The sequence below is a fragment of the Micromonospora sp. NPDC051925 genome (genome assembly GCF_044548625.1).
In the GTDB taxonomy this organism is placed as follows: Bacteria; Actinomycetota; Actinomycetes; order Mycobacteriales; family Micromonosporaceae; genus Micromonospora.
On the sequence record NZ_JBIUCH010000006.1, the window covers coordinates 55,267 to 112,937 of the forward strand.

The window sequence follows — 57,671 nt, forward strand, 5'->3', positions numbered from 1 at the left end:
TCGCGTCGCTCCGGGCGGGTACGCCTGGCTGCCGCTGGGCAAGCTGGTGCTGGACCGGGTCACCGAGATCGTCCGGTCGGAGCTGGCCGCGATCGGCGACCAGGAGGTGCACTTCCCGGCGCTGCTGCCGGCGGAACCGTACCGGACCAGCGGGCGGTGGACGGAGTACGGCGACGACATCTTCACCCTCGCCGACCGTCGGGGCGCCGAGCACCTGCTCGCCCCCACCCACGAGGAGATGGCGACGCTGCTGGTCAAGGACATGGTCTCGTCGTACCGGGACTTCCCGTTGACGCTGTTCCAGATCCAGACGAAGTTCCGCGACGAGGCCCGGCCCCGCGCCGGGCTGCTGCGCGGGCGGGAGTTCCTGATGAAGGACGCCTACTCGTTCGACCTGGACGACGACGGCCTACGCGAGTCGTACGCCCGGCACCGGGCCGCGTACCGGCGGGTCTTCGACCGGTTGGGCCTGGACTACACGGTGGTGCACGCGGTCTCCGGGGCGATGGGCGGGTCGGCGTCGGAGGAGTTCCTGGCCACCACGCCGGTCGGTGAGGACACCTACGTCGGCTGTACGACCTGCGACTACGCGGCGAACACCGAGGCGGTGACGACACCCGCCCCGGCCGTCGGTGACCCTGATTCACACCGGCCCGCCGAGGTGCACGACACCCCGGAGACGCCCACCATCGCCGCCCTGGTGGCGCTGGCCAACGCCCGACGCCTCGCCGGACGGGACGACTGGACCGCCGCCGACACCCTGAAGAACGTGGTGCTGACCGTACGGCGGCCCGGTGCGGAGACGACCGAGGTGCTGGTGATCGGGCTGCCCGGTGACCGGGAGGTGGACCTCAAGCGGGTGGCGGCGACCCTGCACCCGGCCGCCGTGGCGGTCTTCGACGACTGGGCCGCCCATCCCGAACTGGTCCGTGGCTACCTGGGGCCGCAGGTGCTGGGCAAGCTCGGCCTCCGCTACCTGGTCGACCCCCGGGTGGTTACCGGCACCGCCTGGCTGACCGGTGCGAACGAGCCGGGGCGACACGCCACCGACGTGGTGTGCGGGCGGGACTTCGTCCCCGACGGCACCATCGAGGCGGCCGAGGTACGCCCGGGTGACCCCTGCCCGGCCTGCACCCCCAGCACCGCCGCCGCCACCAGCACCGCCGCCGGCACCGGCAACACCGGCAGCAGCAACAACGACACCGGTGGCGGTGAGCTGATCATGCGGCGGGGTATCGAGATCGGGCACATCTTCCAGCTCGGCCGCCGGTTCACCGACGCCTTCTCGCTCGACGTGCTCGGCGCGGCGGGCAAGCCGGTCCGGCCCACCATGGGCTGCTACGGCATCGGGGTGTCCCGGGCGGTCGCGGCGATCGCCGAACAGCACCACGACGAGCGGGGGCTGGTCTGGCCGGCGGTGGTCGCGCCGTGCGACGTACACGTGGTGGCGGCCGGGAAGGGGCCGCAGCTCGACGCGGCGCTCGACCTCGGCGGCCGGCTGTCGGCCGCCGGCCTGCGGGTGCTCGTCGACGACCGGACCAACGTCTCCGCCGGGGTGAAGTTCACCGACGCCGAGCTGATCGGCATCCCGCGCGCCGTCGTGGTCGGCCGCCGCCTCACCGACGGGTACGTCGAGCTGCGCGACCGGGCCACCGGCGAGCGCGACGAGGTGCCGTGGGACGGCCTGGTCGAGCACCTGGTGCGTCGGGTTCGCGGCGACGGGGTGTAGCGAACGCGCCACGGGGTACCGAAGTGGGATCGACCAAGGGTGTTGTGCGGAGGCTCTCATGTACCGGGTCAGTGACGTGATGACGAAGCAGGTGGTCTACCTGCCGGCAGAGACCACCCTGGACGAAGCAGCCAGGGTGATGAAGGAGGCCGACATCGGGGACGTGGTGGTCACCGACGGCTCCACGCTGGCGGGCCTGCTCACCGACCGGGACATCGTGGTCCGGGCGGTCGCCGAGTGCAGTGACCCGACCAGCACCACGATCGGATCGATCATCACCCGTGAGGTGGTCATGATCGAGCAGCACTCCACGGCCGGCGAGGCGGTGGCGTTGATGCGCGAGCGCAACATCCGGCGCATCCTGGTCTGCGACAACGAACGCAAGCTCGTCGGCATCGTCTCCTTGGGCGACCTGGCGATGCAGCTCGACCCCAGCTCGGCGCTGGCCGACATCAGCGAGGCCGCCCCCAACGGCTGACGACGAAGGGTAGGGCCCAGACGGCGGTAGCCTGGCGGGATGCCCGAGATGCCGACGAAGCTGGCCGAGATCGTCGAGGAGTTCGCCGACGCCCCGCGCGACGTGGTGCTGGAGATGCTGCTGGAGTACGCCGACGTGATCCCGCCGCTGCCGGCCGGGGTGGACCGCGACGACCTGGAGCAGGTTCCGGAGTGTCAGACGTCGTTCTTCCTGCGCGCCCGGGTCAACCCGGACCGGACGGTGACCACCGTCTTCGACTGCCCGCCGGAAGCGCCCACCACCCGCGCCTTCGCCGGCATCCTCGCCGAGGGGCTGGCCGGGGCGAGCGCCGAGCAGGTGCTTGACGTGCCGGACGATCTCTACCAGCGGATGGGGCTGGCCCAGGCGATCAGCCCGCTGCGGATCCGCGGCGGCACGGCGATCCTGGCCCGGCTCAAGCGGCAGGTCCGGGAACAAGCCGGCTGAGCGGCGGGTTGTCCCCGTTCATGGAGATCGAGATCTACGCCGACGTGGTCTGCCCCTGGTGCTACATCGGCAAGCGCCGCCTGGAACAGGCCCTGGCGTCGTACGACGGTGAGGTGACCGTCCGGTACCGGCCCTTCCAGCTCGACCCGACGCCGGTGACCACGCCGCAGCCGCTGCTCGACGCGTTGGCCGCGAAGTTCGGCGGCCGGCAGCGGGCCGAGTCGATGGCCGGCCAGGTGACCGGGGTGGCCGCCGAGGTGGGTCTGACGCTGAACTTCGACCGGGCGGTGAGCGCCAACACCTTCGACGCGCACCGGCTGGTCCGCTTCGCCGACGCGCACGGGCGGGCGGGTGAGCTGGTCGAGGCGCTCTACCGGGCGCACTTCACCGACGGGGTCGACGTCGGCTCACCGGAAGAGCTGGTCAAACTGGCCACCTCGGTCGGGCTGGACGAGACCGAGGCGCGCGACCACCTGGCCTCGAACGCGGGCCGTCGCGAGGTTGCCGCCGACCTGGCCGCCGCCCACCAGCTCGGGGTGACCAGCGTGCCGACCTTCGTGCTCGCCGGAAAGTACGGCGTCACCGGGGCACAGGAGCCGGAGACCCTGCTCGCCGCCCTGACCGAGGTCGCCCAGCGCGAGTCGACCAACTGAGCCGGGCAGGCATCGACCGGCGCGATGTTTCACGTGCAACAACATCGATGCACTTCACCGCCTAGGCGGGTCGGGCCAGGCCCTCCACGACCCGCGCGCCCGGCAGCGCGCCGAGCGCCGGCCCCGGAAGGGCGATCTTGCTGTGCCGCACGCCGGATCCGATGATCACGTGCGGGGTGGCGATCACCCGGGCGTCGACCAGGATCGGCCAGGACTCCGGCAGCCCGATCGGGGTGATCCCGCCGTACTCCATCCCGGTCGACTCCACCGCGTCAGTCATCGGGGCGAAGCTCGCCTTGCGGACATCCAGCGCCCGGCGGACCACCCCGTTGACGTCGGCCCGGGTGGTGGCGAGCACCACGCAGGCCGCGTACCGGATCCTGCCCTCCCGCTTGCCGGCCACCACCACGCAGTTCGCCGACACGTCCAGCCCCACCTCGTACGCCGCGCAGAAGGCTGCGGTGTCGGCCAGCGTGGCGTCGATCGGCGCGACCAGGACGTCGTCGACGTCGACCGGCGCCTCCGCCGGCCACTGCGCGAGCGCGGCGGCCACCGGCGGGGCCAGCAGGTCGAGTCGGGTCCGGGCGGGCTCGGTCTTCAACGTTCCCATCACGGCAGCGATCCTCGCACCCCACACCGCGCCCCGCCCACCGGCCCGCCCACGGACTCGGCGGTCAGTTGCCGCCGAGGAAGGAGTTCTCCCGCAGGAATGCCCGGTCGTCGGCCGACGCAGACTGTGCAGCCCGCAGCACCTGCGGCCGGCGGGCCTCCAGATCCTCCATGCCGTGCCGCACCGCGAGGCGGATCACCCCGTAGAGGAAGACCAGGCCGAAGACGTAGAGCAGCACCGTGACGACGAAGAGCAGCATGGCGTCACGGTAGGCAGGACGTGAATCCGCATCCGGCTCATCTTCGGTCGGTTCCCCCGTACGTGTCGGCCAGGTGATCGGCCCAGGTCCGCCGCCCGGTCGGTACGGCGTTCGTGGTCAGCCCACCCGCCCGCAGTTCCCGGCCCAGCCGCCCCGGCAGGCGCACCGGCAGCAGGGGGCGGCGGGAACGCCGGGCCGCCCGCCATTCCCGTACCGCCTCGTCGAAGCGGAGCACCTGCGGGCCGCCGTACTCCTCGACCCCGGTCAGTGGGCCGGTGGTGAGGCGTTCGGCGAGCCGGGCGGCCACCTCGTGCTGGTCGACCGGCTGGGCCAGCACCGCCGGGTCACCCAGCACCGGGCCGAGCCGACCCACCGTCCGCAACAGTCCGTCCAGGAACACCGGGAACTGGGTGGCCCGCAACACCGTCCACGGCACCGGCCCGGCGGCCACCACCTGCTCCGCCGCCAGTTTGTGCCGGTAGTACGGGATCGGCACCCGGTCCACGCCGACGATCGAGACGTACAGCAGGTGGCCCACCCCGGCCCGACCGGCGGCCAGCGCCAACCGGCGGGTGCCCAGCACGTCCACCCGGTGGGTCCGGGCACCGCCGCCGGGCAGGGACGCCAGGTGCAGCACCGCGTCCACCCCGGCGACCGCCTCGGCCAACCCGACGCCGGTGCCGAGGTCGGCGACCACCCAGTCCGCCGCCGGATCGTGCCGGGGCCGTCGGCTCATCGCCCGCACCGTGAAACCGTCGGTACGCAACCGGGGCAGCACCGCCCGGCCCAACGTCCCGCCCGCACCCGTCACCAGCACCCGCATCTCGTCTCCCCCCTGCCGACCGTCCGACGGGACAGTGCCCCGGAACGTGACAGCGACCCGGGACGGGACGACCACACCCCAACAGGTCGACCACGGCCGACGCGACGAAGTGGACCGGGCGGCGGTCACCGGCGGTGCGGGACGCCCACCCATCCTCACCGTCGCACCGGTCGACCGGGCGGGATTCGGTGGATCAGGCGGTTCGCCCCCCGACCGGCGTCACCCGGCCGGCGAGCAGCGCGCCGAGCAGGGCACAGCCCACCGCCACGGCGAGCATCCCCGCGTACCCGGCCGGGCCGGGTGCCGTCCCGGCGGCGAGCACCGCGCCGGTCAACGCCAGCACGGTGGCGGTGAAGAGCGAGTCGGCCAGTTGCAGCGACGAGCTGTTGCGACCCTGCTCGTCGGGGGCCGACAGGGCCAGGGTCAACACCGACAGCGACGGGTACGCCAGGCCCATCCCCAGCCCGGCCACCGCCCAACCGACCACCCCGACCGCCACCGGCACCGCCGGCCAGACGGCGAGGGTGACCGTGGCCGTACCCGCCGCCACGCAGGCCAGCCCCAGCCGGGGCAGGGTCGCCGAGGAACGCGGCGGCGGCAGCCGACCCTGCGACCAGGAAGCTGCCGCCCAGGAGAGCGCCCCGACGGTGAGCACCAGACCGGCGGCGGTCGGCGAGAAACCCCGCTCCCGGGACAGCATCAGCGGGATCACCACCTCCGCGCCCGCGAACGCCGCCGCCGCCAGCCCACGCAGGCCCACCACCGTGGGCAGGCCCCGGGCCGCCCGCAGGAACCCCGCCGGCAGCAGCCGGGGCGCGCACACCCCCAGCCCGGCCAGGGCCACCACCACCAGGGTCACGGCCAACGCGCCGCGCTGCTGCCCCCCGTGGTGCAGCAGTGCGGCGCTCACCCCCGCCCCGGCCGCCCAGCCGATCCGGGCCGCCGCCCCGGCCGGGGGCCCGACCGGCACCGGTCGGTCGAGTGTGCGCAGGCCCGACTCGACCAGCAGCACCGCCGGCAACGCCACCAACGGCACGGCGAGGAAGACCCAGCGCCAGCCGAGGTACTCGACGATCAGCCCGGCCACCGCCGGACCGACCAGCGCCGGAATGACCCACGCCGCCGCGAACGCGGCGAAGACCCGACGCCGCAACTCCTCCGGGTACGCCTGTCCGACCACCACGTACAGCGCGACGGAGAGCAGCCCGGACCCGAAGCCCTGCACCGCCCGACCGACCACCAGGGTGCCCATCGCGGTGGCGCTCCCGGCGACGAGCAACCCGACGACGAACAACCCCACCCCGCCCCACATCGGGGCACGTGGCCCCCGGGCGTCGCACCAGATGCCGGAGAGCACCATGGCCAGCACACCGGCGGCGAACGGGCCGCCGAAGGCGAGCGCGTACAGCCCCAGCCCGTCCAGCGCACGGGCCACCGTGGGCATGGCGGTGCCCACCGCCAGCGCCTCGAAGGCGAGCAGCGACACCAGGGCGACGATGCCCACCGTCATCGCCCGCAGCCGCGGATCGTAGAGGCGTGCCGCCGGGTTCAGGGTGGCGGTCACCGGATGGTCCCGGCCCGGGACGGTACGTGTGGCATGGGCACAGCCTGCGACCTGCACCCCGGTTCAGGTCAAGGGTGAGCCCGGTCTCGTCACGCCGACTCCAGCGCCTCCCCGAGCCCCTTGGCCAGCCCCGACAGGTGCTGGTCGGCGAGCAGGTGACCGGCGGTGATCACCAGGGCCAGCGGCCACTCGATGACCTGGAGGGCGGCGAGCACCCCCAACCCGGCGTAGTAGGCGATCTTGTCCGGTGGTGGCACCGCCACCTCGCCGAGCATCGGCACCTCCACCCGGTGGGTGTACGCGCGGACCGTCTCCCGGCCGCCGCTCAGATGTCGCGTGATCGTGCTCATTCCGGCCTCCCTGCCGACTCGTCGGGTCGCCAGCCGAGTTCCACCGCCACCGCCGTCCATGCCCTGCCACCGGCGGAAACTTCCCCCGCCCCGGGGGCATAACGGACGCCCCGCCGGGAAGTCGGGCCGCCTGACGAAAGCGGGAGGCGAGATGGCGTACGGCGACAGCCGCGGGGGGCGGGGCCCACGAGCCGGCCGTACCGCTCGATGACCACGCTGGGCCGGGTCGCCGGCCGGATCCTCCCGTCGGTGCCGGTGCCGCCGTTGGTCGGCGGGGCGTCCCGTACCGTCGGTTCGGCTGCCGAGCGGCTGGCCCGGGTGGCCGGGCTCACCCGCCGCCGGGTCTGGTCCCGCGACGGCCGGCACCACATCGAGGTGCACGGCGTCTGCCAGGACGGCGGTGACCGGCTGGCCCACCAGGTCGAGGCGGCGTTGGAACGGATGCCCGGGGTGGCCTGGGCCCGGGTGAACGCCCCCTCCGGCCGGGTGGTGGTGGCCGTCGAGGAACCGAAGCCGAAGCTGCGGGACCTGATCGACACGGTGGCCCGGGTCGAACGGGTCTGCCCGCACGAACCGGACCCGGAGATCCCGCCCCCGCATCCGCCGGAGGACGGGCCGCGTACCCCCCGGACCCTCGGCGCGCTCGCCTCCGACGCGCTCGGCCTGACCATCTCCGCCGCCACCCGGATACTGCCGTTCACCCCGATACCGGGTGAGGTGGCCGGCCTGCTCACCGCCGTCGACCTGCACCCCAAGCTGCACGACCTCGCCGGCCGGGGGTTGCGCGCCGACCCCCGCGCCGAGGTGCTGTTCCCGCTCGCCGAAGCGGTCGTGCAGGGCCTGACCGGCGGCTGGGCCGGCATCGTCCTCGACGGCGCGCAGCGGATCGTGCAGTGGGGTGAGGCCCGCGCCCAGCTCGCCACCTGGACCCGGGCCGAACCGAGGCTGACCGGCGATCCGGAGCATGCCGTCGCCCGCTCACCCGGGCCCGGGCGACCCTGCCCCCGGCCGGACGGCCCCGTCGAGCGGTACATCTCGACGATGCTCGCCGCCGGGGCCACCGCCGGGGCCGCCGCGCTGCCCGTCGCCGGCCGGAAGCGGGCCGCCGCGCTCGGGCTCGCCGCGCTGCCCAAGGCCCCCGGCAGTGGCCGCGAGGGGTACGCCGCCCAGCTCGGCCGGATACTCGCCCGGCGCGGCGTGATCGCGATGGACCGTAGTGTGCTGCGGGAACTCGACCGGATCGACACGGTGGTGCTGGACGCCGCCGTGCTCGGCTCGCAGCGTGGCGTCCTCGCCGACCTGGCACCGCTGTCCGACACGGACACCGGGGAGGTGGCCGGCCGGGCGTTCGCCCTCTTCGACCCCGACCACCCGGACGACGTCCACGAGGCGGACGGTTGGCGGCTCGGTCCGCTGGCCGACCTCGACGCCGACGACCCGGGTGACACCCCGGACAGCCGACGGCTGCGCGCGGGCGGCGGACCGCTGCTCGGTCTCGTCCACGGCGACGCCCTCACCGCCGTCGTCCGGGTCGCACCGGAACCGGCTCCTGGCGTGGACGCGCTGCCCGCCGCCGCCCGGCACGCCGGCCTGCGCCTGGTGGTGGCCGGTGCCGAACCGCAGCGGTACGGTTTCGCCGACGCGGTGCTGCCCGGCGGGGACCGGCTCGCCGAGTCCGTCCGCGCCCTGCAACACGACGGCGCGGTGGTGATGCTGGTCTCCGGCGACCGGGCGGCGCTGGCCGGGTCCGACTGCGGGCTCGGCGTGGCCGCCCCCGAGGATCTGCCCCCGTGGGGAGCCCACCTGCTCGTCGGCACCGACCTGCGGATTCCCGCGCTACTGATCGAGGCGGCCGGGGTGGCCCGGCGGATGACCGGGCAGAACATCCGCCTCGCCATGGCCGGCACCGGGCTCGGCGCGTTGGGCGCGTTCACCGCCGCAGCCCCGCAGCTGCCCGGTCGTACCCTCGCCGCCGTCAACGGCGCGGCGGCGTTGGCCTTCGCCCACGGAGTGTGGCGGGCCCGCCGGCTGCCCGACCCGGCCGAGGGCCCGGTGCCGGCCACCACCGCCTGGCACCTGATGCCGGTGTCGACCGTGCTGCGCCAGCTCGACACCACCCCGGACGGGTTGACCGACGCCGAGGCGCAGCGCCGGCACTGCGCCGGCCCTGACGCCTCGACCGGCCCCGTCGGCCTGTTCCGGGCCTTCGTCGACGAGCTGGCCAACCCGCTCACGCCGGTGCTGGCCGCCGGCGCGGTCCTCTCCGCGGCGTTCGGCTCGCTTGTCGACGCGGCCCTGGTCGGTGGTGTGGTCGGCGGATCGGCGCTGGTCGGGGCGGTACACCAACGCAACACCGACCGGGCGCTGGCCGAACTGCTGTCCCGGTCGGCGGTCACCGCCCGGGTGCTGCGGGACGGGGCCGAAAAGGTGGCCGCCGCCGAGGACCTGGTCCCCGGCGACGTGGTGACCCTCGGGCCGGGGGACGCGGTGCCGGCCGACTGCCGGGTGCTCACCGCCGACGGGCTGGAGGCCGACGAGTCGTCGCTGACCGGTGAGTCGTTGCCGGTGACCAAGAGGGTCGACCCGGTGGTCGCCGCCGCCCTGGCCGACCGCACCTCGATGCTGTACGAGGGCACCACCGTCGCCACCGGACACGGCACCGCCGTGGTGGTGGCGACCGGCACCGGGACCGAGTCCGGCCGGAGCCTCGCGCTGGCCCGTCAGGCCCCGCCGGAGAGCGGTGTGGAGGCCCGGCTCGGCCGGCTCACCCGCTCGGCGATCCCGCTGGCCGCCGGGTCGGCGATCGCGGTGGCCGGGGCGGGGCTGCTGCGGGGCGTACCGCTGGGGCAGACGGCGGCGACCGCCGCGAACCTGGCCGTGGCGTCGGTGCCGGAGGGGCTGCCGTTCCTGGTCAGTGCGGCCCAGTTGGCCGCCGCGCGGCGGCTGGCCGAGCACGGCGCGCTGGTCCGCAATCCGCGCACCATCGAGGCGCTGGGCCGGGTGGACGTGCTCTGCTTCGACAAGACCGGCACCCTCACCGAAGGAAAGCTGCTGCTCGCCGGGGTCGGCGACGACGGCCGGTTCGCTCCCGTCGACCGGCTCGACGACGGGTTGCGCCGGATTCTCGCCGCCGGGCTGCGCGCCACCCCGGACGCGGTCGATCCGGAGGAGTTGCCGCAGCACACCGACCGGGCGGTCCGGTACGGCGCGCGGAAGGCGGAGGTGACCGAGCAGACCGGCGCGGACGGTTGGGCGGCGGTGGGGGTGCTGCCGTTCGAGCCGTCCCGGGGCTACCACGCGACCGTCGGCCGGACCGCCGACGGAATGCTGCTCAGCGTGAAGGGTGCCCCGGAGACGGTGCTGCCCCGGTGCGGGTCCTGGCGTACCCCGGGTGGCCGGGACGAGCCGCTGGACGACGGATGCCGGGACCGGCTGGACACCGTGCTCGCCGACCGGGCCGGGGCGGGGCACCGGATTCTCGCCGTGGCGGAGTGCCGGGCCGGCGCCGAGGCGGTCACCGACGACGAGGTGCGGGGGCTGGTCTTCGTCGGCTTCCTCGCCCTCGCCGACGGGGTACGGGACAGCGCCGCCCCGGCCGTCCGCCGGATCCGACAGGCCGGCGTGCACACCATCATGATCACCGGGGACCATCCGGCCACCGCCGAGGCGATCGCGTCGGCGATCAGTCCGGAGACCGACGGCCAGCGGGTGGTCACCGCCACCGAGCTGGACCAGTTGGACGACGCGGCCCTGGGTGAGCGGCTGGGCCGTACCGACGTGGTGGCCCGGTGCACTCCGGCGCACAAGGTACGGATCATCCAGGCGTTGCAGAGGTGCGGGCGTACCGTGGCGATGACCGGCGACGGCGCCAACGACGCCCCGGCGATCCGGCTGGCCGACGTGGGCATCGCCCTCGGCCAACGGGGCACCCCGGCCGCCCGTGCCGCCGCCGACCTGGTGGTCACCGACGACCGGTTGGAGACCATCATCGCCACCCTGGTGGAGGGGCGGGCGATGTGGTCGTCGGTACGCCACGCGCTGAGCATCCTGGTCGGCGGCAACCTCGGCGAGATCGCGTTCAGCGTGCTCAGCGCCGCCGTCACCGGCCGGTCCGCGCTCAACGGTCGGCAACTGCTCCTGGTCAACCTGCTCACCGACCTGGCCCCGGCGCTGGCCATCGCGGTCCGCCCGCCCGACTCCGACCACGCCGACGGACTGCTCCGCGAGGGGCCCGACGCCTCGCTCGGCGGCACCATGACCCGGGAGATCGGGCTACGCGCCGCCGCCACCACCCTCGGCGCGACCACCGGTTGGACGTTGGCCCGCTGGACCGGCCGCCGCCGACGGGCCGGCACGGTGGCGCTGGTCTCGCTGGTCGGCACCCAGCTGGGGCAGACCGTACTGGCCGGCGGCACCAGCCCCACGGTGCTCGCCTCGACCGCGGCGTCGGTCGGTGTGCTCGCCGTGGTGGTGCAGACGCCCGGGGTGAGCCAGTTCTTCGGTTGCACCCCGCTCGGCCCGGTGGGCTGGGGCATCGCCGCCGGTTCGGCGCTCGGTGCCACCCTCGCCAACGGCGCGCTGACCCGACTGGTGGAACACCTACCGGCCCCGCCCACCCGCTGACCGCCCCTCGTGGCGGAGCCGCTGGTCAGCCGGCCGGGGACCAGGTGGCGGCGGCGCGGCCCAGCCGGTCGTTGATCGCCCGTCCGACGCCCTCGTCGGGGGCCGGTTCGGCGAGGATCTCGGTCACCCCGGCCGCGTCCAGCCGGTGCAGCGCGTCGAAGAGCCGGGCGGCGGCCTCGGTCACGTCACCGGCGGGCGAGAGCACCTCCACCGCCGCGTAGCCGCCCGTCGGCCGGTCCCGGAAGGCCAGGAATCCCCGCCGGGCCCCGTCGGCCGGCGTCGGCACCCCACCGCCCACCACCCGCAACGGGGTACGCGGCGCGTAGTGCGCGGCCAACGTGCCGGGTGCCACCGGTTGCCCGGAGCTGCCCGGTCGTACGGTCACCGGCCCGACCGCCGCGACGAGTTCCTCCACGGGCAACGCCCCGAGTCGCAGCACCACCGGGTGTGGGCCGCGCGCGTCCACGATCGTCGACTCGATCCCGCACCGGGTGGGGCCGCCGTCGAGCACCACGTCGACCGCCGCGCCGAGCCCCTGGACGACATGCTCGGCCCGGGTGGGGCTGAGCTGCCCGAACCGGTTGGCGCTCGGCGCGGCCACCGGCACCCCGGCGGCCCTGATCAGCGCGCGGGCGGACGCCTCGTCGGGCACCCGGACGGCCATGGTGCCGAGCCCGGAGGTGACGATCGGCGGGATCGCGGCCGGTCGGTCCACGATCAGGGTGAGCGGCCCCGGCCAGAACCGTTCGGCCAGCGCCGCGACCGGCGGGGGCAGCACACCGACGAGGGCCGGCAGGTCGGCGGCGTCGGCCAGATGGGTGATCAGCGGATCGAAGCTGGGCCGGGCCTTCGCCTCGAAGATCCGCGCCGCGGCCCGGGCGTCCAGCGCGTTCGCGCCGAGCCCGTAGACCGTCTCGGTGGGAAAGGCCACCAGCCCGCCGGCCCGCAGCACGGCGGCGGCCTCGGCAATGCCGCTCTCGGCGGGCAGGACGCGGGGAGATCCGATGGTCACGCCCCGACGCTAGCCTGCCACCCACCCACCGGGCCGGTGCGGGTGCCGACCGGGCCGGTGGTGGGTGCCCATCGGGCCGGTGCGGGTACCGACCGGCTCCCGCGTTGTTACGGGGCCGGACGATCTGGTCCCGGCCGGTCTGGCGGCGGCTGGGCGGTGTCGGCCGGGCCGAACGGCTCCCGACGCGGACCGGTCTCCGCCCAGCAGAGACCGCCCCGGAACTCCACCCCGGGCAGGCCGTCGACGACCCGTCCGAGGTCCACCACGGAGCCGAGCGCGTCGGCCAGGTCACTCCGCAGCTCCGCGATCGCGGACGGCAGGTCGTCCTGCTCCTGCGCCCAGTCGATGTCGGCGGCACGCAGCTCGGCGACCGCGTGGTCGGTCAGCGCAGCCGGGTCGGTCACCGCGATCTCGACCCGACAGTAGAGCTGAAGGACGCGGGAACCCTCGGTCGTCACTGCGGATCAGCGGTCACGACGGGACCGGCGCAGTGCCCAGACGCCCCCGCCGACGGCCAGCACCGTGGGCACGAGACAGCAGAGCATCAGGACGACCAGGTGCCACGGTTTGACTGCTCCCATGGCCGAGACGCTAGGGATGCGGTCAATCGTGGCCGTACCCGCCCCGGCGCTGCCCGTACCCGCTTCGCCCGCCTCTCGTGTCCGTGCGCCTGCGGATCCGGTCGTCCCGGGGTACGACTCACGGGCGTCGAGCAGCTCGTCCCAGTGCCGTTCGGTCCAGGCACAGGCCACCGCGATCGGTACGAGCAGGCTGCGGCCCAGCGGCGTCAGCTCGTACTCGACGTGCGGCGGGACCTCGGCGTGGACCGTGCGGCTGACCAGACCGTCCCGTTCGAGGGACCGCAGCGACTGGGTGAGCACCTTGGCGGTGACCCGACGCAGCGGAACGCGCAGTTCGGAGAAGCGGCGCGGCCCGTGCTCAAGGCAGCGGATGACCAGCGCCGCCCACTTGTCGCCGAACCGGATCGGATTGAGCGAGGACGGGCACAGCTCGTCGAACATGTCGGCGGGCAGGGGCTGCCTCATCACTCCACAATAGCCGGTATCCCCCTGGTAACCGCAGCCCTCGATAGCGTCGGCGTACCGGCCGGGCTCATGGGCTCCGGCCCTGGTGAGGGGCGGTTTCACATGAAGATCGTGGTCTACGGCGCCGGCGGCCGGGCCGGGCGGCAGGCAGTCGCCGAGGCGCAGCGACGGGGCCACCAGGTCACCGCCGTGGTACGCGACCCCGCAGGCCACCGCGACCTGGACGACGTACGGGTGATGGCGGGTGACGTCACCGACCCGGTGAGCATCGGGCAGACAGCCGCCGGGCAGGATGCCGCCATCAGTGCCGCCGTGGACCTGTCCGTACCGCCGCACGACTTCTTCACCGCGTCGTCCCGCGCCCTGACCACCGGCCTGGCCCAGGCGGGCGTACGCCGTCTGGTGGTGGTCGGCCTCGCGCCGGTCCTGCCCGGGGCGTCCGGTGCCGCCCTGATGGACGAGCCCGGCTACCCGAACGAGTACCGGTCCTTCTACCTCGGCCACGCGGCCGGGCTCGCGGAGCTCCGCGCCGGCGATCTCGACTGGGCATACCTCGCCCCCGCCGGTGACTTCGACCATGGCGGCACGCGCACCGGTGGCTACCGGCTCGCCGAACACGGCGATCCGGCCAGCCGGATCAGCTATCCGGACTTCGCGATCGCGCTGCTCGACGAGATCGAGACCCCCCGCCACCACCGCGCCGCAGCGAGCATCCGGGAAGAGTGACACCCGCTGTGCACCTGCGGCGGATCGGGCCGAGCGCGGACGCATCGACCTCTCGCCCAGCATGATCGAGGTGGACATCGGGACCAGGGCCGAGCGCGCCGAGCCCGGCGTACCGCTGCAGCGGCGCGTGGTCAGTGCGGACCAATGCCGTCGGCAGGAACGACGCGGGCCAGGGAGCCGTTCTCCAGCGCCACCCAGAGGTCTCCGTCCGGCCCCACCGCGATGCCGTGTGGCTCGCAGCGTGGGGTCGGCAGGTCGTACGTCTCGATCACGCCGTCGGTCGTGATCGAGCCGACCCGGTTGCCGGCCCACTCGGTGAACCACAGCCGGCCGTCGCCACCGGCGATGATGGCGTGTGGGCGGCCGGCCCGGTCGGGCAGCGGGAACTCCACGATCGCCCCGTCGGTGCTGATCCGTCCGATCTGCCCAACGGTGATCTCCACGAACCAGGAGGCGCCGTCCGGGCCTGCGGTGATGCCGACCGGTCCGGCGGCCTCCGTCGGCAGCGGATGAACGGTCACCGCCCCGTCCATGTCGATCCGGCCGATCGCGTTGGCCTGGTTCATGGTGAACCACATCCCGCCGTCGGCCCCGCAGGTGATCGCGGACGGGAACGCCCCGACGACCGGCAACGGAAAGGCGGTGACCCGACCGTCGGTGGTGATCCGCCCGATGCGGTCGGCGACGGTCTCGGTGAACCACAGCGCGCCGTCGTGGCCGGCAGCGATGCCGAACGGTCCGCCCTCCCGGGTGGGTGACGGGAACTCGGTGACGCAGCCCTCGGTCGTGATCCGTCCGATCCGGTGCGCCTGGTACTCGGTGAACCAGAGCGCCTGGTCCGGCCCGGCGACGATGATCGTCGGCTGGCAGGCGGGATCATCCAGTTGCCGGCTGACAGGCTCCTCGCCCGGGACCAGGCGGCCGATCCGACCGCTGTGGACCATGGTGAACCACAGCGCGCCGTCCGGGCCGGTGGTGATCGCGTACGGGCCATCGGATGCGCCGGTCACGGCGAACTCGTGGATGGCCACCTGGCTCAGCGGGCCTGCTCCAGACAGTGCGCGACGACGAACCGCTCGATAGTGGACAGCCGTGGGGTCGGGAGTCGACATGGGTTCCTGTCGGATCGGGCCCCGTCAGAACCGGCGGGGTGCCGCCCGGCTCCTGATCGAGACATCTGTAGCGATAGCACCGTGACATGGGTCCTCGACGGTCAGCAACACTGCCACATCCGGTGACGACGGTCGTCATGCTGTATATACCACCGGGGGGGTGGGAGATGATCCCGGCATGACGATGATCGGCCGGGCCCAGGAGTTCAGCGACGTCCTCGCAGCAGTGCGCGATCCACAGACGGACGTGGTCCTGGTCACCGGCGAGGCCGGCGTGGGCAAGACCCGGCTGCTCGACGCCGTGTCCACGGCTCTCCCTGCCGTCCGCGCCTGGGGCACGCGAGGGCTGTCGCACGTCCCGCTGGCGGCCCTGGCGCACCTGGTCGACCCGGCGACGACGTCACTCGCGGAGATGGTCGCCCAGGTGCTCCGGACGGTCCCAGCCGGAGCTGTGCTCGCGGTCGACGACCTGGATGGCTGCGACGAGGTCTCCCTGGCCGTCGCGGTACGGGTCGCCCGCGACGCCGGTCGCACGCTGGTCGGTACCGTGCGGACCGCCGACGGTCGCGTGCCGCCCGCCGTGGCCGAGCTCGCGGCGTCGTCGCGCACCGTGCTCCTGCCGATTGCGCCGTTCGACCGGACATCGACGGAGAAGCTCGTCGACGCGCTGCTCGACGGCCCGGTGGACGCCGGGGTGGTCGACGACGTGTGGCGGCGGACCGGCGGCAACGCCCTGTTCGTCACCCAACTGCTCGACGGTGCTCGGCGCTCCGGCGCATTGCACCGTTCGGCGGTCGGCTGGCACGCCGTCGGACCGCTGCCGGTCCCCACCGGGCTGCGCAGCCTCCTGCCGACCCGCCTGGCGGGCCTGCCCGACGACGCCGTCGCCGCCGCCCGTTTCCTGGCCGCCACCGGCCGGGCGCACGACGACGAGATCGCACAGGCCGGGCACCTCGCCGGAACCGAGCACCTGGTCACCCACGGGATCGCGGTCTGGACGGCCGAGACCGCGCGGTTCGTCCACCCGTTGTTCGCCGAGGTGCTGTGGGACGGGCTGTCGCCCGCCCGTCGGCGGGCGGTGCTCCGCGAGCACCTCGCGGTCGCCCAAACCCTCGCACCGCACGACCACGTGCGGTGCACCGTGCTGAGCCTGGACGCCGGAGAGGCCGCGGAGCCGGGGCCGCTGCTGGCCGCAGCGCGGGTCGCCGCCGTGGGCGGCGCGACAGACGTCGCGGTACGGCTGGCCCGGGCGTGCCTCGACCGGGTTGCCGAGGTCTGGACCGCCCACCCTGAGGTCGCCGTCGGTGCCGCCCTCGTCCTCGCGGTCAACCTCTGGGAGACCGGGCGTGCCGACGAGGCCGTGGCCGTCCTGCGCGACGCGCTGGGCCACACCCCACCCGGCAAGGACGCCGCCCTGCTCGCCGTGACCCTGCACAAGGTGATCCTCTGGGGCTGCTACGACCTGCCCGCCGCCCGGGACGTGCTACGGCAGCAGTCCGCCCGCTATCCCGCCGGGGCACCCGTCGGAGCCCTGTTCGCGGTCGCCGAGGCCGACGCCCTGGCATACGCCGGGTTCCCGGACGAGGCGCTGGCGCTCGCGTCCGTCATCGGGGACGGCGCCACGCTGCCGCTGCCGGTCCGGACCATGCTGGCGACGAGCCGCAGCAACGCCCTGGCCCACCTCGGACGGACAGGCGAGGCGGTCGCCGTCGTCGAGGAACTGCTCGACCAGGTCACGGCCGCCGGGCCGGAGGCGACCGCCGGGACCCGCGACAAACTGCTCGTGTACGCGAGCCACGCGCTGCGCGAGCACGGTCGGCTCGACGACGCCGCACACACCGCCGAGCGTGCGTACCACAGCGCGCTGGCCGACGGCGTGGTCTTCGAGCGCGCCTGGGCCGCCCTGTGCGTCGGCGCGGCCCGGTTGCAGGCGGGGCACCTGGACGATGCGACGCTCTGGGCGCGGCGAAGCCTCGTGACCTCGGTGGCTGCCGGGATGACCGACTGCACCCGGGTCTGCCTGTCCGTGCTGACCGTGGCCCACGGCTCGCGCGGCCTGACCCCGGAACCGGCGTGGGTGACACATCTACGTTCGCCACAGGCGGGCCTGGGGTTCCTGCGCCACACCGTCCCGATCGCGCTGGGCTGGGCTGCGTACGCCGAGGGTCAGCACGCCCTGGCCTGCGACCTGCTGCGGCAGGGCCAGGCCAGGGCCGCGCAGGAACGGGCGGTGGCAGCCGAGTCCTGGATCCTGCACGAGCGCCTCCGGATGCACGACGGCACCGGGGTACGCGCCCGGCTGACGTCGCTCGCCGTCGGGTCCCCGGCCGGCGCGGCGCGGCTGGCCCTGGCCACCGGGCTGGAACGCGCCTGCCCCGAGACCCTGCTGAAGGCTGCGGCGGCCTTCGAGGCCGTCGGTTCACCCCTGTACGCGGCAGAGGCCGCGGCGGCGGCGTCCCGGTGTGCGTCCGGTCGGGCCGCGGCTGCGGCCCGACGACGGGCCGACGAGCTTGCGCACCAGGCGGGTGACCCGCCGACCCCCCTGCTGGGCCGGTCACCCGTGCCCGCCGACCCGCTGACCTCCCGTGAGCGCCTCGTCGCCGAGCTCGCCGCGGGCGGGGCGACGAACGCCGAGATCGCCGGGCGCCTGGTCCTGTCGGTGCGGACGGTGGAGAACCACCTGTCCCGTGCTTATGCGAAGCTCGGGATCACCTCCCGGGGTGGCCTCGCCCGGTACGGTGTTCCGCACCGGTAGTCACCCTGTCCGGTGGCGGTGCGGCGGACGTCGGCGACGACAGCCGCACCGCCGTCGGACAGCGGTCTCAGCAGGTACTGCCGCCGGAGGCGCAGCCTCCGCTGCCGGGGGCCCCGCCGCCGGTCGCCCCGTCGAGCGGATTGGGCAGGTCGGGGCGGGTCTCCGGCATGGCGGTGTTCCAGCCGGCCCCGACGACCATCGCCCCGACGTGGGTGCTGATGTCGTCACCCGAGAACAGGGAGATCAGGTCACGGTGGCGCAGGGCCGCCTTGACGTCGTCGTCGGTCAGGACCCCGACCACGGAGGGTGCGTCCTGGACCGGGGTGACCGTCGTGCCCTTCATCGTGAGCAGCTTGTCGAGCGCGGCGGCCGCCTCCTTGTGCGAGAGCCAGGCCGTGCCGGGCAGGGCCAGGCCGGTGCCCTCCTCACCGGTGGTCATCGCATCGGTGCAGTTCTCGCCCTTGGCGTCGCACTTCTGGGTCTTGGTGGTCGAGGAGGCCTCCTTGCCGTTCTTGTCGACCGTCCGCTCGGTGTGGGTCTTCGTCGTCCCGGTGGCCTTGCCGTCCTTGTCGCGCTCGTAGTCGGTGGTGTCCTTCGTGATCGTCGTGCTGCCGTCCTTGTTCCCCCTGTGGACGGTCTCCGTCTCCCTGACGACGTTCCCGTTCCCGTCGCGCTGCGTCCGCTCGGTGTGGTACCTGCCGCTCAGGTCGTAGTACGCCTCGTCGGTCGACTCCCCTGCCGTGTTCAGCTCCGGGTCGTAGTACTCGGTCCGGCTGCTCGACGTACACAGTTCCTCGCACCCCGGCGTGCCGGGCCTGGTAATCGACGAGGACCCGTCGCCGTACTCCGTGTACCTCGTCCCCTTGTCGGTGCTCGTGTTCTTCTCGCCGCCGTGGCTGGCTGCCCACCAGGCGGTCACACCGTCGTACGCGCCGTACCAGCTGCCGTTGAACCGCCCGAGATCGATCCCCATCTTCTTGCCGCCGCTGTCGAGGGTCAGACCGAAGGTCAGGCCAGTCTTCCACGGCGCTTCGACGCCGAGACCCTTGAGCAGCCCGTCGTCGATCCCGGCGAGCGCGATGCTGCCCCTACGGGTGGGAATCCCGAAGACCTCCGACGGAAGGCTCGGCTCGATACCCCCGGGCAGGTCCTGCAGGCCCAACCACTTCTTTTCGAGGCCCTTGACGAAATCCTCCGGGAACACGGCCCACGTGCCGTACCCGAGCTCGTAGGTCGGCAGCTTCCGGCCGAGCGTCGCGGCCAGGACAAGGGACAGCGGCGGGGTGCTCGCCGGGTCGAGCGGGTCGTAGCCGAGGGCGATCTCGTCGGCGTCGGCCACACCGTCGGCGTCGGAGTCCACGACCCCCAACGCCAGATAGCAGGCGGACAGGTCGCACACCCGCAGGTCGGAGAGCTTATCGCTGCGTCGACCGTCGTCGGCGCTGGCCGGTGAGGCGAGGATCGTAGGAAGCAGAAGGGCACCGCAGGTCAGGGTCGTCAGTGCGCGCTGGAACCATGTATGGGAGGAAATGACAGTTGGAGAGGACATCATGAGGGCGAACCTAAGGAACCGTTGCAGGCACGTCCTGAGTAGTGCGTACTCAAACATGCGCCGCACAGCGCCGTGATCGCCTCAGGCCGCCGCGTTGCGGGGCTCGAAGCTCACGTTGGGGCTGACCTTCACATCCGTGGTGGGCCGCCTGGACTCGAACCCAGAACCTAGTGATCAAAAGTAGCCAGAAGCGGATGAAACACCGCTGATCCGGCAGGTCGGGGTTACGTCACCGCGGACGTTGACCGATGCCGAGCGTGCTGTTTGCGGGAAGCTGGGCGTGCCTTCTCTGCGGCGGATCCGGGCACCGGCTGGTTCGACGGCGAGCGCTACCTCGGCCATCGATCGTGTGCTCGGTGAGGAAGAGACGGCGTGAACCGTTTGGCTGTAGCCGGGGTCGAGATCAACCAAGGAAAGTGCTGGTGGAGCCCAGGGGACTCGAACCCCTAACCCCTGCCTTGCAAAGGCAGTGCTCTGCCAGTTGAGCTAGGGCCCCGGGGGCGGTTGAAGCCGCCGGGTGCTGGCCGGAGTCGGGCCGGTCAGCGCAGGTCGGGCGCGGTGGTCGCCTCGTGCCAGAGGGCGCGCTCGTCGTTGGAAGCCTTGACCTTCTTGGCCACCACGGCGACGATGCCGACGACGCCGACCAGGAACAGAAGCTTCTTGAACATGGGGCGACCCCTTGCGCTCGACCTGCCCGTCGGAACGGTGTGCGGTGGGGCTAGCTGGAATCGAACCAGCGACCTCAGAGTTATCAGCTCTGCGCTCTAACCGACTGAGCTATAGCCCCGCGTGGCGACGAGCAAGATTAACCCATCGCGTCGTCCGCTCCCAAATCGGGGTGGCCGATGCTCGCGCGCCAACCTGACCGTACCGGGTGCCCACCGACCGGACGAACCGTTTCGGTCGCGGGTCGGGTGCGCAGAGATCCACTCAGCTTCGCAGGGAGAGCGGTATCGAGGCGACGAGGAAGCCGCTGGAGACGCGGACAGTGCACGCGACGGAGGAGCAGCCCCGGACGCCCGACGCCGGGGCAACCGCTGTCGGCGGTGCCCCGGCGTCGGGTCGAACCAGTCGCGCTCGGCGAGCGCGGTCGGATCAGTCGCGCTCGGCGAGCGTCAGCTCGATCCCGCCGACCAGGTCGGCACAGACGTTGTAGACGAACGCGCCGAGGGTGGCGAGCGCGGTGAACAGCACCACGTTGACCAGCCCGACCAGGGCGGACGTCAGGATCACGCCCTTGGCGGTGATCTGGAAGCCACCGCCGGTGCCCTGCCCGCCGCTGGCGCTGACCAGGTCGGTCAGGCTGTCGTTGACGCTCTGGAAGACGCCCATCGCGTCCAGCGCGAGGTAGAGCACCGAGGTCGCCACGACCACCACGATGAACAGGACCACCGAGACGGCGAAGGCGAACTTCATCACGGACCACGGGTCGATCCGCTTGAGGTTCAACCGGGCCCGGCGCGGCCCTCGGGAGGCCGCCGAGCTGACCGAGGTACGCGCGGCGCGTACCGCGTCACCCACCCGGGCGGCACCGACGGCGGCCGGACCACCGAGGCCCGGGGGCAGGCCGCCACCGTTGGCCGGACGGGCGCCACCCGCGCCCGGGGTGGGACGCCCACCGTCCGGGCTCGGCCGCAAACCGCCGCCGACCTTCGGCTGGGTGCCGGTCGTGGACGGGGAGGTGGCGGCCCCGACCGAGATCGGCTGTGTCGTGTTGCTCGACCTGGCCGCAGCGGGCACCGGCTGGGTGGCGGAGGAGGGCACCTCGGTGCCCGTTGTCTGGGGCTTCTCGGTCGTCCCCGAGTCCTCACCGGGCTTGTCCGGCGGCGGTGCCATGCCGGGTGCCCGGGTGAACTTCGGGGCAGGCGCGTCGGCGGGGACGGTCGCCCGACCCACGGCGGCGCGGCCGGCGGGGGTTGTACCGCTCTTGGCGGCATCCTCGTCGACCGGGTTGGCCGAGGTCCCCTTGTTCCCCGACTTCGCCTGTGTCTCCGTCATTCAACTAGTCCTGTTCGTCAGGCTCGTCGGCATTGCGAGCAATCGCCACGATAGTCACGCCGTCCGGGAGGTCCATCAGCTTGACCCCCATTGTGTTCCGGTCACGCGTACGGCGTACAGGCTTCACCGGAGTCCGAATGACGCCGCCGTTGCTGGTGATCGCGAACAGCTCGTCGTCCGGATCGATCACGACCGCGCCGACCAGACCACCGCGGCGCTCGGTGATCTTCGCAGTCAACACGCCCTTACCTCCCCGGCCCTGCACCGGGTATTCCTCGATGGGGGTGCGTTTCGCATATCCCCCGTTCGTGGCCACCAGGACGTCCAGGCCCTCCCGGACGACCTCCATGGCCAGCAGGACGTCGTCGTCGGTGAAGCGCATGCCGATCACGCCCGAGGTGGCCCGGCCCATCGGGCGCAGCGCCTCGTCGGAGGCGTTGAACCGGATCGCCTGCGCCTTCTTCGAGACGAGCAGCAGGTCCTGCTCGGGCGCCGCGAGGACGGCACCGACCAGCTCGTCCTCATCGCGAAGGTTGATCGCGATGACGCCGCCGGACCGGTTGGAGTCGAACTCCTCGAGTCGAGTCTTCTTCACCAGGCCGTTTCTCGTGGCCAGTACCAGGTAGGGAGCCACCTGGTAGTTCGGGATTTCGATGATCTGTGCGATCTGCTCGTCCGGCTGGAAGGCGAGCAGGTTGGCCACGTGCTGGCCCTTGGCCACCCTACTGGCCTCCGGCAACTCGTACGCCTTGGCCCGGTAGACGCGGCCCTTGTTCGTGAAGAACAACATCCAGTCGTGTGTGGAGCATACGAAGAAGTGGCTGACAATGTCGTCCTGCCGGAGCGTCGCGCCGCTCACGCCCTTGCCGCCGCGCCGCTGTGAGCGGTAGAGGTCGACCTTGGTGCGCTTGGCGTAGCCGGTGCGGGTGATGGTGACCACCACGTCCTCGCGGGCGATGAGGTCCTCCATCGAGACCTCGCCGTCGAACGGAATGATCTTCGTACGCCGCTCGTCGCCCCACTTCGCGACGATCTCGCTCAGCTCCTCGGAGACGATCTTCCGCTGGCGTTCCGGCTTGGCGAGGATGTCCTTGAGGTCGGCGATCTCGATCTCGAGCTTGGCCAGGTCGTCCAGGATGCGCTGCCGCTCCAGGGCGGCCAGCCGGCGCAGCTGCATGTCCAGGATCGCGGTCGCCTGGATCTCGTCGATCTCCAGCAGCCGGATCAGGCCCTGCCGGGCGTCGTCGACGGTGGGCGAGCGCCGGATCAGGGCGATCACCTCGTCCAGGGCGTCCAGCGCCTTGGCCAGGCCACGCAGGATGTGCGCCCGCTCCTCGGCCTTGCGCAGCCGGAACGCGGTCCGCCGACGGATCACCTCGATCTGGTGCTCGACGTAGTAGCGGAGGAACTGGGCCAGGTTGAGGGTGCGCGGCACCCCGTCGACCAGGGCCAGCATGTTGGCGCCGAAGGTCTCCTGGAGCTGGGTGTGCTTGTAGAGGTTGTTCAGCACCACCTTGGCGACCGCGTCGCGCTTGAGGACCAGCACGATCCGCATGCCGGTACGTCCGGAGGACTCGTCCCGGATGTCGGCGATGCCGGCGAGCTTGCCCTCCTTGATCAGCTCGGCGATCCGCTCGGCCAGGTTGTCCGGGTTGACCTGGTACGGCAGCTCGCTGACGACCAGCGCCGGGCGGCCCCGCTTGTCCTCCTCGACCTCCACCACCGCGCGCATCCGGATCGACCCGCGACCGGTCCGGTAGGCGTCCTGGATGGCGGACTGACCGACGATCAGGCCGTGGGTGGGGAAGTCCGGCCCCTTGACGATCTCCAGCAGCGCTTCGAGGGTGGTCGCCTCGTCGGCCTCCGGGTTCTCCAGGCACCACTGCACCGCCGCGCCGATCTCGCGCAGGTTGTGCGGCGGGATCTTGGTGGCCATCCCGACCGCGATGCCCTCGGAGCCGTTGACCAGCAGGTTGGGGATGCGCGCCGGCAGGATGGTGGGCTCCTTGGCCCGGCCGTCGTAGTTGTCCTGCAGATCGACGGTGTCCTCGTCGATGTCCCGCAGCATCTCCATCGCCAACGGGTCGAGCTTGCACTCGGTGTTGTGGCTGACGAAACCGTCAGAGATGAAGGAGTGGTCCTCGGTGTCCACCCGGATGCTGTAGACCGGCTGCACCCCGGCGTCCGTGACGCTGGCCACCTCGGCGTAGTAGAACCGCCCGTCGACCAACGGCTCGACCACGTCGAGCACCTCGGCCTCGGTGATCCGGGCGGCGATCTCGTCGCGGTCCCGCTCCCAGCGCTCGATCCGGTCGACGTTGTGCCGACGCAGCCAGTCCCGCTCGGTCCAGCGCCGGGCCCCGTGCGCGCGGATGAAGTCACCGACCAGCGGGACGTGGTCGCTGGAGAGCGCAGTGCTGCTCGCCGGCACCTGAGCCAGCTCGGACTCCAGCTTGGCCTGCTTGCGGCCGAGGAAGCCGACGTGGGCGGCGAAGATCCGGGCGTCGCGCCGGTTGGTCACGACGACCTTGATCTCGCCGTCGTCGTACCGGGTCTGCCGGCTGATCACGCCGAACTCCAGCAGCAGCTGCTGCACCTCGCGCGCCAGCCGCTCGCTCCGGGTCGAGTACGAGACCTGGATGGTGTTGCGGGGCAGCAGCGAGGACGACCCGTCACCCTCGAAGAGGGCCTGGAGGAACGCCCGCTTGATCGCGGCCGGCCCCTGCCACACGAACTCGGGCACGAACTTGGCGGCACTGCGCGCGCCGACGAGTTCGCCGAGCAGACTGGTGCGCAACGCCGAGAGGTCCTGGACGTCCAGCTCGTGCAGCATGCTGCCGGAGGCGATGGTCCGCTCGCTGACGTAGCGCGGCCCACCGACGGCGAGGTCATAGGCGGCGAGGACCCGGACGAAGAACTCCCGGTCGACGTTGTTGAAGCCGGCCCGCCCCTCGGACACCCAGCCTTCGCTGACGAACGCGCCGGCCAGGACGGCCGCCTCGACGTGCTCCAGCATCGGGTAGCCGATCTCGTCCGGCACCGTCCGCTGGAGCACCACCCGGTCACCCGGGGAGATCTCGGCGAGCAGCTTCCAGAGCAGGGTCGGCACCCCGGCCACGTCCACCAGGCAGAGCACCGGGTGGTTGTGGGTGCCGGTCAGCTCGTACCCCTCGCGGGTGCGCAGCCGCAACGTCGGGTGCTCGCCGGAGTGGAAGAACTTCGAGGCGCGGACCAGGTCGCCGTTGCGGTCCCGGACCTTCAGGTCGACGCCGGTCTCGCTGCTCGGCGCGGCGCCCGGCACGACGTCGCCGATCCGCACGCTACCGCCGGCGGTACGAATGCGGACATTTGCGATAATACAGTAACGCATCGCCGCAGCCGGATCGTTTCCGGGCGAACCGAAGTTGCCGTTGCCGTCGACCAGCGGGTAGCGCAGCGACCAGGGCTGGGCCATCCGGACCAGCGCGTCGTAGATGGCCGAGTCACCGTGCGGGTGGAACTGACCCATCACGTCACCGACGACCCGGGAACACTTCACGTAGCCCCGGTCCGGCCGGTAGCCGGAGTCGTACATGGCGTAGAGGATCTTGCGGTGGACCGGCTTGAGCCCGTCCCGGACGTCCGGCAGGGCCCGCCCGACGATCACGCTCATCGCGTAGTCGAGGTACGAGCGCTGCATCTCGACCTCGAGCCCGACCGGCTCGATCCGGTCGTGCTGGACGACCGCCGCGACTGGTGTCTCGGGGGTCTCCGGCTCGTTCGGGGTGGACTCGGGAGTATCGGTCACTGTTAACCCTTATCAGACTCAGAGTCGTGTTCGTGCTGTGGATAACGCTGTGGAAACCGGCCAAGCTGTGGATAACCCGGTGGACATCGCCGGGCCGACCGGTGGGTCACCGGCCGGCCCGACCGTCCGTCAGATGTCGAGGAACCGGACATCCTTGGCGTTGCGCTGGATGAACGAGCGGCGTGCCTCGACGTCCTCACCCATCAGCACGCTGAACAGCTCGTCGGCGGTGGCGGCGTCGTCGAGGGTGACCTGACGCAGCGTCCGGGTGGCCGGGTTCATCGTGGTCTCCCAGAGCTCGGGGTAGTTCATCTCGCCGAGACCCTTGAACCGCTGGATGTCGTCCGGCTTGGCGTTGGGCTTCTTCTGCTGGCGCAGCGCGATCAGCCCGTCCCGCTCCCGGTCGGAGTACGCGTACTGGGCGTCGTCGCCCTTCTTGTTCCACTTGATCTTGTAGAGCGGCGGGGCGGCCAGGTAGACGTGGCCCAACTCGACCAGCGGTCGCATGAAGCGGAACAGCAGGGTGAGCAGGAGCGTCTGGATGTGCTGGCCGTCGACGTCGGCGTCGGCCATCAGCACCACCTTGTGGTACCGCAGCTTCTCCATGTCGAAGTCGTCGTGGATGCCGGTGCCCAGCGCGGTGATCAGCGCCTGGACCTCGTTGTTCTTCAGCACCCGGTCGATCCGGGCCTTCTCCACGTTGAGGATCTTGCCGCGGATCGGCAGGATCGCCTGGGTACGCGGGTCGCGGCCCTGCTTGGCCGAGCCGCCGGCCGAGTCGCCCTCGACGATGAAGACCTCGGACTCGCGCGGGTCGGTGGACTGGCAGTCGGCCAGCTTGCCCGGCATCGAGCCGGACTCCAGCAGCGACTTGCGCCGGGCCAGCTTGCGCGCCTGCTGGGCGGCGATCCGGGCGCGGGCCGCCTGGGACGCCTTCTGGATGATCGTCTTGGCCTCGGCCGGGTTACGGTCGAACCAGTCGACCAGCCGGTCGTTGCAGACCCGCTGCACGAAGCTCTTCACCGGGGTGTTGCCCAGCTTGGTCTTGGTCTGGCCCTCGAACTGCGGGTTGGCCAGCTTGACCGAGATGATCGCGGCCAGGCCCTCGCGGATGTCCTCGCCGGAGAGCTTCTCGTCGCCCTTGAGCAGCTTCTTCTCGGCGCCGTAGCGGTTGACGACGCTGGTCAGCGCGGCCCGGAAGCCCTCCTCGTGGGTGCCGCCCTCGTGCGTGTTGATCGTGTTCGCGAAGGTGTAGACCGACTCGCCGTACGACTCGTTCCACTGCATGGCGATCTCGACCGACATGCCCTCTTCCTCGGCGGCGAACTCGACCACCGTCTTGTGCATCGGGTTCTTCGAGGCGTTGAGGTGCCGGACGAAGTCGGCGATGCCGCCCTCGTAGTAGAAGGTGACCTCGCGAGGCTTGCCCTCCTCGCCCTCCGCGACCCGCTCGTCGAGCAGGTGGATCGAGAGGGCCCGGTTGAGGAAGGCCATCTCCTGGAGACGTCGGTAGATGGTCTGGAAGTCGAAGTCGACCGTCTCGAAGACGTCCGGGTCCGGCCAGAAGGAGACCGCCGAACCGGTGCGGTCGGTGGTCTCGCCCTTGTCCAGCGGGTCGGGCTTGGAGTTGTGGTACTGCTGCCGCCAGACGAAGCCGGACTTGTGGATCTCGACGGCCATCCGGGTGGAGAGGGCGTTCACCACCGAGACGCCGACGCCGTGCAGACCGCCGGAGACCGCGTACGCCTTGCCGTCGAACTTGCCGCCCGCGTGCAGCACGGTCAGCGCGACCTCGACACCCGGCTTCTTGAGCTTCGGGTGCAGGTCGACCGGGAAGCCACGGCCGTTGTCGGTGACCCGGACCCCGCCGTCGGCGAGCAGCACCACGTCGATGGTGTCGCAGTAGCCGGCGAGCGCCTCGTCCACGGCGTTGTCCACCACCTCCCACACGAGGTGGTGCAGGCCGCGCTCGCCGGTCGACCCGATGTACATACCGGGCCGCTTGCGGACCGCCTCCAGCCCTTCGAGGACGGTGATCGACTCTGCGCCGTACTCCTGCTTGTCCTGCGCTGCCACCCTCGGCCACTTTCTCGCACCATCCACGCCGGGGCGCGGGAGCGCGGGTTCGGCGGACAGGACGCGACGTCGACGCACACGGGCGGTGGCCCCGGAGGGCGGTCGCGGATCGTGCGCGCCGGTCGCCGCGGTTGCCCGCGGATCGCGATCGGCCAGACCCGACCCGGACGTTGATCAAGGGCCGGTGAAGGCCCCTGTCCGTCGCACCGCGTCAGGTCGTCGTCTCGCCCCTAATCTTACTGTGCGCACACGACAGAACCGCCACTCGGCACCCGTTGAAGGCGGCTGAGACCCCCGTAGCCGGCCGAATCTCGCTGTCCGCGACTCCCCCTACACGCCCGGGTTCCGCCCTCCGCGCCCGCCGCCACGGGATCGACCGGCTCACCGGGCGGGCAGGGGTCGCGCCCGGAGGCGGCCGTGCCGTAGCTTTGCGGCGCGCGGCGAAGCTGCCCGTCTTGATCTTTTCCACCCTTAACCGGGACGATGGACCCGATCGACCCGACACGTGCTCTCGAGAGGTGACACCAGATGGGGCTGGACAATGTCGCGGTGCACTGGCCGCGGACCGGCCGCTTCTACGACCCGGTCGCGCCGGCCGAGTTCGTCGATTTCGGCGAGATCGTGGACGTCCCCCGGATCTCCGCGCCGACCGCCGCGCTCGCCGAGCACATCGCCAAGACCGGCACGGTCCGGGCCACGGCCTACACCGAGCTGGTCGACCTGATCCTCGGGTTGGAGAATGTGCTCTACGCCACCGACGCCGCCGCCGAGGACGAGGACCCGGTCATCGACCCGGACGGCTGCGCCTGGATCGCCGGCGGGGTGGAGAAGTTCGTCGCCCAGCACCGGCCGCACGGCGAGTCGGTGACCTTCGAGTCGGTCAGCGAGGTGCTCCGTGCGCTGCTCGGCGACGGCCGGCTCGCCGAACAGCAGCTGCGCTGGCTGGGCAGCCGGCTCGACCGGCTGCGCGACGAGAACGGCGACCCGCCGCAGTGGGACTTCACCTGCGCCGAGCTGGGCGTGCTGGCCGCCTTCTACCGGCGCTGCGCCGACCGGGGCTTCGCCGTCTACGCCGACGCCGAACCCGGCCGCCGACCCGGTCCGCAGCACTGATCGCCGGGCCGTACGCCTAGTTCTCCCGGGCCGGTGCCCCGGCGGCGGGAGGAACGGCCGGGGGACCGGCCGCCACCGCACCGTTGGCGGCGGCGATCACCCGGGTCAGCACCCCGTGCAGGTCGCGTAGCTCGGTCAGGGGCAGCCCGAGCCGCGCGACGACCGCCGGCGGGATCTGCTCGGCGCGGTCCCGGAGCGCCCGCCCGCTCTCGGTGAGCGACACGGCGAGGCTGCGCTCGTCGGCCTGGTCCCGCTCGCGACGGAGGTAGCCGGCCGCCTCCAGCCGCTTGAGCAACGGCGACAGGGTGCCGGGATCGAGCTGGAGCAGCCGGCTCAACTCGCGGACCGACAACGGCGCGTACTGCCAGAGCGCCAGCATCACCAGGTACTGCGGATGGGTCAGCCCCATCGGTTCCAGCAGCGGCCGGTAGACCGCGACGACGCCGCGAGCGGCGACGGAGAGCGCGAAGCAGACCTGCTCCTCCAACGCCAGCGGATCCCCGCCGGGCTGACCGTCCACCCGTGCACCTCCTCGTCGTCGTTGCGATCGTACCAATGCTTGGTGTACCAATGGTTTGTACACCAAGTGTTGACGAGAGGTCGGTGCCGATGAGCGAGGACAAGCCGGCGGCGAGGGCCCCCGGCGAAGGGGGTCGACTCCTGGCGTGGGCCTTCCGGAACCTGGCCGGTCCGCCCGAGGTGCAGGGTGCGGTGCAGGGCGGCTCCCAACAGGCGCGGGACGCCTGGAAGCAGGACCTGGAACGACGGAAGCAGTGGAGCCGCGAGCAGCGGGAGCGCAAGCGCGCCGAGCGGGAGGCCCGACGCGCGCCGGGCGACGACCGTCAGCCGTAGGTGTCGCGCGGCCCCCGGCCGCGTACCCGACGCGGCCCGCGCGACCAGGACGGCGCAGCCGGTCCGTGGATGTGCAGCTTGCGGACCACGTTGTGGCCGACCTCGCCGGCGATCCGCCTCAACAGCGAGCCGGCGAGCAGCCGCAGCTGGGTCGCCCAGGCGGTCGACCGGGCCTCCACGGTCAGCTCGCCGTCCTCCAGCTTGACCGGGCGGCTGTGCTGGGCGATCTCTGCCCCGACCACCCGCTCCCAGGCCCCGAAGACCGTCGCCTCGGCCGCCGGTTGCTGCCAGCCGCGCGCCTTCATCAGCCGTTCCAGCACCGCCCCCAGCGGCTGCGGGTCACGCGGGTCCGGCCCCGGCCCGGAGTAGCCACGCAGCCGCCGCTCGCCACCGCCGGCCGCGCCGGTCGCACCCGGGCGACGGTTGCGGGCCGCCGAATCACGGCGGGCCTTCGCGGCGTCCAGCACCGCCCGCGCCAGCTGCGGCCCCGTCTCCTGCGGCGCACCGTCAGCGGCCCCGCCCGTTCCGGTCGCCCCGCCGGCGACACCTGCGCCGGCCGCGCCGCCTACCGCCGCTGATCCGCCCTCCCGGCCGGAGGCCGCCCCACCGCCGGCCACGACGCGGCTGCGGGGTGTGGCACCCACCCGGCCACCGGCCGCCGCGTCCGCGGCAGCGCCGGCCACGCGGGCCCGCTCGCCGTCCGTGTCGCCTCCCGCTCCTCGGGGGGTACGCACACCGCCTGCCCCGCCCGAGGAGGTGCGGCGCTGGCCCCCCGTCGCCTTCGGAGGCTGGTCGGCGCGCTCCGGTTCAGTCGACACGACGGACCGTCCCCTCGCCCACCGCGTACCGGGTGCCCCGCAGGGCCACCGGCAGGTCGTCGTCCACCGCGCAGGTCACCAGGAGCTGACCGGCCCCGCCGACCAGTTCGGCCAGCCGTTCCCGGCGGCCCGCGTCCAGTTCGGCGAAGACGTCGTCGAGCACCAGCACCGGCTCGATCCCGTCGGCGCGCAGCAGGTCGTACCCGGCCAGCCGCAGGGCCAGCGCGTACGACCAGGACTCGCCGTGGCTGGCGTACCCCTTGGCGGGCAGCGGGCCGAGGGTGAGGACGAGGTCGTCTCGGTGTGGCCCGACCAGGGTGGTGCCCCGCTCGATCTCGGCCGACCGGGAGTCCGCCAGTGCGGCGGTCAACGCCTCGGCCAGCACCGCCCGCTCGGTGGTCGGCCCGGCCAGCTCCACCGACGGCCGGTACGCGATCCCGGCCGTCCCCTCGCCCGCCGCCACCGCGTCGTACGCCTTCGCCACGTGCGGGGTGAGCGCGGCGACCAGCTCCAGCCGCCCGGCGAGCAGCTCGGCACCGTGCTGCGCCAGGTGGGCGTCCCAGACCGCCAGGGTGGACAGGTCACCGCCCCGCGACCCGCCCGTCTTGCGGGCCAGGTACGCCGTGCGCAGCAGGGCGTTACGCTGCTTGACCACCCGTTCGTAGTCGGCGCGCACCCCGGCGTACCGGGGCTGCCGGAGCACCAGCAGGTCGTCGAGGTAGCGGCGGCGTTCGGCCGGGTCGCCCCGGACGAGTTCCAGGTCCTCCGGAGCGAACAGCACCAGTCGCAACGCGCCGATCACGTCCCGGGCCCGACGGGCCGGGGAACGCCCCAACCGGGCCCGGTTGGCCTTGCCGGGGACGATCTCCAGCTCGATCAGGAGTTCCCGGCCGTCGTGTACCACGGCACAGCGGATCACCGCCGAGGTGGCGCCCAACCGGACCAGCGGCGCGTCCGTGGCGACCCGGTGCGAGTCCAGGGTCGCCACGTAGCCCAGCGCCTCGGCCAGGTTGGTCTTGCCGACGCCGTTGGCACCGGTCAGGACGTTCGGCCCCGGCTCCAGATCGACGCCGACCCGCTCGTACGAGCGGAAGTCGACCAGTTCGAGCCGGCGGACGTACACAGCCTGTGGATGCCGCTCAGCGCTTGTGAACGGCGTGCCCGCCGAACTGCTGACGCAGCGCGGCGACCGCCTTCATCGCGGGTGAGTCCTCCTGCCGGGAGGTGAACCGGGCGAACAGCGAGGCAGTGATGACGTTCAGCGGGACGGCCAGCCGGATCGCCTCGTCGACCGTCCAGCGGCCCTCGCCGGTGTCCTCGGTGTAACCGCTCAGGTCGGCCAGTTCCGGGTCCTCGTCCAACGCCCGGTCCAGCAGGTCGAGCAGCCAGGACTGGACGACGGTCCCCTCCCGCCAGGACTTGATGATGCCCGGCACGTTCGTCACGATCTCGGAGGCGGACAGCAGCTCGAAGCCCTCGGCGTAGGCGTGCATCAGGCCGTACTCGATGCCGTTGTGCACCATCTTGGCGTAGTGGCCGGCACCGACCGGCCCGGCGTGCACGAAGCCGAAGTCACCCGCCGGCTTCAACGCCTCGAAGACCGGCATCAGCCGGTCGACGTGCTCCTGCGCGCCGCCGACCATCAGGGCGTAGCCGTTCACGTTGCCCCAGACGCCGCCGGAGACACCGACGTCGACGTAGCCGATGCCCCGCTCGGCGAGGCGTGCGGCCCGGGGCGCGTCGTCGCTGAACCGTGAGTTGCCGCCGTCGATGACGATGTCGCCCTCGGCCAGCACCTCGGCGAGCGCGTCGATGGTCGCGTCGGTGACGGCAGCGGGGACCATCACCCAGACCGCCCGGGGCGACTCCAGCTTGTCGGCCAGCTCGGCGAGGCTCGCGACGTCACTGCGGTCGGCGTTGCGGTCGTAGCCGACCACCTCCTGCCCGGCCGCCCGCAACCGCTCGCGCATGTTGCCGCCCATCCGGCCGAGTCCTACCAGGCCGAGCTGCATCTGCTCCTACCTCCGTGCGTCTGGGACGTGCCGGGCGCGATCAGCGGGACACGCGGATCGGCATGATGAGGTACCGGTACCCAGAGATGACCTCGCCATCCTCGCCGGCGGGAGAAATCACCGCCGGCTTGAAAGCGTCCACGAAGCGCAGCAGTGCGTACTGGGCCCCCAGGTTGGCCAGGCCGTCGATCAGGTACTGCGGGTTGAAGCCGATGGTCAGCGGCTCGCCGGTGAAGGTGGCCTCCATCGCCTCGCTGGCCCGCGCCTCCTCGGTGCCGCCCGCCTCGACGACCAGGCCGTCGGAGCTGAAGCTGAGCAGCACCGGGGTGGTCCGCTCGGCGACCAGGGCGACCCGCTTGACCACCTCGATCAGGGTGCTGACCGGAACCCGCGCCTCGGCGTTGCTGTTGGCCGGGAAGAGTGAGCGGACCGGCGGGTAGTTGGCCCCGTCGAGCAGCCGGCTGGTGGTCCGGCGGGTGCCACCGGAAAAGCCGATCATGCCTTCGCCGGCGCCGCCCTGCGACAGCGCCATGGTCACCTGGCCGCCGAGCGGGCCGAGCGCCTTCGCGGTGTCGTTCAGGGTACGGGCCGGGACCAGGGCGTTGATGCTGATCTCCGGGTCGTCCGGGGTCCACTCCATCTCACGCAGGGCGAGCCGGTAGCGGTCGGTGGCGAGCATCGCCAGGGTGCCGCCGGAGAGTTCCAGCCGGACGCCGGTCATCATCGGCAGCGTCTCGTCCCGGCCGGCGGCGATGGCCACCTGGGCGACGGCGGCGGCGAAGGCCGCAGCCTCGACGGTGCCTGCGCTCTCCGGCATCTCGGGCAGGGCGGGATAGTCCTCCACCGGCATGGTCGGCAGGGTGAACCGGGCACTGCCGCAGACCAGCTCCAGATGGGCGCCGACGGCCGCGATGTCCACCGGCTTGGCCGGCAGCGCCTTGGTGATCTCCGCGAGCAGCCGGCCGGAGACCAGGGCGGCGCCGTCGGCGTCCCCCTGCACCTCGACGGTCACCTGACTGGAGACCTCGTAGTCGAAGCCGGAGACCTGCAGGTTGCCGTCGGTGACCCGCAGCATCACCCCGGCGAGCACCGGTACGGATGGCCGGCTGGGCAGGCTTTTCGCGGTCCACGCCACCGCTTCGGCGAGCGCGTCGCGCTCTACTCGGAACTTCATCAATGCCTCCGCGTCGACGTCAGCGACAACTCTCTCATGCCGACCGCTGCCCACCGTCCCGCCCGACCGTGCGGGTACCCATCGCACCTTAGGGCGCGTGGGCATCGGCTGTGCGCCCGACCCCGTGGATTCGGTGCCGGGGCGACTGCCGACGGCAGCGCTGCGGCCCGATCCACAGGAAGTCCAACGGTGATGATTGGTTTTTGATTCTTCAGAAGAGATAACTCATCGTCTTCATCGCACCTGTGCAAACTGTGGGTAACTCGCGTCGTCGCAGGTCAGACACGTTATCCACCGGTGGGTTCGCTGTGGAGAACCCGGGGGTAAACCCGGCCGGCGGTCCACAGGCACCCCGCGTCCCCACAGTTGTCCACCGCCGTCCACCGGTTGTCCACCGGTTATCCACCGGGTTTACCCCCAGCGCTGTGGACAACGACGACGGCCCGGATCGGCTTCATCCCCAGAACCTTCAACAGGTTGCTCACAGGTCGGCCGTCGGCTGTGGACGACCGTCGCGTCGTCCACAGCCGTCCACAGCACTGTCCCCAGGGTTTATCCACAGTCTGTGGGTAACCGGCTCCGGACACAGCGTGGTTATCCACCGGTTGTGGAACAGGGGGTGTGGACAACCGGGCCGTCCTGTGGACGAACGTGACGTCGACATGCGCCGATCGTGGGCCCTCGACCCGGTGGAGGGTCAACCCACCGACGTCCCACCGACCCGAAAACGCCCGGCCGAGATGGTCGGCCGGGCGTCGAAGGCGGAGCGGAAGTGGCGTACGTCTCAGGTGTTCTGCTTGATCCGGTTGGTCAGCTCGGCGATCTGGTTGTAGAGCGAGCGTCGCTCCGCCATCTGCTGACGGATCTTCCGGTCGGCATGCATCACGGTGGTGTGGTCCCGACCGCCGAACGCCTGCCCGATCCGGGGCAGCGACAGGTCGGTCAGCTCACGACACAGGTACATCGCCACCTGGCGGGCGTTCACCAGCACCCGGGAGCGCGAGTGCCCGCGCAGATCCTCCAGGCTCACCCCGAAGTACTCCGAGGTGGAGACCATGATCTGGTCGGCGGTGATCTCCGGGCCGGCGCCGTCGGGGATGAAGTCCCGCAGCACCTCCTCGGCCAACGACAGCTCGACGTTGGACCGGGTGAGGCTGGCGAACGCGGTGACCCGGATCAGCGCCCCCTCCAGCTCCCGGATCGAGTTCGACACCCGGGAGGCGATGAACTCCAGCACGTCCGGCGGGGCGTAGAGCCGCTCCTGGGCGGCCTTCTTCTGCAGGATCGCGATCCGGGTCTCCAGGTCGGGAGGCTGGATGTCGGCGAGCAGGCCCCACTCGAACCGGGTCCGCAACCGGTCCTCCAACGTCGCCAGCTGCTTCGGCGAGCGGTCGGACGTGATCACGATCTGCTTGTTGGCGTTGTGCAGCGTGTTGAAGGTGTGGAAGAACTCCTCCTGGGTCCGCTCACGGTTCTCCAGGAACTGGATGTCGTCGATCAGCAGGATGTCGACGTCGCGGTAGCGGCGCTGGAACGCGCTGGTCTTGTCGTCCCGCAGCGAGTTGATGAAGTCGTTGGTGAACTCCTCGGTCGAGACGTAACGGACCGAGCGGGCATTGCCGAGCGTCTGGGCGTAGTGCCCGATCGCGTGCAGCAGGTGGGTCTTGCCCAGCCCGGAACTGCCGTAGATGAACAGCGGGTTGTACGCCTTGGCCGGGGACTCGGCCACCGCGACGCTCGCCGCGTGGGCGAACCGGTTGGACGAGCCGATGACGAACGTCTCGAACATGTACTTCGGGTTGAGCCGGTTGCCGCTGCCCTCCGTACCGCCGGGGCGTCGGTCCCCGCCACCGGGTCGATGGTCGACGCCGGCCCGACCGGGGCCGCTGTCGGTGGCGCCGTCGCGGGCCAGGCCGCGCGGGCTCTGCTGGTCCCGCGGCGGTCGGCCCTGGTCCCGGTACGCGGACTCGTAGCCGCGCAGGTCGGTGTCCGGCTCGGGGCGGTTGCGTTCCTCGAAACCGCGCCGCTCGGGGGCGGGGTGGTTCACCCGCATCGGTTCGGCGAAGCCGGTGCCGAAGAGGGTGTCCTGGCCGCCGTCCCGGCTGGTCGGCACCCGGGCCGGGTGGTGCCCGTCGTGCTCCGGTGGGCCAGCCGGGGGCTGCCGCTCCTCGGACTGCTCCGGTGGGCCGGCCTCCCGCTGGTACGGCGGTTCCGGCTCGCCGTAGGCCGGCGGCCGGAATCCGGGGTAGTCGTCCATGGCCGCACCGGGGTCCGCCGGGGCGGGCTCCGGCCCGCTGCGGTAGACGGTGCCGGCCGGTCGCCCGGCCGCGTCCTCGGCGATCCGCACGGTGACCGCGACCTGTATCGGTCGGCCCAGCCGGCGGGTGAGCGCCTCGGTGATGGCCGGTCGCAGCCGCGACTCGATCACGTCCCGGGTGAAGGCGTCCGGTACGGAGAGCAACGCGGTGTCCTCGACGATCGCCCGCAACCGGGTCAGCCGGAGGTAGGCGCGCTGCTGGGCGGAGATGATCTCGTCGGCGAGTTCGTCCGTCGCCGCGGTCCACACCGCGGCAAGGTCGATCGTTCCGGCCACCGTCGTGCCACCCCCTCGCCTCTGCTCCCGGCCGCCGCTGTGGTCCAGCGGTCGTGCCGGGCCCGCCACCGCGTTCGAGCGGGTGGTACCTCTCACCCACCGGACGGCTGACCGGCCGGCATCCACAAGTTATCCACAGCCTGTGTGTACCGACCGATTGTGGCCGCCCGCCGGACGCGGGTCGGACCTGCCCCCCTGTCGGGGAGGGGCGTTGAAGCGGGTTCACCGTGCCGAACGATTCACTGCCCGATCCGGTCTTGCCTACCGACGACAACCCGGACCTTGAAGCTGACCGCAAACGCGCACGGTAACAGCGACGGCGGGCCGCCATCAACCGCCGCCACCCCGACGTCCCCGGCAGCATCGGTGAAGAACGCCTGATCGGTCGGGGTGTCGGCCGCCGTGCCCCGGCCCTGAGGCGTTTGACGGTCATTGCCCCCCTGCGTAGGGTGGAGGGGCTGCTCTGTCGCCCTCTGCTAGGGTGATGGGTGCTTGTTGCCCATGGTCGCGGCCTCGAATCGCCGAGGTTCCGCACCACCGGGCAGCACCGATCGGGGGCCACCGCCGAGGTGGTCTGGTCCACCAAACGACCCCGGGCGAACCCGTGCCGGGGACGTACGAAAACGGAGAGCCTGACGTGAGCAAGCGCACCTACCAGCCGAACAACCGCCGGCGCGCGAAGACCCACGGCTTCCGGCTGCGCATGCGCACCCGTGCCGGCCGCGCCATCCTGTCGACCCGCCGCGCCAAGGGCCGCACCCGCCTGTCGGCCTGACGGCCGACCGGTCCGGGGACGTGGACAGTCGTGCTGACGGCCGCACAACGCCTGCGACGTAGCAACGACTTCGCCGCAGCGGTCCGGGGCGGTCGACGCGTCGGGCGGGGTGCCGTCGTCGTCCACCTGACGTTGCCGGCGGTCTGCACACCTCTCGCGACCACACCTGTCGGGACAACCTCGCCGGAGCCGGCGCGGAGCACCGACCCGGAGATGATCTCCGAGTCGAGCCGCGCCGGCTTCGTCGTGTCCAAGGCCGTCGGGCCTGCCGTGGTCCGCAACAAGGTCCGCCGCCGGCTGCGGCACCTGGTGCGTGACCGGCTGGCCGCGCTGCCGGCCGGCAGCACCCTGGTGGTGCGCGCGCTGCCCACCGCCGCCGGCACGCCGTACGACCGGCTGGGGGGCGACCTGGACGCGGCCATCGCCGCCGCCCGGGTACCCCGGGGACGGCGGTCGCGGTGAGCAGCGGATCCGCCGCGCCGCAGCCGCGGAGCCTGGGTGCCCGGATGCTCAGTGGCCCCATCATCGCGTACCGTCGTTGGATAAGCCCGGCGCTGCCGGCCCGCTGTCGGTTCTACCCGTCGTGCAGTGCCTACGCCCTGGAGGCGGTGACCCGCCACGGTGCGCTCCGGGGAGCGGGCCTGACGGTCCGGCGGCTGTCGCGCTGCCACCCTTTCCACCCAGGTGGACATGACCCGGTGCCGGAGCCGGGCGACCGCCGACGTGCCGACGTGACTGGAGTCTGAGAATTGAGTCTCGACTGGATCTACTACGCGATCTCGTGGATCCTGCTGACCTGGCACTCGGCGTGGGACGCCATCGGGGTGCCGGCCGCCGCGGTCCTCGGCACGAACTGGTCGTGGATTCTCGCCATCGTCTTCCTGGTGGTCACCGTTCGGGTGATCCTCTTCCCGGTCTTCGTCAAGCAGATCAAGTCGCAGCGGGCGATGCAGGCGCTCCAGCCGAAGGTCAAGGAGCTCCAGGAGAAGCACAAGGGTGACCGGGAGACGCTCCAGAAGGAGATGATGGAGCTCTACCGGAAGGAAAAGGCCAACCCGCTGATGGGCTGCCTTCCGATGTTCCTCCAGATCCCGGTCTTCCTTGGCCTCTTCCACGTGCTGCGGCGGCTCGACCCGGCCAAGGACGCCAAGACCCTCTACGGGTGGACGGCCGAGCAGTTCGACAGCGCCTCCAGCGCCACGATCTTCACCGCCCCGATCGCCGGCAAGTTCGGCTCCACCGCCGACGAACTGGCCCGGCTCGGTGCCAACGGCACCACCGTGAAGGTCATCGCCGGCATCCTGGTCCTGGTCATGATGGGCACCACCTACCTGACCAGCCGTCAGATGATCCTCAAGACCGGTTGGGCGGAGGACCCGCAGCAGCGGATGGTGCAGCGGTTGATGCTCTACGGCATCCCGCTCTCCCTGCTGGTCTCCGGTTCGATCTTCCCGATCGGTGTGATCATCTACTGGGTCACCAACAACCTGTTCACCCTCGGCCAGCAGCAGTGGGTGCTCCGCAAGTTCCCGCCGCTGGTGACCAACAAGGGGGCCACCGGCAACAAGCCGGCGACCGCCGGCCGTGGCCCGGTGCAGCCGGCCAAGACCGGTGGCTTCCTCAACCGGAACAAGCCCGCCGCGCAGGTGCCGGCCAAGCCGGCCGCGCCGAAGGTCGCCGGGCCGAAGCCGGGTGCCAAGCCGGCCAATCCGAAGAAGGGCCCGGCCAAGCGCCAGGGCTGACCCACCGGGCCGCCGTCGGTTGATCCCCGACGGCGGCCTTCCGGTACCGCGCAGCCGCCGTCACGGCCGGCGCCGGGCCGGAACCGCCGCGCCCAGCGCGGACGCGGGCGAGACTGGCCCGTACGAGACGTGCCCGTGGTCGAACCGGCCCCCTTCCTGCCGGTCGCCCCGGGAGACCAGCGGACCCGACGGTCCGGCCGAGCTAGTACGGAGATGACACCGTGACCGACACCAGCATCCCCAGCGCGGACGCCTCGCTCGACGAGGAGACCGTCCCGACCGCCGCGACCGGTGAGGGTGAGCCCGAGGAGGGCGGCAAGGAGAAGAAGCCAGCCGGCGAGGGCGAACTGTTCGCGCAGAGCGAGATCGCCGCCGACTACATCGAGGGCCTGCTCGACATCCTCGACTACGACGGCGACATCGACGAGCTGGTCTCCGGTGGCCGTCCGGTCGTCGAGGTGGTCGGTGGTCGACTGCAGAACCTGGTCGGACAGCGGGGTGCCACCCTGGAAGCGCTTCAGGAGCTGGCCCGGCTGGCCGTGTTCCGGCAGACCGGCTCGCCGAGCCGGCTCCTGCTCGACGTGGGCGGCTACCGCGCCACCCGGCGCAAGGAACTCGCCGCCGTCGCCAGGAACGCGGTGGAGAAGGTCAAGGAGCACGGTGAGCCGGTACGGCTGGAGCCGATGTCGGCCTTCGAGCGCAAGTGCGTGCACGATGTGGTCAACGCGATGAGCGGCGTGGAGAGCGAGTCCGAGGGTGTCGAGCCGACCCGGCGCATCGTCGTCCGGCCGGCGGACTGAGCTGGTGACACCCGACGACATCACGACGGATGCCGGAGCCGGCCCGGGTGGCGTGCCACCCGGGCCGTCGCCCGAGCGTCCCGTCCCCTCCGCGCAGGACGCCGCACTCCCGGCCGAGTTGGCCACCGCCGCGCGGGCACTCTTCGGCGACCGACTCGACCTGGCCGCCGGGTACGCCGAACTACTCGCCACCGATGGTGTGGTGCGCGGCCTGATCGGTCCTCGGGAGGCACCCCGGATCTGGGACCGGCACCTGCTCAACTGCGCGGCCGTGGCCGAGCGCATTCCGGAGAGCGCCAGTGTGATCGACGTCGGCTCCGGAGCCGGGCTGCCCGGGTTGGTGCTGGCGATCGCCCGTCCCGACCTGACCGTCATCCTGGTCGAGCCGTTGGCCCGGCGTACCTCGTTCCTCGTCGAGGCGGTGGAGCGGCTCGGGCTGGCCAGGACGGTCCGGGTGTTCCGGGGCCGGGCCGACGAGGCGGCCACCGGGGCGAACGGCGTCGGCCCGTTCACCGCCGACGTGGTGACCGCCCGTGCGGTGGCGCCGCTGGATCGGCTCGCCACCTGGAGCCTGCCGCTGGTCGCTCCCGGCGGGCGACTGATCGCCCTCAAGGGGGCGTCTGCGGCCGACGAGGTCGCCGAGCATGCCGAGGCGGTGGCGAAGGTGGGCGGGAGCGAGCCGGCGGTGCGGCTCTGCGGAGCCGACATCCTCGACCCGCCGACCACGGTGGTGGAGATCGTCCGGGAGCGGGTGGTCCGACCCCCGGTGGCGAAGAAGGCACCGAAGCGGTCACGCGGTGGTCGAAAGCGCGCTCGCTGAATCCCCGGTCCGCCAGTCCGGGTTCCCTGCGCCACCCTGTGGTTGGACGTACTTCCTCGGGATGGATCTGTGGTGGCCGGTCGGCCCGTGTTGACGGCCGACCGGCGGGCGCTCCGGCAGCGCGGCGCGGTTACCGCAGATCACGGCGGGTCGCGTCGCGTCGAGGTTGACCCGGTTGAGTAGCACGAGCCCGGTCGAAGGCGGTGCCGCCGAGAACGAAGATGGACCCGCCGCGCCCGTCCCCCGTAGGCTGGCCGCGCGTCGATAGTGTGGGGCGGGCGGATGTCGGGCGCACCGGGTCCCGATCGCCCCCGCCGGGTCGTACGCACCGCGGTGCGAGCGCGGGTACGGCAAGCGAGACGGGGTGCGGACCGACCATCCGGAGCGGGCAGGGATGACAGGTGCATGACGACGGCAGGTACGACGATCCACGGGTGAACCGTCCCGAGGGGCCGGGCTCAGGCGCGGACCCTGTTTCACGTGAAACCGACCATCAGACCTGGACGACCGGCGGACAGCCACCGATCCGTTCGCCGGAGCACGATCCCGGGCTGCGGCGCGAGCCACCGGTGGTGGGTGCCGCACGTCCGGCACCCGAGTCGTACGTGCCGCCGCCCGCTACGCAGTCCGGCCCCGATGGCCGACCGGTCAACGCCCCGGACCTCCGGGCGGCGGCCTCGGTGCGACGGAACGCGGGGGTGCCCTCGCGGTTCGGGACACCGATGGCTGACAGTCCATCGCCGGTTCCCGCACAGCTACACCCCGATGCGACGCCTGTCATCGACTCCCCGGGGAACGGCCCCGGGGCCGGGGCAGTCGGCTCGGCAGAGGCCGCGTACGTTTCACGTGAAACTCCGACGCGCGAAGAGGATGACCCACCGTTGGCTATGGAGGCGATGCGCGCCGTGCAGATCCTTAATCCGAGTGGCGAGGTGACCATGCCCCGTCCTGAGCGGACCCGGGTGATGTGCGTTGCCAATCAGAAGGGTGGCGTGGGCAAGACCACGACCACGGTGAACCTGGCGGTGGCTCTGGCCCTGCACGGCAACCGGGTGTTGGTGGTCGACCTCGACCCGCAGGGCAACGCTTCCACCGGGTTGAACGTCCCCCATCACACCGGGGTCCCGGACGTCTACGACTGCCTGATCGACAGCGTGCCGCTGGCGGAGGTGGCGCAGGAGGTGGAGGGCATCCCCAACCTGTGGTGCGTACCGGCGACCATCGACCTGGCCGGCGCCGAGATCGAACTGGTCTCCGTGGTTGCCCGGGAGTCCCGGCTGAACCGGGCCATCGACGCGTACCCGGGGCACTTCGACTACGTCTTCATCGACTGTCCGCCCTCCCTGGGCCTGCTCACGGTCAACGCCCTGGTGGCCGCCCAGGAGGTGTTGATCCCGATCCAGTGCGAGTACTACGCCCTGGAAGGGTTGAACCAGCTGATTAACAACATCAATCTGGTTCGCCAGCACCTGAACCCGAAGCTGGAGGTCTCCACGATCCTGCTCACCATGTACGACCGCCGTACCCGGCTGGCCGACGCCGTAGAGCAGGACGTCCGGAACCACTTCGGTGACAAGGTGCTCCAGGCCGTCATCCCCCGCAACGTCCGGGTATCGGAGGCCCCGAGCTACGGGCAGTCCGTGATGACCTACGATCCCGGATCGCGGGGGGCCACGAGTTACTTCGAGGCCGCCCAGGAGATCGCCGAGCGCGGTGTCAAGGAGCCGGTGAGCCGGAATGCGTAGTGCGGACAAGTCGCTGGGAGGCGTCTTATGAAGAACCGTCCCCGGGGCGGTCTGGGTAGAGGGCTCGGTGCGCTGATCCCGACCGGGCCGGTGCAGGAGAGCACGGCCACGGCGACCCTGCCCGTGGAGGTCGACCCGGAGCGTCCGGTGATCGAGACGTCCACCGATCTGGTGGCCCCGGCCGCGACGACGCCCGCGCCGGTGGTCCTCGCGCCGCCGCAGCCCGACGAGCCTCAGCTCAGCCCGGTGCCCGGCGCACGTTTCGCCGAGATCTCCGTTGACGCGATCGTGCCGAACCCCAAGCAGCCGCGGCACGTCTTCGACGAGGAGGCGCTGGAAGAGCTGAAGACCTCCATCCAGGAGGTCGGCTTCCTCCAGCCGATCGTCGTCCGGCAACTGGACAGCGAGAAGTACGAACTTGTCATGGGTGAGCGGCGGTGGCGTGCCGCCCAGGCGGTGGGCCGGGAGACCATCCCCGCGATCGTCCGGGACACCAAGGACGACGCGATGCTCCGGGACGCGCTCCTGGAGAACATCCATCGGGCCAACCTCAACCCGCTGGAAGAGGCCGCCGCCTATCAGCAGTTGCTGGAGGAGTTCGGTGCGACCCACGAGGAACTGGCCCGTCGAATCGGGCGGAGCCGGCCGCAGATCTCGAACACCATCCGATTGCTGAACCTGCCGCCACAGGTCCAGCGTCGGGTGGCGGCCGGCGTGCTGTCCGCCGGCCACGCCCGCGCGTTGCTCAGCCTCGACGAGGCAGAAGCGCAGGAGCAGCTGGCGCTCCGCATCGTCGCCGAAGGGCTCTCGGTGCGGGCGACCGAGGAGATCGTGGCCCTGGCACTCAGCGACGGCCCGGCCAAGACACCGGCGGCCAAGCGCCGCTCGAAGCCGCACGCGCCGGCGTTGACCGACCTGGCCGACCGTCTCTCCGACCGGTTCGATACCCGGGTGAAGGTGGACATCGGCCGGAGCAAGGGAAAGATCACGATCGAGTTCGCCACGGTGGACGACCTGGAGCGGATCGTCGGCATCATCGGCGTCGGCGAGGAGGAGCAGCCGGAGTCGGAGGACTGACCGCTGCCCTTGCCGTTTCCGGCCGCGTACCCGATCGGGTACGCGGCCGGTTCGTTCTGGGTGCTGTCCGCTTGCGACGCGTTCGGCATGGTGAAGGTAGTGCGGCTCTGCTCCGTCGAGGGAAGCCTCTGCCGGGAGTCGGCCCGGCCGTTCGGTAGCCGATCCGAGATGTGCGGCGACTGTGCCGGCTCCTGCTCGTCGCCGACCCGTGATCGCGTCGGAAGGGTTTCACGTGGAACGAGGGGCTCTCCCATGCCGGGCGGCCGGGTCGGCTCGGGTCGGCTCGGGTCGGGTCGGACGATCCTGGTCAGGATCCGCGCGGATGCTCGGCATGACAGACAACCGGGCACGCAGAGTTGGTCCCGGGCGTTGGGCCACCAGGGGGCGTTGGGCGTCGGAGGCGTCGCCGCCGCCGGGGACCTTGGGCGGCCGGGGACCTTGGGCGGCCGGGGACCTTGGGCCGCCAGAGGGGGTACCCGCATGGCGGTTCTGCTCCACCCGGCGATATCCCCGTGTGGCCGCTCAGATCGTCCTGGACCGCTTCGGAGATCACACCCCACCCGTCGGGCTTGCCGGGGGCGCAGTGGCCCGCTGAGTCGATCTGAGGCTCTGGTGCTGGCGGCGAGCCGAGGGTGCAACCGGACGACGGCTGCCGAGGCGAAGATCGGCTACCCGCAGCGGGCGGGACCGATCGACGTCGGCCTCCCCGGCCCTGGTTCGGGGAGTTGCCGCAGACGGCCATGTTTCACGTGGAACGGCCCTCCCACGGTCGCCCTCGCTGATCCAGAGCGGGGAACGGTGCTCTCGTCGCACTCCTCGGCCGAGGTCCGGGAACGGCACTCTTGCCGATTGCGCTGCGACCGCCGCCGGTCCAGGCCGGGCCGGGAGGGTTCGACGCCGGGCACTGGATGAGAGGCCGCGCAAGCACAAGCAGGCTCGGCGGCGGGAGGCGGGAGGCGGGAGCGAACGGGCATCGCCCTTCGGGCCCGTGGGATAGCCGGGCTGTGGTCTCGCGGGAGTGCTGGCCCGCGGGAGTGCGGGACAGTAAACCCGTAAGAATGCCGCGCTGAACCCCTGCGGGGAGTGGGCGGGAAGATGGACTGGCAGGCCCCGAGGGTGCCATGGCTGCGAGCCTTCGGGGCTGGCGTAGACCTGGGCTCGGGCCCGCAGTGGGGGGAGGAGCGGTCATCCGGAGAGCTACCAACCGGGCAGGCCCGGCAGCCCGTAGGTCGTGTCGCCGTGGAGCGAGTCCGGGGCAGGGAAGCACGCGAGCCAACTGGTCGACGTCCGTGGAGTCGAAGCCGCTCTCCGCGAACGCCCGTCCTTCCTCGCCGTTTCACGTGAAACCCCGGACTCACCGGACCCCCGAACTCCCCGGCCCCCGTCGATCGAGAGCCGAGGCGCAGTCGGGCGCGGGTCCACAGCAACTGCCGTTCCACGTGAAACCAGGCCGTGCGGCGTCGTCTGCACGAAGGTGGGGACTTCGCCGGTCCTCCCTCGCCACTGGATGGACCCCGCGTAGGAGAGGTCGCAGGCGAGTTCCGTGTTGGTCTGTTGCCGCTGTTATCCGGGCGACCGCTCCGGATAGCAGCGACCTCAGAGGTGAAAATCACGGCCCGCCCAACAGCCCGAGAAGCCCCTCGATCGTTGATGGAATCGGACCCCTGCTTCCTGTGAACAGTGCTGTGGATGAGCAGCAAAGTTATCCACAGAAGTTTTCCACAGGCGGCACTCGTTTCACGTGAAACAGCGCGTCAGGGCCACCTTGGCCTGTGGATGACGGGGTGTGGTGGTGATCTCATCAGCCTGTGGACAACTGCCTCGGAACTCTCCCGTGCGCCCACGCGCGAGTCGCCTCGCTCGACCGAAATCCCCTCATGATCAGCGGCGTTCGGGGTAGGGACAGCGGTCCCGGTCTCGGTTAGGGTCAGCGTCGTGCACGACACCCCTCCACCCTCAGTTCCGGACTTCACCCAGTGGCCGTCGTTCCCCTTCGAAGGCGATCTGCGGGTCAAGCACCTCGACGAACCAGTGCCGGTCGAACCTCCCCGCAAGGGCGAAGGACTCCGGGAGTGCATCGCCTGCAACGCGCCGGACGATGCGTACATCTGGGTCGGTGAGCGTTGGCGGGTACGGGCCATGGACCGTCCCACCGGTCTGCCGATGGTGCTGATCCTTGAGTCGCGGTCGCATCTCGACCTGGGCGACCTACCCAACCTGCTCGCTGCCGAACTCGGGGTGATGACTGTCCGTCTGGAGCGCGCCATCCGCTCGCTGGACGGCGTCGCCCGAGTGCACGTGAACCGTTGGGGTGACGGGTCCGCCCACCTGCACATGTGGTTCCTGGCTCGCCCGTACGGCCGGCTCCAGCTACGCGGCACGTTCCTGTCGCTCTGGGACTCGATCCTGCCGCCCATCTCCGAATCCCAGTGGCGGGAAAACCTGGCGCATGTCGCGGCCTGGCTGGCCGAGTTCGGTGGACGTCCACTCGCCGAGCCGCCCCGCATCCAGTGGCAGACGCCCTCCAGCATCGCTGCGCAGTCGTCGGCCGAGGCCGCTGCGGCGGCTGCCGGGGAAGCGGTGTCGGTGATCGAGTCGGAGGAGGAGACTCCCCTTCCTGCGCCGGCGGAGACCTCGACCGACGCGCCGAACAAGGCCCACCCCGGCCCTGGCACGAGCGACGCCCACCACGCCGAGACCAGCGACGCCCACGACCTCGACAACGACGGTCACGACACCGCCAGCGGGGCCGCCGAAACCCGGACCGGCGAGAACCACGCGCATGCCGGCACGGGGGCGGCGGCCGACAGGACCGACGCCGAGGCAGGATCCGAGACCGACAGGACCGACGCCCACGCCGGCACGGGGACCACCGATCCGGCCGGGGTCGGAACCGACAACCAGACCGACAGCGAGACCGGAGTCGAGGACGGGGACGAAGGGACTGCCGCCTCGGACGTCGGCCGGCGCTGACGAGTCATCCCGACCGAACCGGGCGACCCCACCCGAGGAGCAGCGGACGCGGAAGGATCAGGCGCGGCGGACTGCGGCCCGGCTGACCAGTGTGCCGAGGACCTGCCCGAAGTCCAGCCCGGCCGCCTGGATCGCCAGCGGCAGCAGCGACGTCTCCGTCATGCCGGGGGACACGTTGACCTCCAGCACGTGCGGCCGGCCGTCCTCGTCGACGATCAGGTCGACGCGGGAGAGGTCACGAAGCCCCAGCGCGGCGTGCGCGGCCAACGCCACCTCGGCTACCGCACCGGCCACGGCCGGGTCGAGGCGTGCCGGCGCGTGCCAGGTGGTCCGGCCGGCGGTGTAGCGGGCCGCGTAGTCGTACACGCCGTTGCGGGGCACGATCTCCACCGGCGGCAGCGCCTGCGGCCCGTCACCCAGGTCGACCACCGAGATCGCCACGTCCATGCCGGGCACGTACCGCTCGACCAACGCCGTCGAGTCGTACGCGAAACAGCCGACCATCGCGGCCGGCAGCGCTTCGGCGTCCTTGACCACGGCGGCGCCGAGGCCCGACCCGCCCTGGGCCGGCTTGACCATCAGGGGCAGCCCCAACCGCTGCACGATCCGGTCGAGCACCGCCACCGCGCCCAGCTCGGAGAAGCGGTCGTGCGGCAGGGCCACCCAGTCGGGGGTGGAGATGCCGTTCTCCCGCAGCACCGCCTTGGCCGACGGCTTGTCCCAGGCGAGCCGGGAGGCCCGCGCGTCGCAGCCGACGTAGGGGACGTCACAGAGGTCGAGCACCCCGCGCAGCGAGCCGTCCTCACCGGTGGCGCCGTGCAGGGCGATCACCACGGCGTCCGGCGGGTCGGCGGCCAACGCGGGCAGCAGCGCCACGTCGGCGTCCCGCAGCTCCGCCTCCACCCCGGCGCTGCGCAGCGCGTCGATGACCCGCCGGCCCGACCGCAGGGAGACGTCCCGCTCGTACGACAGGCCGCCCGCGAGCACCAGCACGTGCCGCTCGGCGGCGGCATCACCGGTAGCTGCGGAATCGGTCACGGCGGAATCGGTCACGAGAGAGCGCTCGACGGGGGTGGCAACCATGCGGGAATCATGCCAAGTCGGGGCCGGGGGCGTCCGGGCCGCCCCGCCGGCTCCTGGTCGGGGTGACCGCGCCGAAGACCTGTCGCATGGCGAGGTCCTGCTCCATGACGCGGGCCAGCCGACGCACACCCTCCCGAATCCGCTCCGGCGAAGGGAACGAGAAGTTGAGCCGCATGTTGCCGGTGCCGGTGCCGTCGGCGTAGAAGCCGGTGCCCGGCACGTAGGCGACCCGGGCGGCGATGGCGCGCGGCACCATCGCCTTGGCGTCCAGCCCTTCGGGCAGGCTGGCCCAGACGAACAGACCACCGGTGGGTCTGGTCCAGGTGGTGCCCTCGGGCATCAGGTCGTCCAGTGCGTCGAGCAGCGCGTCACGCCGCTCCCGGTAGACCTCCCGGTAGACCTTCAGCTGCTCGCGCCACGGCATAGTCGACAGGTACGTCGTGACGGCGGCCTGCGCATAGCCGCTGGGGCAGAGGATCTGCGCCTCGCTGGCGATGACCAGCTTGTCCCGTACCGCGTGCGGGGCCAGGATCCAGCCCACCCGCAGCCCGGGGGCGAAGGTCTTGGAGAAGGTGCTGAGGTAGAAGACCCCGTCCCGGCGGCGGGCCCGCAGCGGCGCGGGCGCCTCGCCCTCGAAGCCGAGTTGGCCGTACGGGTCGTCCTCGACCACCAGCAGGCCGGCCCGCTCGCAGATGTCGAGCACCCGTTCCCGCCGCTCCTCGCTCAGCGTCACGCCGGCCGGGTTCTGGTAGGTGGGGATGGTGTAGAGGAACTTCACCCGCCGGCCGGCGCGGGCCTGGTCGGCGATCGCCACCTCCAGGGCCTCCGGGATCAGCCCGTCGTCGTCCATCGGCACGTGCACGACCTGCGCCTGGGCGGCCTGGAACACCCCGAGTGCGCCGACGTAGGTCGGGCCCTCGGCGAGCACCACGTCCCCCGGGTCGAGGAAGAGCCGGGCCACCAGGTCGAGCGCCTGCTGCCCGCCGACGGTGACCACCACGTCGTCAGGGGAGGCGCCGCAGGACGCGTCGATGCCGGAGAGCGCCATCACCTCGCAGATCCGTTCGCGCAGCTCCAGGGTGCCCTGGCCGATGCCGTACTGAAGGGTGGTGACGCCGTGTTCGGAGCCGAGCTTGCCGAGCATCTCGCCGACCGCGTCGAGCGGCAAGGCGGCGATGTAGGGTGCGCCACCGGCGAGCGAGACGACCTCCGGCCGGCTGGCCACCGCGAAGAGTGCCCGGATCTCCGAGGCGGTCATGCCCCGGACCCGCCGGGCATACCGGTCGGTGTAGTCGTCGAGCGTCGTTCCGGTCATGACATCACCTCGATCGGGTGTCGGTCGGGCTCCCGCCCGCTGGGGTACCCGCGGTGCCGGCGACCATGGCGGCGCGGGGACGCCGGTCGGTCGATCGTAGTCCCCGACGGGCCGGTCGTCGGTCACGATGTGTCTCGCGTCCACATCCCGGACCGTCCGTGCCCGGCTCGGGTGGCCATTTGCGCGTCCCCTCCCGTACGGTCAGCTGGCGGCGTACGATCGCTCGTCGGGGACGCAGCGGGCGACGCTGCCGCTCCGGGCTGGTCTCGCCTCCGAGCCTAAGTGTGGGGATGCGCTGATGTCGCGACGTCTGGTCAGTCTGACCCTCGACACCCTGGAAGACCTGCCTCGCCCGTGTCGGCAGTGCGTCTACTGGGAGCTGGATCCGGTCTCCGCCGAGCGGGCCTGCGCCGCCGGTGACCCGGGGCTGGAGAAGGAGGCATGGGTCTCCCAGACCCTGCTGGAGTGGGGTTCCTGCGGCAAGTTGGCGTACGTCGACGGGATGCCCGCCGGTTTCGTGATGTACGCGCCGCCGGCCTACGTACCCCGCTCGATGGCCTTTCCGACCTCGCCGGTCTCGGCGGACGCGGCGTTGCTGATGACCGCCAGCGTGGTGCCGGCCTTCGCCGGGGGCGGGCTGGGCCGGATGCTGGTGCAGGGCGTGGCCCGGGACCTGACGAAGCGGGGCATCAAGGCGATCGAGGCGTTCGGCGACGCGAAGTTCGGTGACGAGCCGGACGACTCCGTCCGGGCCTGCGTCGCCCCGACCGACTTCTTCCTCTCGGTGGGCTTCAAGACGGTCCGCCCGCATCCGCGCTACCCACGTCTGCGGCTGGAGCTGCGTACCGCGCTGAGCTGGAAGTCCGACGTCGAGTACGCGTTGGAGAAGCTGCTCGGCTCGATGAGCCCGGAGAGCCTGCTCCGTCCGGTCCGCCCCGCCCCGGCGACCCGATCCAGCGCCGGCTGAACCACCCGCCCCACACCGACCGGGCAAGCGCAGCACCCGTCCCCGTCCCGGCGGCGGCTCAGTAAAGCCAGCGGCTCAGTGGGAGGCCGCTGCCGGCGGCTCAGTGGCGGACCGCGCCGGCGGCCACCACCGCCCGTAGCTCGCTGACGTCGATCGAGCCGGTCGGGACGTCCCGCTCGACGGGGAAGAACATCCGCTGCACGGCGGCCACGATCGCCTCGACGACCCGGTCCCGGAACCGGGGGTCGACCAGCCGGGCCTGGTCCTGCGGGGAGGTCAGGTAGCCCACCTCGACCCGGACGGCGGGCATTCTGGTCAGCCGTAACAGGTCCCACGCCTTGGCGTGGGTACGGCAGTCCCGCAGTCCGGTCCGCGCGACGATCTCCCGCTGCACCAGCCCGGCGAGCCGTTCCCCGGTGGCCGAGGTGACGCCGTTGTCGGTGCCGTAGTGGTAGGTGGCCACCCCGTCGGCGGCCGGGTTGGCGTGGCCGTCGGTGTGCAGCGAGATGAACACGTCGGCGCCGAGCGAGTTGGCCAGCTCCGCCCGGTCGGTGTCCGGCAGGCAGGTCCGGGGTGCGGGACCACGGGTCAGCTGCACCCGCACCCCCGCCGCGGCGAGCCGCCCCTCCAGCCGGCTGGCCAGGTCGTGCACCAGGTCCGCCTCGGTCCAGCGCAGGGTCCCGTCGGGCACCACCACGCCCGGGTCGTCGCCGCCGTGCCCCGGGTCGATGACCACGGTCCGCCCGACCAGCGTCGGCCCGGACTGCCGGATCGCGTCGGACTCGCGGAGCCACTGGGGGCGTCCGCCGACCACCTTGCGGCCGAGCCGGCGCAGCGCACCCATCGTGTACGGCCCGCACGAGCCGTCCGGTTTCAGCCCGACCTCGCGCTGGAACTGCGCCACCGCCCGGGAGGTGCGCACGCCGTAGATGGCGTCGGCGCGACCGACGTCGTACCCCATCTCCAGCAGTCGTTCCTGCAACGACCGGACGTCCTCGCCGGTGAGGGGTTCGGGCACCGCATGGTAGAGGGTGCGGGCGCCGAGCCGCCAGCGGGCGGCGTCCAGGGCCCGCCAGGTCTCCGCACCGACCCGACCGTCGGCGCTGAGCCCACGGGACTGCTGGAAGGCCCGGACGGCACGTTCGGTGGCGACGTCGAACTCGTCACCGGGGGCCGCCGGAAGGAGGTCCAGACCGGTCAGGACCGCACGGATCTCGGTCACTGCCGGTCCGCGGTCACCGGGTCGGATCGGACGCACGCAGGACCCCCTCAGAGGTTGGCTGCCGGGCACCTTCGATGACGGCCGCTGCGCGTCCGGTAGGACTGGCGCTTACGGAGCGTACCGTGACCGGTCTGGTCGGTCCGGCCGTTCGCACAGGTCAGGGGCTATGACAGCGGGAACCCCGCACCCGGGCGGGGTACGGGGTTCCGGTGGTACGCCGGTGTTACAGCGCCGACTCGATCATCCGGACCAGTTCGCCCTTCGGCTTCGCCCCGGCGATCGACTGCACCGGCTCGCCGTTCTTGAAGATGGTGAGGGTCGGCACCGACATCACCCGGTAGGCGCGGGCGGTCTCGGGGTTCTCGTCGATGTTGAGCTTGACGATGGTGACCTGGCCGGCCATCTCGCCCGCGATCTCCTCCAGCAGCGGCGAGACCTTGCGGCACGGCCCGCACCACTCGGCCCAGAAGTCCACCAGGACCGGCTTGTCGGACTTCAGCACGTCGGCGGTGAAGCTGGCGTCGGTGACGACCTTCGTTGCTCCCACTATGACCCTCCTCCTCAGTTGTTACGTTGTGGTCGTTCAGCTCAGGGTGGCGATGAACCGCTCGGCGTCGAGGGCGGCGGCGCAGCCCGTGCCGGCGGCGGTGATCGCCTGCCGGTAGGTGTGGTCGACCACGTCACCGGCGGCGAAGACGCCCGGCAGGCTGGTCCGGGTGCTCGGCGCCTGCACCTTCACGTAACCCTCGTCGTCGAGTTCGACCTGGTCGCGGAAGAGTTCGCTGCGCGGGTCGTGGCCGATCGCCACGAAGACACCGGTCACGTCGAGCACCTTGATGTCGCCGGTGTGCACGTTGCGGACCCGGACACCGGTCACCTTGCCGTCGTCGCCGAGCACCTCCTCGACGGTGCTGTTCCACTCCACCTTGATCTTGTCGTTGCCCAGCGCCCGGTCGGCCATGATCTTGCTGGCCCGGAACGAGTCGCGCCGGTGGATGATGGTGACCGACTCGGCGAACCGGGTGAGGAAGCTGGCCTCCTCCATCGCGGAGTCACCACCGCCGACCACCACGATGTGCTGGTTGCGGAAGAAGAACCCGTCACAGGTGGCGCAGGACGACACCCCGTGCCCCAGGTACTCCTGCTCGCCGGGCACGCCCAGCGGACGCCAGGCCGAACCGGTGGAGAGGATGACGGCCTTCGCCCGGTAGGCGGTCTGCCCGACCCACACGGTGCTCACCGCGTCCGAACCGGTCTCGCCGGTGTCCTTCAGCTCGACCCGGGTGACGTCGTCGGTCAGGAACTCCGCACCGAACCGCTCGGCCTGCTTGCGCATGTTGTCCATCAGCTCGGGGCCGAGGATGCCGTCGGCGAAACCGGGAAAGTTCTCCACCTCGGTCGTGGTCATCAACGCTCCGCCGGACTGCACACCCTCGATCACGAGTGGCTTGAGGTTGGCGCGTGCGGCGTAGACCGCCGCCGTGTACCCGGCCGGACCGGAGCCGATGATGATCAGGTTGCGGACCTCGTCCACTGCCGTCTCCCGATGTGTGTGTACGACATCGGCGGCGCACCGACGTCGATCTGAGCGCCGACGGTTCAGCGACGTCGGCGGCTGACTTGCAGAACGTCATCGTACGAACCGGAGATTCCCGGACCGGTCGTCCGGTGGGTCACGTCACGCGGCGAATGATGACCGGTGACCGCGTCCTCACCCTACCCGCGCCTGGTAGCGGGTGTCCGCGCCGGATCCCGGCACGCCACACTCCGCGCCGCTCACCCACGCCCACCGACCGCCGGCGGGATCGGCGAAGCGGACCACCAGCGCCGGCACGCCGTTGAACGTGGCGTAGTCGACCACGTCGACGGTGACCGCTCCGCGCCCGTGCTCGGTGGAGATCTCGGCGAGGCAGGCGTCGAGCGCCGCCCGCCCGGCCAGCCGATCCAGCCCGCCGGGGCCGGCGAGGCGCTTGCTCTCCAGGGCGGTGGGGCTGGGGCCGTCTCCCGGCTGGAAGCCCGGGGGGGTGGCGAGCCGGGGCAGCGGGGCATCCGTCGCGCCGCTCAGCGTCTCCGGGGACCAGTCGACGCCGCTGTGCCGGGGTTCACCGGTGAACCGGAACCCACGTCCCGCGTTCTCCGCGCTGTCCTGCGCCGGCCCGGCCATCGTCGAGGCGGGTGCGTCCTGTGCGGTCGAACCGTCGACCAGGTGGGCCACGCCGAATCCCACCACGGCCAGCGACGCCGCGGCGAGGGTGACCGGCCCGGCGAGCCGCGCCCAGCGCCGCCGCCGGCCGGGACCGGACTGTTCGGCCCGTCCGTCACCGGGACGGCTGCCCGGGGTACGCCGACCGCCCGGCTGCGCGGGCACCGGACCGCCGACCCCGGCAGGTCGGTCGGACCGGCTGGACCGGTCGGGTGTCTCGGCGTCGGCCGAGGCGGGCGGGAGACCCGGGCCGGCGCCGGCGAGCACGGCGGTGAGCCGCTCGACCACGGCCAGGGGCATCTCCGGCGCGGCGGTACCCCAACCCGTCAGCTCCTCGTGCACCTGGGCCACGGCGGGGGCCAGCACGGCGTACGCGTCGGCCCAGGCCGGGTCCTCGGCCACCAGGCCGGCGACGACGGTCTGCTCCGGGGTGCCGTCCAGTGCCCCGCCCACATAGTCGGCGAGCAGGTCGTGGTCGACCTCCCTGAACTCCCGGCCCGTCACGTCTCCTCCTGGATGGCGCCCTGCCGGGCCTGCCCCGACCCCGATCGGACGCCGTTCGCCGGCTGCCGGTTCCCGGGTGTGACGTCGGGAACGTCCCGACCCGTGAGGAGGAGTCCGCCCGGTGCGATCGCCCCGGCGGGGCCGACCTCCGGTTCCGCCCCGGCGGGGCGGGACGGTGGCCCGTCACCGCCGGTACGCAGGTGCCCGAGCACCCGGGCCAGCCGGGCCCGGCCCCGAGCGCAGCGACTCTTCACCGTCCCCTCGGCCACGCCGAGGATCCGGGCGACCTCGGCCACCGGGTAGCCCTGCACGTCCACCAGGATCAGCGCGGCCCGCTGCTCGACCGGCAACCCGGCCAGCGCCTGCCGCACCACCAGGGCGGTGTCGTGGTCGGCGGCCGGGGCTGCCGGCTCGACGCCGCCGGCCCCACGGGTGTCGTCGGTGTGGTTCCCGTCGGGCAGCGGGACGGTGGGATGCGCCTGGCGGCGGCGGATCCGGTCCAGGCAGGCGTTGACCACGATCCGGTGCAGCCAGGTGGTGACTGCGGAATCGCCTCGGAACCGGCCGGCGGCACGGTGGGCGGAGAGCAGCGCGTCCTGGAGGGCGTCCGCCGCTTCCTCCCGGTCGCCCATGGTCCGCAGGGCCACCGCCCAGAGCCGGTCGCGGTGCCGGTGGAACAGTTCGGTGAAGGCATCGCGGTCACCGGCGACGTGGGCGCGGAGCAGGTCCAGGTCGGTGGTCTCGGCGTGCGACACCGCGACCGACGCCGGCCCGCCGGTCGCCGGGTCGGGTGGGTGCCCGCCGCGACCGACCATCACCACGTCCGGCGGAGGCGGTGACGGGGTCGCGGCCGGCAGATCACGATCCCTGAACCGAGATTTCCTGGACGCCCAACTTGAAGCCCCCCTCGGTGGACGGCAACTCGGTGATCCAGAACAGCAGGTACTGGTACTTCAGCTCCGGGTTGAAGCCGTCGAAGGCCATCTTGGTGCCGTTGTGCTGCTCGAACGGCTGGCCGATCCGCGTCTTGAAGCCCTTGACCAGGTTCTTGTCGCCCTGCGAGTTGGACGGGAAGTCGCCGGTGCCGGTGAACAGCGCGGCAGAGACGCCGGAGTCCGACAGGGTGGCCGTGAGCGACTTGACGGTGTGCGGGGCACCGAGGTCGATCCAGACCCCCATGCCCTTCTTGTAGTTGCTGAAGTTGGCCGAGTAGTAGGTGTCGGTCTCCCAACCCTTGTCCTCGTCGCCGTCCATCATCTTCTCGGCGTCTTCCAACTCGTCGCGCGCCCGACTGTCCGGGTCGATGATCCGGATGTCCTGGATGGTCAGCTTGCGCACGGCGGGCGCCGGGGTGGCGTCGCCGGCCGGGGCGCTGGTGGAGGGGCGGGACACCGGCTCGGTCTCCGGGCTGTCGCCGCTGCCCAGGGTGCTGATGCCGATGAGCAGGCCGACCAGGGCGACCGCCAGCAGACCGGCGATGCCGATCGCGACCTTCCGGCCGCCAGCGGCGGCCAACGGCGAGCGGTCCTCGACCCCGTCGGCGGTGAACCGGATGGTGCCGGTCTGGTCGAGGAAGTGGTCCTCGGCGGGGATGTCGAGCCGACTCAGCTCGGCCGAGAGCACGTCCGACGACGGCGGGGCGATCTCGGCGTCGAGCAGGTCCATGGTCAGGTCGTCGAGGTACGCCGGCACGCCGGCCCGGACCTGGCGGGGCGCGGCGATGGCCCCGCTGGCGTCGCGGACGGCGTCCGGGATCGCGGCCCGGCCGTGGCCTGCGGTCGCGCCGCGCAGCGGGGCCTCGGCATGCGGCCAGTGCCCGGTGAGGGCGAAGTAGAGGATGCCGCCCACCGCGCGGATGTCAGCTTCCTGACTGTCGTCGCCGTCGGTACGGGCGTCGGCCAGCACCACCCGGCCGTCGTCGCTGATCATCACGGTGCCCGGGTGCACGTTGCCGTGGACCATCCCGGTGGCGTGCACGGCGGCGATGGCGCTGGCGACCGCGTTGCCGATGGCGGTGGCCCGAGCCGGGTCCAACGGCCCGTCGGCGACCAGCTCACGCAGGGACCGGCCGTCGACCCACTCCCGGACGACGTACGCCCGGACGTCCTCGTCGATGGCGTCGTAGACGCCGACCAGATTGGGGTGGATGACGCGGCTGGCGGCCACCGCGGCCTGGAGCATCTCGGTGGCCGAGTCGCCACCCGGGTAGCGGAGCACGACCGCCACGGGCCGGCGCAGGATGACGTCGACGCCCCGCCAGACCAGGCGCCCGGCGCTGTCGTTGTTGATGTGCTCGACCAGTTCGTACCGCTCGGCGAGGATCTCACCGGCTGTGGGAGCACCGAAGGTCATGACCGGAGGAGCAGTTTCCTCCGCCTCCTGACCCTCGCCGACCTGGGTCACCCGTCCTCCCTTGGTGATCGTGTCGATCGATGGACCCGCGCTGCTGGGCATGTGGCTTCCCGCTCCGCTGTCGATGGAACCGGCCGGCTGCGTCGACGAGGCGTCGGCCACCTGCCGTGTCCGTCGAAAGCGACCTTACCCGGACCGCCCGTCATCCCGACATGTCATCTTCCCGCCGCGCTCAACGGGCTGTCACCGATGAAGGCATATGTCCGTTTATGGCCACTCTCGCCCACGTTGCTGGCACATGTACTGACCAATCTAGACGCCGGTCGCAAGCCGCCGACCCGCGGGCCGACCCGCCGGTGACAATCCGGTGGCATCAGGTCAGGTTCCCTCCGAATGGTGGCACATGCTCAGCCGTACGGTTGGTTATCCACAGCCCTTTACGGTGACTGACCGGGGATTCACAGAGTTATCCACAGGCGTATCCCCAGGCTGGTGATCGTCGTTCACTCTGCGTGTCCTCTGCCCGGCCGGGGTCGGGTGGGCAGAGGACAGCCCGGCCCCGGCCGGGGCCGGGTCGGGCAGCCAGCCGGGCCAGGTCAGCGGCCGACAGGTCAGCGGCCGACAGGTCAGCGGCCGACAGGTCAGCGGCCGACAGGTCAGCGGCCGACAGGTCAGCGGCCGAGTCGCCGGCGCACCATCCCGACCACCTCGGTGATCTCGCCGATCCGCAGCACCATCGCCAGACCCAGGTAGGTCAGCCCGATCGCCAACCCGCCCACCGCCAGCTGGACGATCGCGGCGAGCTTGCCCAACTCCGCCGGGTCGCCGGGGAGCAGGTTCACCACCAGCAGGCCGACCAGCGCCGCGCCGAGCGCAGCGACCACCACCTTGCCCATGGTCCGCATGATCCCGCCCAGCCCGATCCGGCCCACCCGGGGCCGGAGCAGCATCGCCGAGATCACCGCCGCCGCGACGTACGAGATGGCGTTGCCGAGCATCATGCCGGCGGCGGCGAAGGTGGACGAGAAGACGACGAAGAGCCCCACCTGCAACGCCACCCGCAGCAGCACCACCGGGATGTTGACCAGGGCCGGGGTGCGGGTGTCCGGCAGTGCGTAGAAGGCGAAGGTGAACAGCTGGCTGATCGCGAACGGCACCAGCCCGACCGCCGCGACCAGCAGCACCGTCGAGGTGGCCACCGCGTTGTCACCGGTGAAGGCGCCGTATTGGAAGACCACCACCGAGATCGGGGCGGCCAGCACCGCGTAGCAGACCGCGACCGGGGCCAGCACCGCCGTCACCATCCGGGTGCCCCGGGACAGGTCGGCGGTGACGTCGGAGAACCGGCCGTCGGCGGCGGCGGCGCTCATCCGGGGCATCAACGCCGTGATGATCGAGACCGCGATGATGCCGTGCGCCATCATCAGCAGCAGGAAGACGTTGTTGTAGATCAGGATGCCGGCGCTGTCGTCGCCCGCCGCCCGGGTGAGCAGGTTGACCACCACGAACAGGCCGAGCTGGTTGACCGCCACGTAGCAGAACATCCACGCCCCGAGCTGGGCCAGCTCGCGCAGCCCCAGCGCCCGGAAGTCGAACCGCCACCGCCAGCGGAAACCCACCTTGCGCAGCGCCGGCAACAGCCCGGCGGCCTGCACCCCCACCCCGAGCAGGGTGCCGCCGCCGATCAGCAGGATCCGCCCGGCGGTCATCTCCTCCGGCTTGAGGATCTTGGCGCCGTAGACCGCGATGTAGATCCCGCAGGTGCCGATCACCACGAGGTTGTTCAGGATCGGCGCCCACATCGGGGCGGCGAAGTGGCCGCGGGTGTTCAGCACCGCCGCGATCAGCGCGCTGACGCCGGTGAAGAACAGCATCGGCAGCATCAGGTACGACAGGTTCGTGACCAGGTCGGT

49 protein-coding genes and 2 tRNA genes (2 of these 51 only partly in view) are annotated in these 57,671 nt (G+C 71.9%); 19 read left to right on the forward strand and 32 right to left on the reverse strand.

The window, feature by feature from the left end; translation table 11 throughout:
• The 4 genes in view from proS to ACIG87_RS09750 are tightly spaced (at most 58 nt apart) and all read left to right on the forward strand, a layout consistent with a single transcriptional unit that may run on beyond the window.
• A protein-coding gene (gene proS, locus ACIG87_RS09735; protein ID WP_396849810.1) for a proline--tRNA ligase crosses the window boundary here: on the forward strand, positions 1 to 1,729 show its 3' portion. 104 nt of this gene lie to the left of the window's left edge; only the last 1,729 of its 1,833 coding nucleotides appear in the window; its start codon lies beyond the left edge, outside the window; its stop codon occupies positions 1,727 to 1,729.
• A 58-nt stretch (positions 1,730 to 1,787) separates the two neighbouring features.
• Positions 1,788 to 2,207: a CBS domain-containing protein gene (locus ACIG87_RS09740; RefSeq protein WP_396849812.1), complete on the forward strand. Its 420-nt coding sequence runs from the start codon at positions 1,788 to 1,790 to the stop codon at positions 2,205 to 2,207.
• A gap of 39 nt (positions 2,208 to 2,246) precedes the next feature.
• Positions 2,247 to 2,672 (forward strand): SufE family protein, encoded by a 426-nt coding sequence (locus ACIG87_RS09745; protein ID WP_396849814.1) that lies wholly within the window; start codon positions 2,247 to 2,249, stop codon positions 2,670 to 2,672.
• Positions 2,673 to 2,692: 20 nt separating this feature from the next.
• Positions 2,693 to 3,325, forward strand: coding sequence for a DsbA family protein (locus ACIG87_RS09750; protein WP_396849816.1), 633 nt, complete (start codon positions 2,693 to 2,695; stop codon positions 3,323 to 3,325).
• A 61-nt stretch (positions 3,326 to 3,386) separates the two neighbouring features.
• On the opposite strand, the gene ACIG87_RS09755 is transcribed toward ACIG87_RS09750, so the two are convergent.
• From ACIG87_RS09755 to ACIG87_RS09775, 5 genes are all read right to left on the reverse strand, one after another.
• The gene (locus ACIG87_RS09755) at positions 3,387 to 3,935 is read right to left on the reverse strand and encodes a YbaK/EbsC family protein (protein ID WP_396849817.1); all 549 of its coding nucleotides are present in this window, start codon (positions 3,933 to 3,935) and stop codon (positions 3,387 to 3,389) included.
• A gap of 64 nt (positions 3,936 to 3,999) precedes the next feature.
• Positions 4,000 to 4,194 carry a hypothetical protein gene (locus ACIG87_RS09760; RefSeq protein WP_396849818.1) on the reverse strand — a complete coding sequence of 65 codons (195 nt, stop codon included), beginning with the start codon at positions 4,192 to 4,194 and terminating at the stop codon, positions 4,000 to 4,002.
• A gap of 37 nt (positions 4,195 to 4,231) precedes the next feature.
• The gene (locus tag ACIG87_RS09765; RefSeq protein WP_396849820.1) at positions 4,232 to 5,017 is read right to left on the reverse strand and encodes an SDR family oxidoreductase; all 786 of its coding nucleotides are present in this window, start codon (positions 5,015 to 5,017) and stop codon (positions 4,232 to 4,234) included.
• A gap of 193 nt (positions 5,018 to 5,210) precedes the next feature.
• Positions 5,211 to 6,581, reverse strand: a complete 1,371-nt coding sequence (locus tag ACIG87_RS09770) for an MFS transporter (protein WP_396849822.1) — start codon at positions 6,579 to 6,581, stop codon at positions 5,211 to 5,213.
• A gap of 89 nt (positions 6,582 to 6,670) precedes the next feature.
• Complete coding sequence (locus ACIG87_RS09775) at positions 6,671 to 6,991, reverse strand: hypothetical protein (protein WP_396849823.1); 321 nt, start codon at positions 6,989 to 6,991, stop codon at positions 6,671 to 6,673.
• A 147-nt stretch (positions 6,992 to 7,138) separates the two neighbouring features.
• On the opposite strand from ACIG87_RS09775, the gene ACIG87_RS09780 reads away from it, so the two are divergent.
• A complete protein-coding gene (locus ACIG87_RS09780) occupies positions 7,139 to 11,554 on the forward strand; it encodes an HAD-IC family P-type ATPase (protein WP_396849824.1) in 4,416 nt (1,471 codons plus the stop codon).
• 25 nt (positions 11,555 to 11,579) lie between these two features.
• Here the strand turns inward: ACIG87_RS09780 and ACIG87_RS09785 are convergent, their stop codons facing one another.
• The 3 genes from ACIG87_RS09785 to ACIG87_RS09795 form a co-directional block, all read right to left on the reverse strand.
• The gene (locus ACIG87_RS09785) at positions 11,580 to 12,542 is read right to left on the reverse strand and encodes an L-threonylcarbamoyladenylate synthase (protein ID WP_396850125.1); all 963 of its coding nucleotides are present in this window, start codon (positions 12,540 to 12,542) and stop codon (positions 11,580 to 11,582) included.
• A 131-nt stretch (positions 12,543 to 12,673) separates the two neighbouring features.
• Entirely contained in the window at positions 12,674 to 13,024 is a 351-nt protein-coding gene (locus ACIG87_RS09790) for a hypothetical protein (RefSeq protein ID WP_396849826.1), read from the reverse strand.
• A 6-nt stretch (positions 13,025 to 13,030) separates the two neighbouring features.
• Complete coding sequence (locus tag ACIG87_RS09795) at positions 13,031 to 13,612, reverse strand: winged helix-turn-helix transcriptional regulator (RefSeq protein WP_396849829.1); 582 nt, start codon at positions 13,610 to 13,612, stop codon at positions 13,031 to 13,033.
• Positions 13,613 to 13,714: 102 nt separating this feature from the next.
• Between ACIG87_RS09795 and ACIG87_RS09800 the strand changes: the two genes are divergently transcribed.
• A complete protein-coding gene (locus ACIG87_RS09800; RefSeq protein WP_396849831.1) occupies positions 13,715 to 14,338 on the forward strand; it encodes an NAD(P)-dependent oxidoreductase in 624 nt (207 codons plus the stop codon).
• Positions 14,339 to 14,469: 131 nt separating this feature from the next.
• Here ACIG87_RS09800 and ACIG87_RS09805 read toward each other — a convergent pair whose 3' ends face one another.
• Positions 14,470 to 15,369 (reverse strand): virginiamycin B lyase, encoded by a 900-nt coding sequence (locus ACIG87_RS09805; protein WP_396849833.1) that lies wholly within the window; start codon positions 15,367 to 15,369, stop codon positions 14,470 to 14,472.
• Positions 15,370 to 15,628: 259 nt separating this feature from the next.
• On the opposite strand from ACIG87_RS09805, the gene ACIG87_RS09810 reads away from it, so the two are divergent.
• Positions 15,629 to 18,205, forward strand: a complete 2,577-nt coding sequence (locus ACIG87_RS09810; RefSeq protein ID WP_396849834.1) for a LuxR C-terminal-related transcriptional regulator — start codon at positions 15,629 to 15,631, stop codon at positions 18,203 to 18,205.
• 67 nt (positions 18,206 to 18,272) lie between these two features.
• On the opposite strand, the gene ACIG87_RS09815 is transcribed toward ACIG87_RS09810, so the two are convergent.
• From ACIG87_RS09815 to gyrB, 7 genes are all read right to left on the reverse strand, one after another.
• Positions 18,273 to 19,757, reverse strand: coding sequence for a hypothetical protein (locus tag ACIG87_RS09815; protein WP_396849836.1), 1,485 nt, complete (start codon positions 19,755 to 19,757; stop codon positions 18,273 to 18,275).
• A gap of 420 nt (positions 19,758 to 20,177) precedes the next feature.
• Positions 20,178 to 20,253 (reverse strand) — tRNA-Ala (locus tag ACIG87_RS09820).
• Between the two features lie 43 nt (positions 20,254 to 20,296).
• Positions 20,297 to 20,425, reverse strand: coding sequence for a DLW-39 family protein (locus tag ACIG87_RS09825; protein WP_396849838.1), 129 nt, complete (start codon positions 20,423 to 20,425; stop codon positions 20,297 to 20,299).
• 45 nt (positions 20,426 to 20,470) lie between these two features.
• Positions 20,471 to 20,544: transfer RNA gene (locus tag ACIG87_RS09830), tRNA-Ile, on the reverse strand.
• Positions 20,545 to 20,852: 308 nt separating this feature from the next.
• The gene (locus ACIG87_RS09835; RefSeq protein ID WP_396849839.1) at positions 20,853 to 21,755 is read right to left on the reverse strand and encodes a DUF3566 domain-containing protein; all 903 of its coding nucleotides are present in this window, start codon (positions 21,753 to 21,755) and stop codon (positions 20,853 to 20,855) included.
• A 4-nt stretch (positions 21,756 to 21,759) separates the two neighbouring features.
• A complete protein-coding gene (gyrA, locus tag ACIG87_RS09840) occupies positions 21,760 to 25,542 on the reverse strand; it encodes an intein-containing DNA gyrase subunit A (RefSeq protein WP_396849841.1) in 3,783 nt (1,260 codons plus the stop codon).
• Positions 25,543 to 25,671: 129 nt separating this feature from the next.
• Positions 25,672 to 27,618 carry a DNA topoisomerase (ATP-hydrolyzing) subunit B gene (gene gyrB / locus ACIG87_RS09845; protein ID WP_396849843.1) on the reverse strand — a complete coding sequence of 649 codons (1,947 nt, stop codon included), beginning with the start codon at positions 27,616 to 27,618 and terminating at the stop codon, positions 25,672 to 25,674.
• 528 nt (positions 27,619 to 28,146) lie between these two features.
• On the opposite strand from gyrB, the gene ACIG87_RS09850 reads away from it, so the two are divergent.
• Positions 28,147 to 28,731 (forward strand): hypothetical protein, encoded by a 585-nt coding sequence (locus tag ACIG87_RS09850; RefSeq protein ID WP_396849844.1) that lies wholly within the window; start codon positions 28,147 to 28,149, stop codon positions 28,729 to 28,731.
• Positions 28,732 to 28,747: 16 nt separating this feature from the next.
• On the opposite strand, the gene ACIG87_RS09855 is transcribed toward ACIG87_RS09850, so the two are convergent.
• Positions 28,748 to 29,251 (reverse strand): MarR family winged helix-turn-helix transcriptional regulator, encoded by a 504-nt coding sequence (locus ACIG87_RS09855; RefSeq protein WP_396849845.1) that lies wholly within the window; start codon positions 29,249 to 29,251, stop codon positions 28,748 to 28,750.
• 89 nt (positions 29,252 to 29,340) lie between these two features.
• Here ACIG87_RS09855 and ACIG87_RS09860 point away from each other — a divergent pair, with 89 nt between their 5' ends.
• Complete coding sequence (locus ACIG87_RS09860; RefSeq protein ID WP_396849847.1) at positions 29,341 to 29,583, forward strand: hypothetical protein; 243 nt, start codon at positions 29,341 to 29,343, stop codon at positions 29,581 to 29,583.
• Here ACIG87_RS09860 and ACIG87_RS09865 read toward each other — a convergent pair.
• The 5 genes from ACIG87_RS09865 to dnaA all read right to left on the reverse strand — a co-directional run bounded on the left by ACIG87_RS09865 (position 29,574) and on the right by dnaA (position 36,306).
• Positions 29,574 to 30,200 carry a DUF721 domain-containing protein gene (locus tag ACIG87_RS09865; protein ID WP_396850127.1) on the reverse strand — a complete coding sequence of 209 codons (627 nt, stop codon included), beginning with the start codon at positions 30,198 to 30,200 and terminating at the stop codon, positions 29,574 to 29,576. The two genes, ACIG87_RS09860 and ACIG87_RS09865, sit on opposite strands and share 10 nt — an antisense overlap.
• Positions 30,201 to 30,390: 190 nt before the next feature.
• Positions 30,391 to 31,524 (reverse strand): DNA replication/repair protein RecF, encoded by a 1,134-nt coding sequence (recF, locus tag ACIG87_RS09870; RefSeq protein WP_396849848.1) that lies wholly within the window; start codon positions 31,522 to 31,524, stop codon positions 30,391 to 30,393.
• 16 nt (positions 31,525 to 31,540) lie between these two features.
• The gene (gene gnd / locus ACIG87_RS09875; protein ID WP_396849850.1) at positions 31,541 to 32,413 is read right to left on the reverse strand and encodes a phosphogluconate dehydrogenase (NAD(+)-dependent, decarboxylating); all 873 of its coding nucleotides are present in this window, start codon (positions 32,411 to 32,413) and stop codon (positions 31,541 to 31,543) included.
• Positions 32,414 to 32,453: 40 nt separating this feature from the next.
• Positions 32,454 to 33,587, reverse strand: a complete 1,134-nt coding sequence (gene dnaN, locus ACIG87_RS09880; RefSeq protein WP_396849852.1) for a DNA polymerase III subunit beta — start codon at positions 33,585 to 33,587, stop codon at positions 32,454 to 32,456.
• 784 nt (positions 33,588 to 34,371) lie between these two features.
• On the reverse strand, positions 34,372 to 36,306 hold the full coding sequence (dnaA, locus tag ACIG87_RS09885) for a chromosomal replication initiator protein DnaA (RefSeq protein ID WP_396849854.1): 1,935 nt from the start codon (positions 36,304 to 36,306) through the stop codon (positions 34,372 to 34,374).
• Positions 36,307 to 36,817: 511 nt separating this feature from the next.
• Between dnaA and rpmH the strand changes: the two genes are divergently transcribed.
• The 9 genes from rpmH (at position 36,818) to ACIG87_RS09930 (ending at position 46,112) form a co-directional block, all read left to right on the forward strand.
• Positions 36,818 to 36,955, forward strand: a complete 138-nt coding sequence (rpmH, locus tag ACIG87_RS09890) for a 50S ribosomal protein L34 (RefSeq protein ID WP_067300964.1) — start codon at positions 36,818 to 36,820, stop codon at positions 36,953 to 36,955.
• Positions 36,956 to 36,985: 30 nt separating this feature from the next.
• Positions 36,986 to 37,417: a ribonuclease P protein component gene (gene rnpA / locus ACIG87_RS09895; protein WP_396849855.1), complete on the forward strand. Its 432-nt coding sequence runs from the start codon at positions 36,986 to 36,988 to the stop codon at positions 37,415 to 37,417.
• Between the two features lie 44 nt (positions 37,418 to 37,461).
• Positions 37,462 to 37,701: a membrane protein insertion efficiency factor YidD gene (gene yidD / locus ACIG87_RS09900; RefSeq protein WP_396849857.1), complete on the forward strand. Its 240-nt coding sequence runs from the start codon at positions 37,462 to 37,464 to the stop codon at positions 37,699 to 37,701.
• Between the two features lie 3 nt (positions 37,702 to 37,704).
• The gene (gene yidC, locus ACIG87_RS09905; RefSeq protein WP_396849859.1) at positions 37,705 to 38,697 is read left to right on the forward strand and encodes a membrane protein insertase YidC; all 993 of its coding nucleotides are present in this window, start codon (positions 37,705 to 37,707) and stop codon (positions 38,695 to 38,697) included.
• A gap of 221 nt (positions 38,698 to 38,918) precedes the next feature.
• The gene (locus tag ACIG87_RS09910) at positions 38,919 to 39,497 is read left to right on the forward strand and encodes a protein jag (RefSeq protein ID WP_396849861.1); all 579 of its coding nucleotides are present in this window, start codon (positions 38,919 to 38,921) and stop codon (positions 39,495 to 39,497) included.
• Positions 39,498 to 39,549: 52 nt separating this feature from the next.
• Positions 39,550 to 40,317, forward strand: coding sequence for a 16S rRNA (guanine(527)-N(7))-methyltransferase RsmG (gene rsmG, locus ACIG87_RS09915; protein WP_396850129.1), 768 nt, complete (start codon positions 39,550 to 39,552; stop codon positions 40,315 to 40,317).
• Positions 40,318 to 41,039: 722 nt separating this feature from the next.
• A complete protein-coding gene (locus tag ACIG87_RS09920; protein WP_396849862.1) occupies positions 41,040 to 42,062 on the forward strand; it encodes a ParA family protein in 1,023 nt (340 codons plus the stop codon).
• 27 nt (positions 42,063 to 42,089) lie between these two features.
• Entirely contained in the window at positions 42,090 to 43,139 is a 1,050-nt protein-coding gene (locus tag ACIG87_RS09925) for a ParB/RepB/Spo0J family partition protein (protein WP_396849864.1), read from the forward strand.
• A gap of 2,163 nt (positions 43,140 to 45,302) precedes the next feature.
• A complete protein-coding gene (locus ACIG87_RS09930; RefSeq protein ID WP_396850131.1) occupies positions 45,303 to 46,112 on the forward strand; it encodes a hypothetical protein in 810 nt (269 codons plus the stop codon).
• Between the two features lie 57 nt (positions 46,113 to 46,169).
• Here the strand turns inward: ACIG87_RS09930 and ACIG87_RS09935 are convergent, their stop codons facing one another.
• The gene (locus ACIG87_RS09935) at positions 46,170 to 47,195 is read right to left on the reverse strand and encodes a D-alanine--D-alanine ligase (protein WP_396849866.1); all 1,026 of its coding nucleotides are present in this window, start codon (positions 47,193 to 47,195) and stop codon (positions 46,170 to 46,172) included.
• Positions 47,196 to 47,202: 7 nt separating this feature from the next.
• Complete coding sequence (locus ACIG87_RS09940; RefSeq protein WP_396849868.1) at positions 47,203 to 48,510, reverse strand: PLP-dependent aminotransferase family protein; 1,308 nt, start codon at positions 48,508 to 48,510, stop codon at positions 47,203 to 47,205.
• 298 nt (positions 48,511 to 48,808) lie between these two features.
• On the opposite strand from ACIG87_RS09940, the gene ACIG87_RS09945 reads away from it, so the two are divergent.
• The gene (locus ACIG87_RS09945) at positions 48,809 to 49,477 is read left to right on the forward strand and encodes a GNAT family N-acetyltransferase (RefSeq protein WP_396849870.1); all 669 of its coding nucleotides are present in this window, start codon (positions 48,809 to 48,811) and stop codon (positions 49,475 to 49,477) included.
• Between the two features lie 100 nt (positions 49,478 to 49,577).
• Here ACIG87_RS09945 and ACIG87_RS09950 read toward each other — a convergent pair whose 3' ends face one another.
• The 8 genes from ACIG87_RS09950 to murJ form a co-directional block, all read right to left on the reverse strand.
• Positions 49,578 to 50,735 (reverse strand): N-acetylmuramoyl-L-alanine amidase, encoded by a 1,158-nt coding sequence (locus ACIG87_RS09950; RefSeq protein ID WP_396849871.1) that lies wholly within the window; start codon positions 50,733 to 50,735, stop codon positions 49,578 to 49,580.
• 187 nt (positions 50,736 to 50,922) lie between these two features.
• Positions 50,923 to 51,246, reverse strand: coding sequence for a thioredoxin (gene trxA / locus ACIG87_RS09955; protein WP_396849873.1), 324 nt, complete (start codon positions 51,244 to 51,246; stop codon positions 50,923 to 50,925).
• Between the two features lie 36 nt (positions 51,247 to 51,282).
• Entirely contained in the window at positions 51,283 to 52,233 is a 951-nt protein-coding gene (gene trxB / locus ACIG87_RS09960) for a thioredoxin-disulfide reductase (protein ID WP_396849875.1), read from the reverse strand.
• 177 nt (positions 52,234 to 52,410) lie between these two features.
• Complete coding sequence (locus tag ACIG87_RS09965; protein ID WP_396849877.1) at positions 52,411 to 53,406, reverse strand: hypothetical protein; 996 nt, start codon at positions 53,404 to 53,406, stop codon at positions 52,411 to 52,413.
• The gene (gene sigM / locus ACIG87_RS09970) at positions 53,403 to 54,221 is read right to left on the reverse strand and encodes an RNA polymerase sigma factor SigM (RefSeq protein WP_396849879.1); all 819 of its coding nucleotides are present in this window, start codon (positions 54,219 to 54,221) and stop codon (positions 53,403 to 53,405) included. Before sigM ends, ACIG87_RS09965 begins: the two co-directional genes overlap by 4 nt.
• Before the next feature lie 43 nt (positions 54,222 to 54,264).
• Positions 54,265 to 55,860, reverse strand: coding sequence for a protein kinase family protein (locus tag ACIG87_RS09975; RefSeq protein WP_396849881.1), 1,596 nt, complete (start codon positions 55,858 to 55,860; stop codon positions 54,265 to 54,267).
• A gap of 364 nt (positions 55,861 to 56,224) precedes the next feature.
• Positions 56,225 to 56,428, reverse strand: a complete 204-nt coding sequence (locus ACIG87_RS09980; protein WP_396850133.1) for a pentapeptide repeat-containing protein — start codon at positions 56,426 to 56,428, stop codon at positions 56,225 to 56,227.
• A gap of 1 nt (position 56,429) precedes the next feature.
• Positions 56,430 to 57,671: the 3' portion of a murein biosynthesis integral membrane protein MurJ gene (gene murJ, locus ACIG87_RS09985; RefSeq protein WP_396849883.1), read on the reverse strand. The gene runs 507 nt beyond the window's last position; only the last 1,242 of its 1,749 coding nucleotides appear in the window; its start codon lies beyond the right edge, outside the window; its stop codon occupies positions 56,430 to 56,432.

Excerpts from the sequence above, each read along its gene's own strand:
- ACIG87_RS09740 (WP_396849812.1), top strand. The coding sequence starts at position 1,788 with ATGTACCGGGTCAGTGACGTGATGACGAAGCAGGTGGTCTACCTGCCG.
- ACIG87_RS09745 (WP_396849814.1), top strand. The coding sequence starts at position 2,247 with ATGCCCGAGATGCCGACGAAGCTGGCCGAGATCGTCGAGGAGTTCGCC.
- ACIG87_RS09750 (WP_396849816.1), top strand. The coding sequence starts at position 2,693 with ATGGAGATCGAGATCTACGCCGACGTGGTCTGCCCCTGGTGCTACATC.
- ACIG87_RS09755 (WP_396849817.1), bottom strand. The coding sequence starts at position 3,935 with ATGGGAACGTTGAAGACCGAGCCCGCCCGGACCCGACTCGACCTGCTG.
- ACIG87_RS09760 (WP_396849818.1), bottom strand. The coding sequence starts at position 4,194 with ATGCTGCTCTTCGTCGTCACGGTGCTGCTCTACGTCTTCGGCCTGGTC.
- ACIG87_RS09765 (WP_396849820.1), bottom strand. The coding sequence starts at position 5,017 with ATGCGGGTGCTGGTGACGGGTGCGGGCGGGACGTTGGGCCGGGCGGTG.
- ACIG87_RS09775 (WP_396849823.1), bottom strand. The coding sequence starts at position 6,991 with ATGGACGGCGGTGGCGGTGGAACTCGGCTGGCGACCCGACGAGTCGGC.
- ACIG87_RS09780 (WP_396849824.1), top strand. The coding sequence starts at position 7,139 with ATGACCACGCTGGGCCGGGTCGCCGGCCGGATCCTCCCGTCGGTGCCG.
- ACIG87_RS09795 (WP_396849829.1), bottom strand. The coding sequence starts at position 13,612 with ATGAGGCAGCCCCTGCCCGCCGACATGTTCGACGAGCTGTGCCCGTCC.
- ACIG87_RS09800 (WP_396849831.1), top strand. The coding sequence starts at position 13,715 with ATGAAGATCGTGGTCTACGGCGCCGGCGGCCGGGCCGGGCGGCAGGCA.
- ACIG87_RS09810 (WP_396849834.1), top strand. The coding sequence starts at position 15,629 with ATGACGATGATCGGCCGGGCCCAGGAGTTCAGCGACGTCCTCGCAGCA.
- ACIG87_RS09815 (WP_396849836.1), bottom strand. The coding sequence starts at position 19,757 with ATGATGTCCTCTCCAACTGTCATTTCCTCCCATACATGGTTCCAGCGC.
- ACIG87_RS09825 (WP_396849838.1), bottom strand. The coding sequence starts at position 20,425 with ATGTTCAAGAAGCTTCTGTTCCTGGTCGGCGTCGTCGGCATCGTCGCC.
- ACIG87_RS09835 (WP_396849839.1), bottom strand. The coding sequence starts at position 21,755 with ATGACGGAGACACAGGCGAAGTCGGGGAACAAGGGGACCTCGGCCAAC.
- ACIG87_RS09850 (WP_396849844.1), top strand. The coding sequence starts at position 28,147 with ATGGGGCTGGACAATGTCGCGGTGCACTGGCCGCGGACCGGCCGCTTC.
- ACIG87_RS09860 (WP_396849847.1), top strand. The coding sequence starts at position 29,341 with ATGAGCGAGGACAAGCCGGCGGCGAGGGCCCCCGGCGAAGGGGGTCGA.
- gnd (WP_396849850.1), bottom strand. The coding sequence starts at position 32,413 with ATGCAGCTCGGCCTGGTAGGACTCGGCCGGATGGGCGGCAACATGCGC.
- dnaN (WP_396849852.1), bottom strand. The coding sequence starts at position 33,587 with ATGAAGTTCCGAGTAGAGCGCGACGCGCTCGCCGAAGCGGTGGCGTGG.
- yidD (WP_396849857.1), top strand. The coding sequence starts at position 37,462 with ATGCTCAGTGGCCCCATCATCGCGTACCGTCGTTGGATAAGCCCGGCG.
- ACIG87_RS09920 (WP_396849862.1), top strand. The coding sequence starts at position 41,040 with ATGGCTGACAGTCCATCGCCGGTTCCCGCACAGCTACACCCCGATGCG.
- ACIG87_RS09925 (WP_396849864.1), top strand. The coding sequence starts at position 42,090 with ATGAAGAACCGTCCCCGGGGCGGTCTGGGTAGAGGGCTCGGTGCGCTG.
- ACIG87_RS09930 (WP_396850131.1), top strand. The coding sequence starts at position 45,303 with ATGGTGCTGATCCTTGAGTCGCGGTCGCATCTCGACCTGGGCGACCTA.
- ACIG87_RS09935 (WP_396849866.1), bottom strand. The coding sequence starts at position 47,195 with ATGGTTGCCACCCCCGTCGAGCGCTCTCTCGTGACCGATTCCGCCGTG.
- ACIG87_RS09940 (WP_396849868.1), bottom strand. The coding sequence starts at position 48,510 with ATGACCGGAACGACGCTCGACGACTACACCGACCGGTATGCCCGGCGG.
- ACIG87_RS09945 (WP_396849870.1), top strand. The coding sequence starts at position 48,809 with ATGTCGCGACGTCTGGTCAGTCTGACCCTCGACACCCTGGAAGACCTG.
- sigM (WP_396849879.1), bottom strand. The coding sequence starts at position 54,221 with ATGGTCGGTCGCGGCGGGCACCCACCCGACCCGGCGACCGGCGGGCCG.
- ACIG87_RS09975 (WP_396849881.1), bottom strand. The coding sequence starts at position 55,860 with ATGCCCAGCAGCGCGGGTCCATCGATCGACACGATCACCAAGGGAGGA.